This is a genomic window from Leclercia sp. Colony189 (assembly GCF_009740165.1).
In the GTDB taxonomy this organism is placed as follows: domain Bacteria; phylum Pseudomonadota; class Gammaproteobacteria; order Enterobacterales; family Enterobacteriaceae; genus Enterobacter.
Genome location: NZ_CP046557.1, coordinates 3,208,495 through 3,266,165, shown reverse-complemented (window position 1 = coordinate 3,266,165; position 57,671 = coordinate 3,208,495). Strand labels below are relative to the sequence as shown.

Below are 57,671 nucleotides of genomic sequence, written 5' to 3'. Positions count from 1 at the left end.
CAGCCGTACCAGCGTATCGGCATGAGCGGACAGCTGCATGCTCTCCGGGGTGGATAAATGGGCGGCTTCGCTGGCAAGCGCCTTCAGCGGCAGCTTGAACGCTTCGCCGATATTTTGCATAAACGCTGCGCGGCCCTGCTGGTTTTTCTCATACAGCCTTTGCGCCTGCTTGAGCTTTTTATTCACCAGCACCTCGCGATCCTGATCGCGAATAATGAATATTTGCGTGCGCGACGCCACCTGGCTGCGGAACTGGCGGATCTCGTACAGCTCATTATTAATCGTGGCCTGAATCACCCCCTGGTGCTGATCCGCCATGCTGGTGATGTTTTGCAGATTCAGGTGGGGCAGCAGGTGGTCGGCGATTTTGTTGCTGATCACCGTGCGGTTAGCCTCCTGATCGTGCACCAACAGGCCGAGCGGCAGCACAGAGACAATCTCTTCATTCAGCGCGCGCAGGACGCGCAGCTCATTATGGGTACCGGCTGCCACGGGAACATCGCTCTGGCGACCCGGCTGCGAACGGAAGGTGCTGTAACCGAACAGCGCCAGCGCCAGCAGACCAATATTGAGCAGCAGCGGCAACAGGATATTTTGCAGCGTATCCAGCAGCAGCGTGCCGAAAGGCACCTGCCAGACCAGACGCATGCCGGTGGTGTTCAGGGCGGAAGCAATTTCGATTTTCGAACCATTAAAGGAGATGGAGACGCTGTCAGGGCTCTCTTTATCCGTTGGCGCGCGCATATTTTGCACGCTATTGTCCTGCTCCAGGCGGAAACTTTCCAGCGGCATATCCGGCGGGATCAGATCGTTGATGGGCAGATCAAAGGCCACCACCGTGGCCAGATGGCCCGGCTGATTGAACGTCGTACGCAGGGTGAAGTAGTGGCCATTTTGCCATGCCAGTCGGCGCAGGGAGGAGAAACTTTCGCGCTCATCCAAAGCGTTAGCCTGCTGGAGCATCTCCGCGCGACGGGAGTCGACAATATTACCCACCGTAGACTCTTTAAACCCGGAAGAGAGATCTTTAAGTGGCAGGGTGGAGATCAGGATCATGCTGTTGTCCTGACCGTTGAGATAGTACATCGACCAGGGAACAGTCTCCGCGCCCCAAAGCGTATCCAGATAGGTCGACATGCGCTGGGTCATCTCCAGCGTGGCGCTGTCGTGGGAACCGAAAATCAGGGCTTCGGTTTTGCGTCGCGTCTTCTCAAGATAGTAGACGTCCTGTTTCAGGCGCGTCTCCTGCAAACCTTCAGCAGAGGAGGTGGTAGGGGTTGCCGCGATGTTGTCATAAATCTGCCAGGTGGCGTAGCGCCAGGTGTCGATGCGTTTATGCAGCGCGTGGCTGATATCGACAATCTGATAGCTGCGGTCTTTGAGCCAGGTGTTCACGGCGCTCTGCACCATTACGCCCATGGTCACTAACAGCACAACGATCAATAGAAGAAAGAAACGAGTAATGCTGCCCGGGAGCAGGGAAAACTTGTTCGCGGCTGTGGTTTCAGACTGACTCATTAATGTGTTTAACCCGTTATGGCTGCGCTTCAGGCGAATAGGGCAGTATAAAGCGTAATAATCGAATTTCCAGCCTCACGCCACTACCGGGGCTGACTTTTTCATGTCGCTGTGAGACGAAAATGGACTGTTTTAAATCTGTACGCTCAGATAAAAATTGTACAAATAAGTCCCAATATAGGAAAAAAATAGCACGAATAAACAAGAAATTAAAATCACCATGAAATTTATGCGCCTAAAAATAGCAAGCGAAGATTTAATTAATAGTCGTTATAGTTTCAGGCAGGTAGCACAAATTATTCAAGTTTGCGTAAAGATGAGTAAAAAAAAACCGAATGCATTGCATTCGGTTCAATTCTGGATAAACAGACATTCAAATCTGAATGACGGTAATAAATAAAGTTAATGATGATAGCGGTAAATATTTTAGTCGCCGCTGCGGTTTTTGTTTTATCAATCAGTGCTATAATTTGTTTTTGGATAACTAACTGATTTTTATGATTTATTTTGTGTTTTTGATTATTGGTGCTCTATTTTTTAACTAAATGTGTGGCCAAAAAGTTCCCCAAAATTTACAAATTGAAACATCTATGTGGCAATATGAAACATCTTAAAAGTTTTCGTATCATATTCTTATTGGATTATTCTGTTTTTTTGCGGAGAATGAACTTGCCGACTGGTTAAGAGGGTTAATCAGTAAGCAGTGGTAATAAAAGACATATAACAGAGGGTTAAAATAATGAAAGTTAAAGTACTGTCCCTCCTGGTACCAGCACTGCTGGTAGCAGGCGCAGCGAATGCGGCTGAAATTTACAACAAAGACGGCAACAAATTAGATCTCTACGGTAAAGTAGACGGTCTGCACTATTTCTCTGATGACGATGGCGCTGATGGCGATCAGACTTACATGCGTCTCGGCTTCAAAGGCGAAACTCAGGTTAACGACCAGATCACTGGCTACGGTCAGTGGGAATACCAGATTCAGGGCAACACCAGCGAGAGCGAGAACCAGTCCTGGACGCGTGTGGCCTTCGCAGGTCTGAAGTTCGCTGAAGCAGGTTCTTTCGACTACGGTCGTAACTACGGCGTAATCTATGACGTCACCTCCTGGACTGACGTTCTGCCAGAATTCGGCGGCGACACTTACGGTGCCGATAACTTCCTGCAATCCCGTGGTAACGGCGTTGCTACCTACCGTAACCAGGACTTCTTCGGTCTGGTTGATGGCCTGAACTTTGCTCTGCAGTATCAGGGTAAAAACGGCAGCGTCAGCGGTGAAAACGTGGGCGGTCGTAGCCTGCTGAAACAGAACGGCGACGGCTTCGGCGGCTCCCTGACTTACGATCTGGGCGAAGGCTTCAGCGTAGGTGCGGCAGCAGCCTCTTCTAAACGTACCGCAGACCAGAACGGTCCACGCGTTTACGGCCGTGGCGACCGTGCTGAAGTGTACAGCGGCGGCCTGAAATATGACGCAAACAACCTGTACCTGGCAGCGCAGTACTCCCAGACCTACAATGCAACCCGTTTCGGTGACTCTCAGTCCGACCGCGCTAATGCTGTTTACGGCTTTGCCAACAAAGCACAGAACTTCGAAGTGGTTGCACAGTACCAGTTCGACTTCGGTCTGCGTCCATCCGTGGCTTACCTGCAGTCTAAAGGTAAGGACATCGAAGGCAACGGCGACCAGGATCTGCTGAAATATGTTGATGTGGGCGCGACTTACTACTTCAACAAAAACATGTCCACCTATGTTGATTACAAAATCAACCTGCTGGATGAAAACGCCTTCACCGACCGTGCAGGCATCAGCACCGATGACATCGTAGCACTGGGTCTGGTTTACCAGTTCTAAGTCTTACGTACTCTTGCGAAAGGGGCCAAATGGCCCCTTTTTTTGGTTTTACCGTCAGGCCCTTACAAAGCCTGCTTTTTGGTGTACTCTTGCCGGTCTCAGGCTTGAGGATAATAACGAATGGAAATTACTTTTTTACGTGTCGGCTTGCTGGCAACACTTTTTATGCTGACCGCGTGTGACGCACCTGCTCCATCTGCAAAGAACGAAACCGCCGCCGCGACGGTGCTGGAAGGGAAAACGATGGGCACCTTCTGGCGCGTCAGCGCCATCGATCTCTCCGCTGCCCGGGCGGAAGAGCTGCGCGGGAAGATCCAGGCTCAGCTGGACGGCGATGACCAACTGATGTCCACCTATAAAAACGACTCCGCACTGATGCGCTTTAATCAGTCGAAGAGTACGTCGCCCTGGCCGGTGAGCGAAGCGATGGCGGACATTGTCACCGAATCGCTGCGGGTGGGCTACAAAACTAACGGCGCAATGGATATTACCGTCGGTCCCCTGGTTAACCTTTGGGGCTTTGGCCCAAACAAGCAGCCGGTGAAAACCCCCGATCAGGCGCAGATTGACGATGCCCGGGCGCAAACGGGGCTGCAGCATCTGTCCGTGATTAATCAGTCCGGCCAGCAGTATCTGCAAAAAGATATTCCCGATCTGTTTGTCGATCTCTCCACGGTGGGCGAAGGCTACGCCGCCGATCACCTGGCCCGGCTAATGGCCGAAGAGGGGATCTCGCGCTATCTGGTGTCGGTAGGCGGGGCGCTGGTCAGCCGGGGCATGAACGCCAGCGATAAGCCCTGGCGCGTGGCGATCCAGAAGCCGACCGATGAGCAAAACGCCGTGCAGGCCATTCTCGATATCAACGGCCACGGGATCAGCACCTCCGGCAGCTACCGCAACTATTATGAGCTGGACGGAAAACGCATTTCGCACGTAATCGATCCGCAGACCGGCCGTCCGATTACCCACAACCTGGTGTCGGTGACGGTAATCTCCCCGACGGCCCTGGAGGCCGATGCCTGGGATACCGGCCTGATGGTGCTGGGGACGGAAAAAGCCAAAGAGGTCGTGCGTCAGCAAGGGCTGGCTGTCTATATGATCACCCGGGAAGGGGAGGGCTTCAAAACCTGGATGTCCCCGCAGTTCGCCAGTTTCCTCGTTAACGGGAAGAATTAAAAAGCAAGGTTGCGGGTTTTTGTCGGCTGGCGCTCAGGCAGGCTATGAGTATGCTTACAGTAGGAGCCGATCATGAAAAAGCCGAACCTGAATAATGATGATGAACGCTGGCTGGCGGTGCTGGCCCGCGATGAGAGTGCCGATGGTCAGTTTGTGTTTGCCGTGCAGACCACCGGCATCTTCTGCCGTCCCTCCTGCCGGGCTCGCCATGCTCTGCGTGAGAATGTCCGCTTTTATCCTGATGCCCACCGTGCGGAGCTGGCGGGTTTTCGCCCCTGCAAACGCTGTCGCCCGGATCAACAGGACCCGCAGGCGCAGCGCGCCGCCACCATCGAAAAAGCCTGCCGGTTGCTGGAGCAGGAGCAACCTTTGACCCTTGAGCAGCTGGCGCAGCAGGTGGCGATGAGCCCGTATCATCTTCATCGTCTGTTCAAATCCTCGACCGGAATGACCCCGAAAGCCTGGCAGCAGGCGGCCCGGGCGAAACGGCTACGCCATGCCCTTGCGCAGGGGGATAAAATTACCGACTCCGTGCTGGCAGCGGGTTTCCCCGACAGCAGCAGCTACTATCGCAACGCCGATGCCACGCTGGGGATGACCGCGAAGCAGTACCGCAACGGCGGGGAAGAGACCACCGTGCGCTACGCCCTGAGCGACTGTACGCTGGGGCGGTGCCTGGTGGCGGAGAGCGTGCGGGGGATCTGCGCCATTTTACCCGGCGATGACGACAGCACGCTGATTGCCGAGCTGGAGACCCTTTTTCCTCACGCCCGGCGGGAACAGGCAGATGCCGCCTTTGCCGCCCGCGTCGCCCGGGTGATCGCCAGCGTGGATAACCACGCCGTGGCGCTCCCCCTGCCGCTGGATATTCGCGGCACCGCTTTTCAGCGCCAGGTCTGGCAAGCTCTGCGAGCCATACGTAGCGGCGAGACGGCAAGCTATCAACAGGTGGCAAACGCCATTGGCCATCCTGGCGCGGTGCGGGCGGTGGCCCGGGCCTGTGCCGCCAACACGCTGGCGGTTATCATCCCTTGTCACCGGGTGGTGCGTAGTGATGGTGGGCTCTCGGGCTACCGCTGGGGCACGGCCCGCAAAGCGGCGCTGCTGCGTCGGGAAGCGAAAAAAGAGGAGGTGTGATGCTCGATCTCTTTGCAGATGAACAACCCTGGCAGGAGCCGCTGGCGCCCGGTGCGGTGATCCTGCGCCGCTTCGCCCGGGCTGGGGCGCCTGCATTAATGCAGGCAATCGAACAGGTGGCTACCGTCTCGCCGTTCCGCCAGATGGTCACCCCCGGGGGCTACACCATGTCGGTGGCAATGACCAACTGCGGCGGGCTGGGCTGGACCACCAATCAGCGGGGCTATCTCTACTCCCCAAAAGACCCGCTTACCGACGCCCTCTGGCCGCCGATGCCGGAGGCGTTCGCTACCCTGTGCCACGATGCTGCCTGCGCGGCGGGCTACCCTGAGTTCCAGCCGGACGCCTGTCTCATCAACCGCTACGCCGTTGGGGCCAAACTCTCGCTGCATCAGGATAAAGATGAAGCGGACCTGCGGGCGCCGATTGTCTCAGTCTCCCTCGGCCTGCCGGCGGTATTCCAGTTTGGCGGATTACGGCGTAACGATCCCCTTAAACGTCTGCTGCTGGAGCATGGCGACGTGGTGGTCTGGGGTGGGGCATCACGACTGTTTTATCATGGTATTCAGCCGCTTAAGCCTGGTACGCATCCTCTTACCGGCGACTGTCGCTACAACCTGACCTTCCGCCAGGCGGCGGATAGCGAATAAAAATAAGAATTATTCTTGATGTAAACGGCGAGCAGTTTACACTGCTGGCTGTTTTTTCTTGTCTGGATTGCTCTGCATGGAACTCCTGTTACTGGTCTGGCGCCAATACCGCTGGCCGTTTATCGCGGTGATGGCATTGAGCTTGCTCAGCGCCGCGCTGGGTATTGGGCTTATCGCCTTTATCAACCTGCGTTTGATTGAAACTGTTGATACCACCCTGATGGTGCTGCCGGAATTTCTCGGTCTGCTGGTCCTGCTGATGGCCGTCACCCTCGGCTCGCAGCTGGCGCTCACGACGCTCGGTCACCACTTTGTCTACCGCCTGCGCAGCGAGTTCATCAAGCGGATTCTGGATACTCAGGTTGAACGCGTCGAGCAACTGGGCAGCGCCTCGCTGCTGGCCGGACTGACTAGCGACGTACGTTCGATCACCATCGCCTTTGTGCGTCTGCCGGAGCTGGTGCAGGGGATCATCCTGACCTTTGGATCGGCGGTCTATCTGGCCTGGCTCTCCACCAAAATGCTGGCCATCACTGCCCTGTGGATTGCGATCACCATCTGGGGCGGCTACCTGCTGGTGTCGCGCGTCTACAAACATATGGCGGTGCTGCGCGAAACCGAAGATAAGCTCTACAACGACTATCAGACGGTGCTGGAAGGGCGCAAAGAGCTGACCCTGAACCGCGAGCGCGCCGAGCACATCTTCAATAATCTCTATATCCCGGATGCCCGTGAGTATCGCCACCATATCGTCCGGGCCGATACCTTCCACCTGAGCGCGGTCAACTGGTCGAATATCATGATGCTGGGGGCGATTGGCCTGGTCTTCTGGATGGCAAACAGCCTCGGCTGGGCGGATACCAACGTTGCCGCGACCTATTCGCTGACGCTGCTGTTCCTGCGCACGCCCCTGCTCTCGGCTGTCGGTGCGCTGCCGACCCTGCTCAGCGCCCAGGTGGCCTTTAACAAACTGCGCAAGTTTGCCCTGGCGCCGTTCAAACCTGAGTTCCCGCGCCCTGAGGCCTTCCCAAACTGGCAGACGCTGGAGCTGCGCAATGTCACCTTCCAGTACCAGGACAATGCATTTTCCGTCGGGCCGGTAAATTTAACCCTTAAGCGCGGTGAGCTGCTGTTCCTGATTGGCGGCAACGGCAGCGGCAAATCGACGCTGGCGATGCTGCTGACCGGCCTGTATCAGCCCCAGTCGGGCGAGATCCTGCTGGACGGTAAACCGCTCAGCGCTGAAAAACCGGAGGATTACCGCAAGCTCTTCTCGGCGGTGTTTACCGACGTCTGGCTGTTCGATCAGCTGCTGGGCCCGGAAGGCAAGCAGGCCGATCCGGCGCTGGTGGAGAAGTGGCTGGCGCATCTGCAGATGTCCCACAAGCTGGAGCTACAGGATGGTAAAATCCTCAACCTCAAGCTGTCAAAAGGGCAGAAGAAGCGCGTGGCGCTGCTGCTGGCGCTGGCGGAAGAGCGTGACATTATTCTGCTGGATGAGTGGGCTGCCGACCAGGACCCACATTTCCGTCGCGAGTTTTACCAGGTGCTGCTGCCGCTGATGCAGCAGATGGGCAAAACCATCTTCGCCATCAGCCATGACGACCACTACTTTATCCATGCTGACCGTCTGCTTGAGATGCGCAGCGGCCAGCTGACGGAACTGACCGGCGCTGAGCGTGATGCCGCGTCGCGTGATGCGGTAGCCCGTACCGCCTGAGCGTAACTGTGCCGGGTGGCGGCTTCGCCTCACCCGGCCTGCGATCTTGTTTTCCCCGCCTGCTGTTTTTTTAACCTCTCCTCTCATCCGTTTATTAAAATTTACACAACCCCACGCTATGCTTAATGCCAACTTATTTAATGGATTGATATTTAATGTCTGGATTAACCAAAAACAGCGCACGGCTGCGCGATGAAGAGCGTGCGCGCCTGATCTGGCTGATGACCACCGACAAAGCGCTCACTTCCACCCTGCTGGGTAAACTGACCCTGGCTGAGCAATATGATGTCGGGACGTTAGCCGACGATATTGCTGAGGTAGGGGCGCTGGTAGCCCATTTGCCGCCGCCGGATCTCGCCGACACCCTCGAAGCGCTGCCCTCGGAAGAGCGCCACGCTTTGTGGCGGCTGGTAGAGGATCACGAGCGCGGTCAGGTACTGCTGGAAGCCTCCGAAAACGTCTGGGACGATCTGATCGACGAGATGAGCGACCAGGCCATTCTCGACGCGGTACGCACCCTGGATATCGACGACCAGCTCTACATGGTCCAGCACCTGCCGCGCAACCTGACCGGACAGTTGCTGGCGTCGCTGCCGCCTCAGGATCGTGCCCGGGTCCAACAGGTGATGCACTATGAGCAGGACCGCGTCGGCGCAATCCTGGAGTTCAGCGTCATTACGGTGCGCCCTGACGTCACGCTGGGCGCGGTCCAGCGCTACCTGCGACGTCTGGGCAAAATGCCAAAGAACACCGATAAGCTGTTTGTGACCTCACGGGATAAAACCCTGCTCGGCGAGCTTGAGCTACAGACCATCCTGCTTAACAGCACCCAGACCCTGGTCAGCGAGGTGATGGAAACGCAGCCGATGCTCTTTTCCCCGGAAGATGACGCCGAAAAAGCCGCCCGCACCTTTGAACGTGACAACCTTCTCAGCGCGGGCGTAGTAGACCCGGCGGGTAAGCTATTGGGGCGCCTGACCATCGATGAGATCGTCGACGTGGTCTACAAAGAGACCGATAACGATATGCGTGCCCTCGGCGGGTTAAGTGCCGAAGAGGATGTCTATGCCCCGGTGAGCAAGGCGGTGAAAACCCGCTGGGCGTGGCTGGCGATCAACCTCTGCACCGCCTTCATCGCTTCACGTGTCATTGACGGATTTGAACACACCATCTCCCAGCTGGTGGCGCTGGCCTCGCTGATGCCCATCGTGGCGGGCATTGGCGGCAATACCGGTAATCAGACCATCACCATGATCGTGCGCGCCCTGGCGCTTCAGCATATTCAGCCGGGCAACTTTACCTTTCTGATCCTGCGTGAGCTCGGCGTGGCGCTGATTAATGGCCTGGTGTGGGGCGGCATCATGGGGGGCGTGACCTGGTGGCTGTACGGCGATATGGCGCTGGGTGGGGTAATGACTCTGGCGATGGTGCTGAACCTGCTGGTGGCGGCGACGATGGGCGTTCTCATCCCGATGATCATGACCCGCCTCGGGCGCGACCCCGCAGTGGGGTCGAGCGTGATGATCACCGCCATTACCGATACTGGCGGCTTCTTTATTTTTCTTGGGCTGGCGACACTGTTTCTGCTGTAACGGCGTGTTTGCGTCGCAGGCGGGCAGGGAGGATCACCATCATGATAATCCCGCCTACCACGCCAATTGCCAGGTTGCCGGTTGAAACGGTGGCCCCGACGGTCACCAGCATCACCAGCGTTTCCGCAACCGGCGCGCCTTTCACCGTGGCAGGGCGAATGCTCTGCCAGTTGAAGGTCTTAATGGCGACAATCGCCATGATCCCCGCCAGCACCGCCATCGGAATTTTCGCCATCACTTCGCTCAGGGCGGTAACCAGCACCAGCAGTACCAGCCCGGCGGCAAAGGTGGAGACGCGGCTGCGGCCTTTGCCCATTTCGACGTTAACAATGGTCTGACCGATCATCGCGCAACCGGCGATCCCGCCAAAGAAGCCCGCCATGATATTGGCCACGCCCAGCCCCATGCTCTCGCGGCGCTTGCTGGACGGGGTTGCCGTCAGCTCATCCACCAGCTTCGCGGTCAGGAGCGACTCCATCAGGCCGACAAAGGCGATACTCAGGGCGCAGGGCCAGATAATGCTCAGGGTGTGCAGATTCAGCGGCACCAGCATCTGGGTGATCCCCGGCAGCCCGCCGCCGATAGAGCCTTCATCCCCCACGGTTGGCAGCAGCTGGCCGCTGGTGACGGTGAAGAGCGTCAGGACCACAATCGCGATCAGCGGGGAAGGGATACTTTTAATGTAGCGGGGCGCCCACAGCACAATCAGCAGGGTCAGGACGAACAGGCCGACAATCAGCGGGCTTCTGCTCCAGAAATGCGGCACCTGGGCAAAGAAAATCAGGATCCCGAGGGCGTTAACAAACCCGGTCATCACCGCCTGGGGAATAAAACGCATCAGACGCGCCATTCCCAGCGCGCCGAACAGGATCTGGATAAGCCCCGCCAGCAGCACTGCCGGCAGAATATACTGCGCGCCATGCTGATGCACCATCGGCCCAATCACCAGCGCCACGGAGCCCGCAGCGGCCGTCACCATCGCCGGGCGACCGCCCATCACCGACAGCGCCAGGCACAGCACCACCGAGGCGAACAGGCTCACCTTCGGATCGACTCCCGCTACCACGGAAAACGAGATCACTTCCGGAATCAGCGCCAGGGCGGTGATAACACCGGCAAGGGTTTCACGCATAAACAGCGATGGAGAGCGCAGGATAGAGAGCGCAGAAGGAGAAGCGTGTACTGAAGACATAGTTTTTCGCAGGTCAGGAGAATGAGTGCAGCCCAGAGCTATCTGTGCGCGCGATCACAAAGCGCTGCATAGTAGCGAGAAATGGCGCACTTTTCCAGCACCGGGTTAGCCATACCCCTACAAACGCAGCGACATTTATTATCATAATTACAATAATTATTTAACCTTTAAACAATATTTAATTATTGCTACCGTGGCGCCGCACTCGACTTCATCTGCATAAATAGCGAACAAACGCGTATTACGAAGGCATTAATTATGAAAAAAATGACTGCCCTGCTGCTGGCTGCGGCGGCAAGCCTTAGTGCTGTCTCCACGGCGGCGAAGGCTCAGGCATCGCAAGAGCAGGAAACGGACGTTCTGTTAATTGGTGGCGGGATCATGAGCGCCACGCTGGGAACCTATTTGCAGGAGCTTCAGCCGGACTGGTCCATGACCATGGTTGAACGCCTGGACGGCGTAGCGCAGGAGAGCTCTAACGGCTGGAACAACGCCGGGACCGGCCACTCCGCGTTAATGGAGCTGAACTACACCCCACAGAAGAAAGATGGCTCCATCAGCATTGAGAAAGCGGTGGAGATCAACGAAGCGTTTCAGATCTCTCGTCAGTTCTGGTCTCACCAGGTGAACAGCGGTGTGCTGCACGATCCACACAGTTTCATTAACACCGTCCCGCACATGAGCTTTGTCTGGGGAGACGACAATGTGAACTTCCTGCGCGGACGTTATGCTGCTCTGCAGCAAAGCTCGCTGTTCCGCGGCATGAAGTACTCCGAAGATCACGCCCAGATCAAAGAGTGGGCGCCGCTGGTGATGGAAGGGCGCGACCCGAACCAGAAGGTGGCGGCCACCCGTACCGAAATCGGTACCGACGTTAACTATGGCGAAATCACCCGTCAGCTGGTGGGCTCTCTGCAAAAAAAAGAGAACTTTACGCTGTCGCTGAATACCGAAGTGCGCGGCTTTAAGCGCAACGCGGACAACTCCTGGAGCGTGACCGTCGCCGATCTGAAGCACAATGAAGAAGAGCACGTCATTAAGGCGAAGTTTGTCTTTATCGGTGCGGGCGGCGCGGCGCTGAAGCTGCTGCAGGAGACCGGTATTCCGGAAGCGGAGAATTACGCGGGCTTCCCGGTTGGCGGCCAGTTCCTGGTGTCGGAAAACCCGGAGGTGGTGAATCGCCATCTGGCGAAGGTCTATGGCCAGGCGTCCGTGGGCGCACCGCCGATGTCGGTGCCGCATATCGATACACGTGTTCTCGACGGTAAGCGCGTGGTGCTGTTCGGGCCGTTCGCCACCTTCTCGACCAAATTCCTGAAGAACGGTTCGCTGTGGGATCTGCTCAGCTCCACCACCACTTCAAACGTGGGTCCGATGGTTGATGTTGGTCTGGATAACTTCGATCTGGTGAAATACCTGATTAGCCAGGTGATGCTCTCCGATGACGATCGCTTTGCGGCGCTGAAAGAGTACTATCCGGAAGCGAAGAAAGCGGACTGGCGGTTGTGGCAGGCGGGCCAGCGCGTGCAGATCATCAAGCGTGATGAGGAAAAAGGCGGCGTGCTGCGTCTGGGCACTGAAGTGGTCAGTGATAAAGAAGGCACTGTAGCCGCGCTGCTGGGAGCCTCCCCGGGCGCCTCCACCGCGGCACCGATTATGCTGCACCTGATGGAAAAAGTGTTTAAAGACAAAGTCGCCAGCCCGGAGTGGCAGGCGAAGCTGAAGACCATTATTCCTTCATACGGTACGGCGCTGAACGGCAACGTTGAGGCCACCGAGCAGGAGCTGGAGTACACCAGCCGCGTGCTGCAACTGAAGTATGAAAAACCGCAGGCACCGGATGCGGCGCCTCAGCCTGAGGCACAGGCGACCTCCCAGCCGGAAAGCAAACCGGTTGCGGATATCGCACTCTGATATTAAAAAGCCGGGTGATTTACCCGGCTTTTTTTATTAGCGCGTGACGGCGCTTTCAACCTTCTCGTCAGCCTGCCAGATACGGTATCTCACCTCGATATCCGCAGGCGTATAAACCACAATCGGCAACTTACTGTTGTAGCGCAGCAGGCTATGCTCGCCGAGATTCGCGGTTATGAATTTTGTGGTCTTTTTCCCGTCCGGACAGGCCATCATGGTGGAAACCGGCGAAGTGACCTTATCAAAGATGTAATAGTCATATCCCCAGCCTTCCAGCGTCTTGCTGGTTAACTGACCGCCGAGGCGGTGCGCGTTGCAATCCACCTCCAGCGTCTGGCCGATCAGCAGTTCCACCTTGTAATTCGCTTCATCTTTCTGCTCAGGCAGGTCAATGACCTGGCGCTTCATCCCCTGTTCCGCCTGCGGGTAGGGGGCCGTTTTACTGAGCGGCTGGTCAGCAGGGGTGGCGTATGCGCTGGCGCAGGTCAGAGCCAGCAGAGTGATGAGACTTTTAGCGGCGTTTTTCACAGTGATTCCTTTTTATGTCAAACGGTGGCCATACACTACCATGAATGGTGTTTTTTACCTTAATTTTATTTTTAACTGGTTTATATAACTGGTAAGTGCCTTGTGATTTGGTTTTAAATTCTGTATTGGCCCCGGGGGAACGATCGTGGTAGGGTGAGCTGCAATCATTGTTATCTATCTGTGAAGGAAACACGCATGGTACGTAATAAACTCAACACCCCGGCGGGGAAAAAATTTCTGCTGGCACTGCTGACGGTTTTTCTGATCGCGGTGATGGGGGTAGGCCGTGTGACTATTATTGGCGTGGTTGAGCAGTACAATATCCCACTGACGGAGTGGACCACCAGCATGTACGTGCTGCAGTCGGCGATGGTGCTGGTCTACAGCACGGTCTTTACCGTGCTGCTGGCTATCCCGCTGGGTATATTTTTCCTCGGCGGGAGCGATAAAAACTGAGTCGCCAACGCGATTAATGCCTGTTTCACTCCTGTGCCGTTTTCGGGTTAAATGATTTTTTCCCCGTTTACAGGAGTGGAGCATGGTTTCCCGGTTTTCCACGCTGAGCCTGATCCCAAAAGGGGTCTGGGTTGTTGGCGGCGTCAGTATGCTGATGGATATTTCATCGGAAATTATCCATAGCTTGCTGCCGCTCTTTATGGTGACCACCCTGGGCGCCAGCGTCATTTTCATTGGCCTGATTGAAGGGCTGGCGGAAGCCACCGCGCTTATCATTAAGGTTTTTTCCGGTGCCATCAGCGACTATCTGGGGAAACGCAAAGGGCTGGCGCTGCTGGGCTACGGTCTGGGTGCGGCCAGTAAGCCGCTGTTTGCGATCGCCTCGTCGTCGGGGATGATCCTCGGGGCGCGTCTGATTGATCGGGTAGGAAAGGGGATCCGCGGTGCCCCCCGCGACGCGCTGGTAGCTGACGTCACGCCGCCGGAACTGCGCGGGGCGGCATACGGGCTGCGTCAGTCGATGGATACCATTGGCGCGTTTCTCGGCCCACTGCTGGCGGTCGGCATGATGCTGCTGTGGAACGATGATTTCCGCACTATCTTCTGGATCGCCGTCATCCCCGGCGTGCTGGCCGTCTTACTGCTCTTTGTGGGCCTGCATGAGCCCGCCACGCCTGTTGCCCATAAACGGTCCAATCCCATCAAAAAAGAGAACCTGAAACGCCTCGGCGCCAGCTGCTGGTGGGTAATTGGCCTCGGCGCTGTCTTTACTCTCGCCCGTTTCAGTGAGGCATTTCTGGTGCTGCGTGCCCAGCAGGCGGACATTCCGCTGGCGCTGATCCCGCTGGTGATGGTCGCCATGAATCTGCTATACGCGTTTTCGGCCTATCCGTTTGGCAAACTCTCCGATGCCATGAGCCATACGCGCCTGCTCCAGTGGGGACTGGCGGTGTTGATCGCCGCCGATATTGTACTGGCGCTGAGCACCCACTGGATCGGGATTATTGCCGGCGTGGCGCTGTGGGGCATCCATATGGGGATGACCCAGGGGCTGCTGACCGCGATGATTGCGAAGACGGCACCCCCCGACCTGCGCGGTACGGCGTTTGGCCTGTTCAGTATGGTGAGCGGCGTGGCGCTGCTGGTTGCCAGCCTGGGGGCTGGCATCATCTGGGAAACGTGGGGCGCGGAATATACCTTTTATGCCGGGGCGACGATCTGCCTGCTGACGCTGGGATATCTGCGCAACCCCCCCGCGGCGTTGTAAAGCGCGCAAGCGCAGAAAAATATTGCGCAAATCATTCGAAGCGTGAGTGCCGTTTTGTTACCAATGTGGTCCTTTCTATCAGGAGATACTTATGAAAAGGACCACACTTTATACCGCGATGGCGTCAGCCCTGCTGTTGCCGTCACTTTATGCCCATGCAGGCCCGCAGGCGCACGTGGTTTGTGCTTATAGCCATACTCTGGGCGATGACGCCATTATGATGTTTGGCAAAACCAACCAGGCGATGTGGCACGACTTTTTCGGCAACACCCGCACGGACGCCCATTCGACCTATCAATCACTGCGTAAGCAGTCAGAAACCACCTGCGATAACAAAGCCGACAGCTCAGCTTACTGGGCGCCGTCGCTGCGCCTGCCGGACGGGACGGTGGTTCAACCCGCCTACCAAAAAACCTATTACCAGGCGTCTAACGTGGAACAGTTCCCGCTCAGCCCATTTCCGGCAGGGCTGGCGCTGCTGGCGGGCGATCACCACGGTACCGGGCCTAACGCCCGCATAACCTTTTTATGCGCTAACGGCAGAGGCTACAGCAATAAAGTCGGTGAAGTGTGTGGGCTGAGAAAAGCCAAAGATGCGGTGCAGTTTAATATCGGGATCCAGTTCCCTAACTGCTGGGATGGTATCCACCTGCAGCCGCACCATGGCATGGCGAATGCGACCTACGATGTGAAAGGGCAGTGCCCGTCCGGCTATCCGGTGAAAATCCCGACGGTAAATATGAACGTGGCCTGGGTGCTGCACGGGATCACCTCCCTGGATACCGCCAAAGCCCAGTTGTCGCTCGATCCCACCATGAATGGCGATGTGCGCGAAGAGCACTGGGGCAGCCTCTATACCGCCCACGCCGACTTTATGAATGGCTGGACTGAAGAGGGTGCCCGCTTTATGACTGAGATGTGCATGAATCAGGGCATGGACTGCGGCACTAACGTCCCCTACGGCTATTCAAAGGCGCTGGCAAACGTCTGGGTGAGTAGCGAGACGCCAGATACCCCGGTACCTGGGGCGCAGACCTTGCTGGTGCAGGATAACTGGAAAAACGGCGGCCGCACCCGTAACAGCGAAACGATGAGTCTGGTTAAGTTTACGATCCCTGCGCTGCCTGAAGGCCAGGATCCTTCTCTGTTCAAATACCGGGTGCGGATCTATGGCGGAAAAGTCGAGGCTAACGGCGCGGATCAGATCTTCTTCTATCCGGCGAGCAACGACTGGGATCCCGCCACCGTCACCTGGAAAAATCGTCCGGCCTGTAACTACTCGTCCGATGCGCTGCTCTATCTCAACAACAAGCGCGAATACCGGATGGTGGATGTCGACAAGGCGGTGCGCAAAGCGCTGGCGGCGGGCAAGACTGAAATCTCCTGGTATATCGGTGGCGACCGTCAGGGTAATCACTATCAGTTCAGCCCTGCCTCTTCTAAAGAGAGCCTGATACTGATGTTGACCGGGTACAAGCATACCCCGGAAATCTAATCAGCAGCATGTTCGTGCAAAAGCCAGCCTGCCATCGGGCTGGCTTTTTAGCCATCTCTTGCAGGCATAAAAAAACCAACCGCGAAGGTTGGTTTTTTTTGGGGAAATTTTGGTCGGCACGAGAGGATTTGAACCTCCGACCCCTGACACCCCATGACAGTGCGCTACCAGGCTGCGCTACGTGCCGACACGTGAAATTTATACTACCTATTTCCGCGTTTAATGCAAGGGTGGTTCTGGCTAACTGATTAATATTAAATCAATTAGCAATGAACCGTTTCTCATCCGTCAGCACCTGTAGCAGCAGGCTTAACTGCGGCGTCTGGTCGTTGAGTTTCTCACCCTGCGGGTTATAGGTTTTGTAATTACCGTTGCTGTTCAGCACCAGCGTCAGGGTTGGCGTTGTAACGGCCAGCGTGTTGTTGCTGGCAGCCGTCACCCAGTTATGACGACGCGTTGCGCTGAACAGATCCTGACCCTGGGAATACTCATTGGCTGGCGTGCTGACGTGGAGCAGACGCTGCATCAGGGTAGTCATCACATCTTTATGATCGGTCAGCATGTTAATGCGCTGGGATGGCGTACCAGGCCAGTGGATCACCAGCGGAACATGCAGGCGAGGGCGCGCCCAGTCGACATCGTTGCGCTCGCTGCCCAGCGGCACACCGTGACCGGCGGTGATCACCACCACGGTATTCTCCAGCTTGCCCGATTCCCGCAGCGCGTCCAGCACCCGGGCAATCTGGGTATCAACATTGCCTGCGGCCTGCGCATAGCGGCGGTTAAAGGTTTTCTGGTTGCTGTCATCCAGCGTCGTGCCGTTCAGAGCAACCCAGGAGAACCAGCGGTTGTCGTCCTGCGCGTAACGGTGAAGCCAGCTGATCCACTGCCCGGCGGTCTGTTCGTCGGACTGGCTCTGTGCGGTCGGCAGAGAGAAGTCGGACAACAGCGCCTGGCGATAGAGCGGACTGCTGAAGCCATCCGAAGAGAACAGCCCCAGCTGGTAGCCCTGCTGGTTGAGCCCGGTGATGAGCGCGGCAGGGATACGCGATGACAGCACGCCGTCCATATAGCCAGGTGAAATGCCGTAGAACAGGCCAAAGATCCCGGCATCGGTTGAGTTACCGGAGCTCATGTGCTGAGTAAAGTTGATGTTCTTCTCGGCGAACTCCGCCAGGGCTGGCATCTGTTTCTCAAAGCGCGAGTAGTTCAGACCGTCGACGGTGATCAACAGGACGTTTTGCCCCTGACCCATGTCACGGTAGCGCAGATCGCTCAGCGGATATTGTACCGATACCGCTTCAGGATCCCCTTGTTCAATCAGGCGGCGCTGATACTCCTGGGCATCCAGCAGACCGTGTTTCTCCAGGAAACGACGAGCGGTCATCGGATAGGAGAGCGGCAGGTTCGCGCGCTGCATGGTGATGGGGCGGTAGAAGTTAGCGTCCGCCCAGATATACATAAAATGCGAGCCGATAAAGGCGACAAAAAAGAGGGCGGCCACCGGTTTGGCATAGCGACGGCGCCGCGTCAGGCTGCGCAGTTTTTGCCAGCTCCAGGTGGCAAACAGCATCTCAATCAGCAGGATAATCGGCACGCTGATAAACATCAGCTGCCAGTCGCGCGCCGTTTCGTTCTGGTCGGGATTGATCACCAGTTCCCAGACGACGGGATTAAGATGCAGGTGAAAACGGGTAAAGACTTCGCTGTCGATAAGCAGCAGCGTCATGCCTGCGGTGGCGAGGATAGCGGAGATAAACCGCATCAGCCGCTGTGACATGACGATAAACGTCAGCGGGAAGAGGATCAGTAAATAGGTGGAGAAGACCAGAAAGCTGAAATGGCCAATGACGCTTATCCAGGAGAAGACCCGTCCGGCAAGCGTCGTCGGCCAGTCGGCGACAAACAGATAACGACTGCCAAGCACCATCGCCAGCAGAATGTTAAACAGGGCAAACCAGTGCCCCCAGCTAACCATCTGGGAGACTTTTTCACGGTAGCGCTGACGATTCGTCACCATAAACTGTCGTTTGTTTCCCTTAGTGCGCCTGGTCGTCGTTAACCGAGGACTGTAAGGCCTGAGCGAAAGATTTCGCGATCGCCTGGCGCTGGGCCGGCGCAACGCTGGTATTGATAAGGTTAGTCACCATATTTCCCAGAACCATCAGGGAAAGGTCGGTCGGCGCCTTATGTTTTTCCAGTACGTTGAGCAGCTCACTGAGCATTTGTTCAACGTGTTCATCACTGTAGCGGGAGAGTTGTGGCATAAATCTAAATCTGTTTGTGGAGGAAAGGGCAACATATTACCGTAGCAACAGCTTTTTTTCCCCTTTTTTATCTTCGGTTGCATACATGACTGGGGGGTGGTTGAATACGGCCCGGTCTAAAAGGAGAGTTTAACATGAGTCTGGATATCAACCAGATTGCTCTGCACCAGCTTATCAAGCGTGATGAGCAAACCCTTGAGCTGGTGCTGCGCGATTCGTTACTGGAGCCGACGCCTACCGTTGTGGACATGATGGCGGAGCTGCATCGGGTTTACAGTGCCAAAAACAAAGCCTACGGCCTGTTCAGCGAAGAGAGCGAACTGGCGCAGGCGCTGCGCCAGCAGCGTCAGGGTGAAGACGATTTTCTCGCGTTCAGCCGGGCCGCCACCGGCCGCCTGCGCGATGAGCTGGCAAAATATCCGTTTGCCGACGGCGGCATCGTCCTGTTCTGCCATTATCGTTACCTGGCGGTCGAGTACCTGCTGGTGGCGGTGCTGAACAACTTAAGCAGCATGCGCGTCAACGAGCAGCTGGATATCAGCTCGACCCACTATCTGGACATCAACCACGCGGATATCGTGGCGCGCATCGATTTGACCGAATGGGAAACCAATCCTGAATCCACCCGCTATCTGACCTTCCTGAAAGGCCGGGTAGGGCGCAAGGTGGCCGACTTCTTTATGGATTTCCTCGGCGCCAGCGAAGGGCTGAATGCCAAAGCGCAGAATAAAGGTTTGCTGCAGGCGGTGGATGACTTCACCGCAGAAGCCGAGCTGGACAAAGCGGAACGCCAGAACGTGCGCCAGCAGGTTTATGCCTACTGCAACGAACAGCTACAGGCGGGCGAAGAGATTGAACTGGAATCGCTCTCCAAAGAGCTGGCGGGCGTCAGCGAGGTGAGCTTCCAGGACTTTACGGCGGAGAAAGGCTACGAGCTGGAAGAGAGCTTCCCGGCGGATCGCAGTACGCTGCGTCAGCTCACCAAATTTGCCGGTAGCGGCGGCGGATTAACCATCAACTTTGATGCCATGTTGCTCGGCGAGCGCATTTTCTGGGATCCGGCGACCGACACGCTGACCATTAAAGGCACGCCGCCAAATCTGCGGGATCAGCTGCAGCGTCGCACCTCTGGCGGCAAATAACGGCCATAAAAAAACCCCGCAATGCGGGGTTTTTTTTCGACAAGTTTGCGATTACGCGCGAACGAAGTCGATGTGAGTCAGTTTTGGCTTGAAAGCGTGACGCTGTACTGCCTGAGCTTTAACTTTCTCTTCTTTACCGTCAACAACCAGAGTCAGCACTTCGCTGTAGAATTCAGCGTTGTTCTGCATGTTCCACACTTTGTCGTGGTCCAGTTCGATTGCGACAGGAGCAGCTTCGCCGCCATAGATGATGGCCGGGAATTTGTTAGCTGCGCGCAGGCGGCGGCTCGCACCCTTACCCTGCTCTTTACGTACTTCTGCATTGATAGTGAACATTGATTTCTCTCTGTATAAAAAATCCTGCTACAGGCGACCCAGCAACAGGTGAGTGTTCTGCCTCACGGATGTGAAGCGGGCGGCATTTTATACTCAAATGGCTTTCACATCAATGAAAAGTCCCGCTATCCCCGCAATTCATTGGCACGGCGGAAGCGGCCCTCATAATCAAACACTTTTTCTCGCACCTGCCAGAACTGCCCTTTTTTCCGCGCCACCACAAAATCGGGGTGGCGCAGCAGCGGCTGTTGATGAACGATATCCGCCGCGGTGATCCAGCGCAGCGGCACGCCCGGCGTGCGGGTATGCGGGCGGATAAACAGCTGTTCAAAGGCGGTGCGTTGGGCGGGTGTGTGCAGACGGAAGCGCTCACTTACATCGGCGCCATCTTCATCGTAGTAGGTGATTTTGAGCCATTCGCCTTTGTCATCGGCACCGTGTGCCAGCGCCATCCCACTGCAGCGGAGCACCAGGGCGTCCTTCAGCTTCAGGGCCGCTTTCAGCATATCGTCGGGATCGACCAGCACCGCATCGCAGGTGCGGCAGCGGCGGGCGGCGATATCGTTCTCGGCGTTGCACTGGGGGCAGTTTTTAAAGCGGAAGCGATAGTCACACTGTTCGCGATGGCCCTCGTCATCTTCAAACCAGCCCTGGCAGCGACGGCCAAAGTGTTCGATTAGCGTGCCGTCGGCGGTGGTTTTACCCCAGAAGGTATTGGCAAAGCCGCAGGCGGGGCAAAACACCTGTACCGGCACGTTGTCACTTTTGCCTTTTGGCGTACCCACCTCCGGGGCATACAGGTCGTGCGGGTTCCCGGCATAATCCAGGATCAGGCAGTCGGTTTTCCCGGGGGCTAAGCGCAGGCCGCGGCCAACAATCTGCTGGTAAAGGCTGACGGATTCGGTCGGGCGCAGAATGGCAATCAGATCCACGTGCGGGGCATCAAAGCCGGTAGTAAGCACTGACACATTGACCAGATAGCGGAACTGCTGCGCCTTAAACGCCTCAATCAGCCGATCGCGCTCGCTGCCTGGCGTTTCGCCGGTGATAAGCCGGGCCTCGCTGGCGGGGAGCAGGCCGGTGATCTCCCGGGCGTGCTCCACGGTGGCGGCAAAAATCATCACCCCTTTACGCGTGGCGGCAAACTCCATGATCTGGCTGATGATATGCGGGGTAATACGATCCTGTTTTTTCAGCTCGCGGTTAAGATCCGCCTCGCTGAAGAGGCCGTTACTCTGCACCTGCAACCGGCTGAAATCATACTGCACCACCGGCATATCCAGCCGTTCCGGTGGCGTCAGGTAGCCATGTTTGATCATGTAGCGCAGCGGCAGCTCGTAAATGCAGTCGCGGAAGAGCGCCTTTTCATTGCCGCGCACCATGCCGTGGTAATGAAAGCGATAAATCCAGCCCTTACCGAGGCGGAACGGGGTGGCGGTAAGCCCCAGCAGGCGGATCTGCGGATTAACATTTTTCAAATGGGTCAGGATCTGCTGATACTGGCTATCGTCATCATCGCTGATACGGTGGCACTCATCGACAATCAGCAGGGAGAACTCGCTCTGGAATTTATCCAGATTGCGCGCCACCGACTGCACGCTGCCAAAGACCACTTTACCGTGGCTCTCTTTACGCTGTAGGCCGGCGGCAAAAATATCAGCCTCCAGACCCAGCGCCAGATATTTGGCATGGTTCTGCGCCACCAGCTCTTTGACGTGCGCCAGCACCAGCACGCGGCCCCGGGCCAGGCGCGCCAGCTCGGCGATCACCAGACTTTTGCCCGCGCCGGTGGGCAGGACAATGGCCGCCGGTTCTTTATGCTGACGAAAGTGGGCGAGGGTAGCGTCCACGGCTTCCTGCTGGTAGGGGCGAAGTGTAAAGGTCATGGGGTCTCGGTTTGGTTATCTCGCTCATATTATGCCACGAAACTTTTTCCCTTGAGTGGCGCACAGAGCCCGTTATACTGGACTGTTCCTGACTGCTTCTTTTCCGGACGCATTGTCCGGCTCCTGGCACCTGTAAGGTTTAAAATATTTCATGCGACTTGATAAGTTTATCGCTCAGCAACTCGGCGTAAGCCGCGCTATTGCCGGGCGTCTGATCCGCGGCAGCCACGTTACCGTGGATGGCGACATTGTGCGAGACAGCGCGTTTAAACTCCAGCCTGAGCATCAGGTGGAGTATGAAGGCAACTCGCTGACCCAGCAGAACGGCCCGCGCTACTTCATGCTCAATAAACCGCAAGGCTATGTCTGCTCCACCGAAGACCCCGACCATCCCACCGTGCTCTATTTTCTCGATGAGCCGGTCGCTCACAAACTGCATGCTGCCGGGCGTCTGGATATCGACACCACCGGCCTGGTGCTGATGACCGACGACGGTCAGTGGTCACACCGCATCACCTCACCGCGCCACCATTGCGAAAAGACCTACCGGGTGACGCTGGAAAATCCGGTGAGCGACAGTACGGCAGAGCAGTTCGCCCACGGCGTCCAGCTGCATAATGAAAAAGATCTGACCAAACCCGCCGTGCTGGAAGTTATTACCCCAACCGAAGTGCGTCTGACCATCAGTGAAGGGCGCTATCATCAGGTGAAGCGCATGTTTGCCGCCGTGGGAAATCACGTGGTCGGTCTGCATCGCGAACGGATCGGGGCTATCGCTCTCGACCCGGACCTTGAGCCAGGCGAATACCGCCCGTTGACGGAAGAAGAAATTGCCAGCGTTGGCCTCTCTTCACGCTAATTTCAGGAGTTAATTGTGACCACCAGGCCACACTCGTCGTTCAGCATTGTTTTTATTCTTGGCCTGCTGGCCATGCTGATGCCGCTGTCCATCGACATGTATCTGCCCGCACTGCCGGTGATCGCCGAGCAGTTTGGCGTGCCGGCAGGCAGCGTACAGATGACTCTCAGCAGCTATATTCTCGGTTTTGCCCTCGGTCAGCTGCTTTACGGGCCAATGGCCGACAGCCTGGGGCGCAAACCGGTGGTGCTGGGCGGTACGCTGGTATTCGCCGGCGCGGCGATGGCCTGCGCGATGGCGCAATCTGTCGATTACCTTATTGTGATGCGTTTCTTCCACGGCCTGGCGGCTGCGGCAGCAAGCGTGGTCATCAATGCCCTGATGCGCGATATCTACCCGAAGGAGGAGTTCTCCCGCATGATGTCATTCGTCATGCTGGTGACCACCGTCGCGCCGCTGGTGGCGCCGATGGTCGGGGGAGCGGTGCTGGTCTGGTTTAGCTGGCACGCTATTTTCTGGATCCTGGCGCTGGCGGCCCTGCTGGCCTCGGCAATGATCTTCTTCTTTATTAAAGAGACCCTGCCTGCACAACACCGGCAGAAGTTTCATATTCGCACCACGCTTGGCAACTTTGCCTCGCTGTTTCGCCATAAGCGCGTGCTGAGCTACATGCTGGCCAGCGGTTTCAGCTTTGCCGGGATGTTCTCATTCCTCAGCGCCGGGCCGTTTGTCTACATTGAGCTTAACCATGTCTCACCGCAGCAATTTGGCTACTATTTCGCGCTGAACGTGGTATTCATCTTCGTGCTGACGATGATCAACAGCCGCTTCGTGCGCCGGGTAGGGGCGCTGAATATGTTCCGTATCGGGCTGTGGATCCAGTTTGTGATGGCGGTGTGGATGGTGGTAACCGCTTACTTTGATATCGGATTCTGGGCGCTGGTAATCGGTATTGCGGCCTTTGTTGGCTGTATATCGATGGTCTCGTCCAACGCTATGGCGGTCATCCTCGACGAGTTCCCGCATATGGCCGGTACCGCCTCTTCACTGGCGGGGACCTTCCGCTTTGGTATCGGCGCCATTGTCGGCGCGTTGCTTTCACTGGCGACGTTTAACAGCGCCTGGCCGATGCTCTGGTCAATCGCGCTGTGCGCCACCGGCTCGATTCTTTTCTGCCTTTATGCCAGCCGGCCAAAGAAATTGGTGAAATGATGCACAAAAAAGGGCCCTGTCGGGGCCCTTTTTTGATGCAGGTCAATTAAAAGGCGGTTCTTTGACCTCTTGTTTGTTTCTTTTATGTAAAATCTATTTGTGTAAATAGTCACATCTTTGTAGTTAAAAAGGTTGTGTTAGATCACAGAAACGGGTACATATAGCGCCGCTATAAACCTGAAACACCGTCAGAAAGCCCTGAAAAACAAGGCCCCTGCACCCATGAATAGTGGGTGTAAGCGTTTTCTTATTAAAAACAGAGCAGGCGGTTAATGTTGTGTTACTATAAATGTAAATAGATTGTGAAGTAAATTTGCTTCCGGGGAATAAACGTGAATACATTACAGCTCTCAATTGTGCATCGCTTGCCGCAGAGCTATCGCTGGTCGGCGGGTTTTGCAGGCTCGAAGGTTGAACCGATTCCGCAAAGTGGAACAACCCCTGATAATTGTCTGGTGGCGCTCAAACTGCTGAGCCCGGAAGAGGGCAACGCATGGCCGCTGATGGAAAAGCTGAGCCAGGCATTGACGGACATTGAGCTTTACAGCTCGGTGCTGGAGTGCGAAGGCGAGCCGTGCCTGTTCGTGAAAAGCCAGGATGAGTTTGCAGCAACCTGCCGCCTGAAAAACGTCGGTGTGGCTATCGCCGAGCCTTTTTCTGGCCAGAATCCTTTCTGAGCGTCAGCGTAACGCTAACAGCTGACGCGTATACTCCTGCGTCGGCGCGGCAAACACGCGCTGACAGTCTCCCTGCTCGACCACCTCTCCCTGACGTAACACAATCACCTGGTGACATAGCGCACGTACCACCTGCAAATCGTGGCTGATGAAAATATAGGCCAGACGGTGTTTTCGCTGTAAATCTTTTAGCAGCGCCAGGATTTGCGCCTGCACGGTTTTATCGAGGGATGAGGTCGGCTCATCCAGAATTATCAACTCCGGGCGCAAAATCAGCGCCCGGGCAATGGCGATCCGCTGGCGCTGGCCGCCGGAAAAGGCGGCGGGGTAACGATGCCGGGTCTGCGGGTCGAGCCCCACTTCGCCCATTACCCGAATGACCTCCTCTTCACGCGCCTGCAGGCTCAGGCCAGGCTGGTGTACCCGCAGCCCCTCCTCAATGATCTGCTGCACGTTGAGGCGCGGGTTAAGAGAAGAGTTAGGATCCTGAAAAACCACCTGCATCCGGTGGCGGACGGGCAACATCTGGCGGCGATCCCACTCATGCAGGGGTTTGTCGTCAAACAGGATCTCCCCCTTCGAGGCGATCAGGCGTAACAGCGCCATCCCGGTGGTGCTCTTGCCGGAGCCAGACTCACCCACCAGCCCCAGGGTCTCACCCGGGCGCAGGGTAAAGCTGACGTTGTTCAGCACCTGCTTGTTATCCACCACCCGGCGCAGGATGCCTTTACGTAGCGGAAACGCCACCGAGAGATCCTTGACCCGCAGCAGCGGCTGAACATCTTGCGGCAGCGGGACGGGATCCCCTGCGGGCTCGCTGTTGAGCAGGCGTTGGGTATAGGGATGCTGCGGTGCGGCAAGCAGCGGCGCGGCGCGGTTCTGCTCCACGCAGCGACCGTTCTGCATCACCGCCACCTGGTCGGCCAGCTTTTTCACAATGCTGAGATTGTGGGTGATAAACAGCAGGCTCATGTTCAGCTCGTCGCGCAGCTCGCGTAATAGCTGCAGGATCTGCGCCTGCACCGTAACATCCAGCGCGGTGGTGGGCTCATCGGCGATCAGCAGTTCCGGACGGGTCAACAGCGCCATGGCAATCATCACCCGCTGGCGCTCACCGCCCGAAAGCTGGTGCGGGTAATCGGCAAGCCGTTTTGCGGCGTTGCGGATCCCGGTGCGTTCGAGACAATCCAGCATCTCTCCGCGAGCCGCCTCTTTACGCATACCGCGATGCAGGGAAAGCACCTCGTAGAGCTGTTTTTCAAGAGTATGGAGCGGATTCAGCGACACCATCGGCTCCTGAAAGATCATGGCGATCTTATTGCCGCGCACCCCGCGCAGCGTGCGCTCGTCAGCATGGAGCAGGGACTGGCCGTGAAACAGGATATCGCCCTGGGGATAGACCACCGGCGGGGCGGGGAGCAGACGCAGGATCGACAGGGCGGTGACGCTCTTTCCGGAACCCGACTCGCCGACCAGCGCCAGCGTCTCGCCGGCGTCAATTTTCAGGGAGATATCATTCACCACGGTGCGTAGCTCGCCCTGCTGGCGAAAAGCAACGGAGAGCGCGTCGATGTGAAGTAAAGGCTGCGTCATCTTAAACCGCCTTATTTGGATCAAAGGCGTCGCGTACCGCTTCGCCAATAAAAATCAGCAATGAGAGCAGCACAGCAACGGAGAGGAAGGCGGTGATCCCAAGCCACGGTGCCTGGAGGTTATTTTTGCCCTGCAACAGCAACTCCCCCAAAGAAGGCGAGCCCAGCGGCAGGCCGAAGCCGAGAAAATCGAGCGAGGTGAGGGTGGTAATAGAGCTGCACAGAATAAACGGCAGGAAGGTGAGGGTGGCGACCATCGCATTAGGCAACATGTGGCGGAAAATGATCCCGCGATCGCTTACCCCCAGCGCCTGGGCGGCGCGAATGTAGTCGAAGTTGCGGGTGCGCAGAAACTCCGCCCGCACCACGCCTACCAGCGCCATCCAGCCAAACAGCACCGTGATAGCCAGTAGCCACCAGAAGTTAGGCTGCACCACGCTTGAGAGCAGAATAATTAAAAACAGCGTTGGCATGCCGGACCACACTTCGATAAACCGCTGTCCCCAGAGATCAATCTTGCCGCCGTAATAGCCCTGGATCGCCCCGGCCAGCACTCCCATGACGCTGGAAAACAGGGTCAGCAGCAGGCCAAACAGTATAGAAATGCGGGTACCGTACAGAATACGCGCCAGTACATCGCCGCCGTTGGCATCGGTACCCAGCCAGTTTTGTACCGAGGGTGGCGACGGGAACGGGGTGGTAGTGGCAAAGTTAATGCTGTTGGCGCCAAAGCGGACCGGCGTCCAGAGCACCCAGCCGTGCTCATTCAATTGCGCCTGTAGCCACGGGTCCTGATAATCCGCCTCGGTGGCAAAGGGGCCGCCAAAGTCGCTCTCGCTGTAATTCTTGAAAACCGGCACGTACCAGCGATCGTTAAAGTGCACCAGCAGCGGTTTGTCGTTGGCAATGATCTCCGAACAGAGGCTCAGCGCAAAAAAGAGGGCGAAAATCCATAGCGACCAGTAGCCGCGGCGGTTGTGACGAAAGCGAGCCCAGCGGGCCTGGTTGACGGGGCTTAAGCGCAGCATCAGCGACCCTCAAAATCAATACGCGGATCGACCAGCGTATAGCAGATATCACTGAGGATATTCAGCAGCAGGCCAATCAGGGTGAAAATATAGAGCGTGCCAAACATCACCGGGTAATCCCGCGAGACGGTGGCCTCGTAGCCCAGAAGACCCAGGCCGTTAAGGGAGAACATCACCTCAATTAACAGGGAGCCGGTAAAGAACATGCTGATAAAGGTGGCCGGGAAACCGGCGATGACCAGCAGCATGGCATTGCGAAAAATATGTTTCCACAGGATGCGTCGCTCGCTCACCCCCTTCGCGCGGGCGGTGACCACGTACTGCTTGCGGATCTCATCGAGAAAGGCGTTTTTGGTCAGCATGGTCAGGGCCGCAAAGCCGCCGATCACCGTCGCCAGCACCGGCAGGGTAATGTGCCACAGGTAGTCGGTTATCTTTTTGTACCACGGCAGGCTGCTGAAATCGGTCGAGACCAGCCCGCGCAGCGGGAAGAGATCGAAGTAGCTACCCCCGGCGAAAAAGACGATCAGCAGGACGGCAAACAGGAATGCCGGAATGGCATAGCCAATAATAATGAAGGTGCTGCTCCAGATGTCGAACCGGCTGCCATTATCCATCGCCTTACGAATACCTAACGGAATGGAGACCAGATAGATGATCAGCGTTCCCCATAGCCCCAGGGTAATGGAGACCGGCAGGCTCTCTTTGATCAGATGCAGCACCGACGCGCTGCGAAACAGGCTGTCGCCAAAATCGAAGCGCAGATAGTCGCCCAGCATTTTGAAGTAGCGCTCATGGATCGGTTTGTCGAAGCCGTACCGCTGGGTGATCTCGGCGATCACCTCCGGATCGAGCCCGCGCCCGCCGCGATAGTGGCTCTCATTGATATTGCCGACCCCGGTGCGGGCGTGGCTGGCGCGCATGCCCGCATCGCCTCCGCCGGGCATCGTCCCGCTGTTACCAAACTCGATGGCGGCAATCGCCTGATCCACCGGGCCGCCTGGAGCAATCTGCACGATAAAAAAGTTGATGGTGATGATCGCCCACAAAGTGGGGATCACCAGCAGTAAACGACGAAGTAAATATGCGCCCATTGCGTATCCTTAACGCCGTTCGGCGGGTAATTTCGCCGCTTTGTTAACGTCATACCACCAGGTATCAAACCCGAGAGAATAAATCGGGCGCTGGGCGGGAAGGGCGAACTTATCCCAGCGGGCGACCCTGTCTTCCCCCATAAACCACATGGGCAGCATGTAATAGTTCCAGGTCAGAACCCGATCCAGCGCCCGGCCAAGCGGTACCAGTCTGGCTTTATCCCCCTGCGCGGCGACGATCTGCGCAATCAACTTATCCACCGCCGGGTTTTGCACCCCCGGTGAATTGTAGGTGGAATCAATGTACTGAGAGGCCCAGGAGATCTGCAGATCGCTGCTCGGCCACGGCATGGCCCGCCACAGGCGCGGCATCATATCGTAATCGCGGTTGCGCATCCGGTTGGTGATCTGTGAATTATCCACCTGGCGGATATTCATGGTAATGCCCAGCCGCGCCAGGTTGTGCTGGAACGGCAGTACCCACTGATTGTTGCCCCCGGAAGCCAGCAGCAGTTCAAAACTGAGCGGTTTGCCGGTTTGCTTATTGACCCGCTGTTTATTTCGGATGACCCAGCCCGCCTCGTCCAGTAGCTGGCTGGCTTTCAGCAGATTGTTACGATCAAAGCCGTCGCCTTTCGAGACGGGGGGCTGAAAGAGAGTCGTAAACACTTCCGGGGGAACTGCATCTTTTAATGGGTCGAGGAGCGTCAGCTCCGCGGCATCCGGGTAGCCCTGCGCGGCATACTCGGTATTCTGGAAATAGCTGTTGGCACGGCTGTAGGCGCCATAAAAGAGCGCTTTGTTCATCCACTCAAAATCGAAGGCGAGGGTGATGGCCTGGCGCACGCGGCGGTCGGTAAATACCGGGCGCTGAATATTAAACGCCAGCCAGCGCGTATCCTGGGCGGAATCATTTTTAAAGGACTCCTTTACGATATAGTGGCGGTCAAAATTCTTCCCGGTGTAGCGGGTGGCCCAGTTTTTGGCGCTGCTCTCTACCCGCATATCAAAGGCACCCGCTTTAAAGGCTTCAAAGGCCACGTTGTCATCCAGATAGTAGTCGTAGCGCAGGGTGTCGAAATTCCAGCGGCCCCGGTTTACCGGCAGGTTTGCCGCCCAGTAATCTTTTACCCGGGAATAAATCACATATTGCCCCATCCGCCAGCGAGTGATGCGATACGGGCCGCCTGCCAGCGGTGGGGTGGAGAGCGGATCGCTGAGCTTATGATCTTTCCAGAACTTTTCCGGCATTACCGGCAGGGTGAGCAGGCTCAGCATGTCCTCTTTATTGGGGCTGGCAAGGGTAATGCGCACCGTCAACGGCGCGATGGCCGTTACCGTCGCCCCTTTGTAGACCAGCCGGAACTGGGGGACGCCCTCGGTCATAAATTTGTGAAAGGTGAAGGCAACATCGCTGGCCTTGACCGGCGTACCGTCGTGAAACCGCGCCTGCGGGTTGATTGTCAGCTCCATCCAGGAGAAATCATCGGCATAGCGGGCGGTCTCGGCCACCAGCGGATAATAGCTGCCGGGCTCGTCGTCTGAGGTGGTAAAGAGGGTGTCGTAGAGGGCGTCGGTTCTTTCTGCCGCCACGCCGCGCAGCGCATAACGGTTGAAATTATCGAAGGTGCCAATTGCCGCCAGGGTCACAGCGCCCCCTTTAGGCGCGGCAGAATTGACGTAATCGTAGTGATCGAAATTGATGGCATATTTTGGCTCGCCAATAACCGCGAAGGCGTCGCTCTCTTTAATGGTTTGCGCCTGACTGAACCCGCTCATTAACGCCACCATCAGCACCACAATGCGCACTATCATTACGCTACGTTTTCCTTCTCTGTTCGGCCCGGGCAAGATACCTGAATAATAAGTGACGTAGCGGTGGTTGGGCAATTATTCGCGATCAAGGTGAATATCAGGTTGCCAGTTCAGGAATTGCTCCAGGGGCAGGGGTCGGCTTATCCAGTAGCCCTGCAGCAGATTGACGTCGTGATCGCGCAGCCATTTCGCCTGCTCGGGGGTTTCGACACCTTCGGCGACGGTCACCATATTCAGCCGCCGCGCCAGGGTCAGCACCGCATCCAGTACCGGCGAGGTGACAGTTTCCATCCCGATAGCATTCACGAAACCCCGGTCGATTTTGAGGTAGTCCATAGTAAAACGCTCAAGGTAGATCAGGGCGCTGTGTCCGGTGCCAAAATCATCCACGGCGATTTCAAAACCTTCCAGATGCAGCCACTCAAACAGCTTTGTCGCTTCCCGTTGATTGAGCATGTCGCGCTCGGTAATTTCGAGCACAATCTGGAAATGATCCGGCGGCAGCGAGGCGGCAAATTTGCGCATGTCATCTTTAAAGCTCTCGGCGTGCAGATGGCCTGGCGAAATGTTAATGCCCAGCTTGGAGCCTGGCGGCAGCCGTTTCGCTAACGCCGGTGCGTCGCGCAGGATCAGATCGAAAAGGTGCAGCGTCAGCGGCACAATCAGTTGCTGGGCCTCTGCAAAGTTAATAAAGGCATCCGGCGGGATCGCCCCCGCGCCGGGATGCTGCCAGCGCATCAACACCTCCACGCCCCGCATCTGCAAATCGCTGGCACCTACCACTGGCTGGTAGACCACATGAAACTGATTCTGCTTAATGCCGGTCAGGATCTCTTTACGCGGGTTGGCGCGCATCATTAGCCAGTAGAAGCAGAGTACCCCGATGCTGGAACCGCACAACAGACCAAACAGTAGTGCAAAGACCAGATCTTCCATCGTCCAGCTTTCGGCGTAGAGATTAACGGTGAGCGGCAGTCCTTCGATTTTGCTTGAGCGCGCAGGGCGCTCTTTTAGCTCCGAAACGTGGGTGATGCGGTTTGAATAGGTCGAAAAAACCGTATCGCCAATGATCAGAGAAATACCGGCAAACTCATCCTGGCGGGCGGTGTAGAGCAGATAAGGGGTCAGGTTGAGGTTAATGGAGGTAAATATCCCCCCATCTTTCATCAGCAGATTACGATGCCACAACACAATGGCCGGTTTTTTCGGCATCATTGGCGTACCCGGCAGCAGGGCCATATCTACCGCTTTAGTTGCGTCGATTTTCGGCACCAGTTCGCTGAGCGGGACATGCATCGGCCCGGTTGCTGATGAGCAGAAGGCCATTTTATCTTTCACCAGCAGAAAGGCGCGGACGTTCAGGCTGAATGACGCGCGGGAGGTGAGTTCAGATCGTACATCCTGGCACTCGCTGAGCGTCAGTGGCTGTAATTCATCAACAGAAACGCGCAGCTCTTTAAAATAACTTTCGATGTAGTCATGGAGGTCTTTAATCAGGTTATCGTATTTCACTGCACGTTTATGGTAACTGAAAAAAAACTGCATACCGCCGCAGAGCAGGGCGACGATAAGAGCTGAAAGTACGCTGAGCATCAGCACCTTTCGGCGGGAAGATAAATGGCGGGTAAACATAAACGTTATGGAATCCTGATTTGCCGCCCGCATTATCATGACGGCTAAACTCACGCAACGATAAAACTATAACCTGGAACGAGCCGTCCAGAATTATCGCGTCCTGCGATAAAAAAAAAGCACTGCCATAGCAGTGCTTTTTTCCATGCTGTCAGTCAAGGGAAACGGACAGCACAGGCGGTTAACTGCGAGTCAGTACACGACGCGCTTCATTATAGCGCTTTTTCCAGTATGGCTCGTTCATACTGGAGATCGTCACACCACTGCTGGTGGACGCGTGGACAAACTGGTCGTTACCAATATAGATGCCGACATGACGGCCGGTTGAACCCGCACGGAACAGAACTAAATCGCCGGTACGTAAGCTGTTACGTGAAATCGATTTGCCCATTTCCTGTTGTTCATAGGTTGAACGCGGAAGTTCTAAACCAAACTGTTCGCGGAAGGTACGCTGTACGAAACCGGAACAATCAATGCCTTTACGTGTTTCGCCGCCCAGGCGATAGCGCACGCCCTTCCAGCTGGCATACTGGTCCATTAATCGGGATTTGATATCCAGATTGCTGACCATTTTTTCAAATTCATCCTGAGAAGCTTGCAGTGAAGAGGCGTCTTCTGACCCCACAACACGCGTCTCAGGATGCATATTCTTTGCGGTGTTCGATGCGCTACAAGCTGAAAGCAGAACCGCGACTGCAATCGCCGGGATTACCCGTGAGAAGTATCTCAAGATCGGTTGAGATTTGACCATGTTGTTTATTTTCCCTTGAAGTCCTTAACGACAAATATCGTTATAAAAAATGCCAAGCGAGACGAGACTAAATACCTGCGCACTATCAGACAATTCTTTATGGTCAAATCTGTGGCGAATCGCACAAATTTATTTACAACGATAATAATTGTGGCGCTGAGGTAAAACGAGTCTGAGATTACCTGATTGAGGCGGGTAATGCGAGTAAAAATACGCACTTTTTTTATAAGTAATTGTGATAGTAAAAGTACGTTGACAGGAGAGTGGTCGGGCAGGGTAATTTAGGTTAAGTTCTGTACAACGCATTAATTTCTAACGTGATTAATGTGACAGGAAGATGACAAAGGCGCTGAAATCGAGGGGGAAATCTATCAGGGATCGGTAATGATCCCTGATGGTTATTGTTAATTTCTGTTAGTAACTTGTTTCGAATTTGTTTTATTGCCGGGCAGATAACGATTAAAGAAGGCGATTAAACGCTCACTCAATGGGGTCATCAGGCACCACGGAAGACCAATCAACGCCACCGAAAGCGACCCGACGGCAATATCAGTGAACCAGTGCGCACCGATCATTACCCGAGGGAATGCGAAAACCACAAAAATAATCAGGGCTAATGCGAAAGTCTTATGCCCGAAATAACGCCACATAAAAGCGCTGAAAATAAGCAGCATCATTCCGTGATCGCCTGGGAAACTGTCTTTAGAGGCATCTTTTGTGGAAATATGCAGCAATTCACTGACGCGATAAATATCCGGGAAAAATAGCGTCGGACTTGAGCGTTTCACCGGTATTAAGGCCTGCGCCAGCTGGTTCAGCACCACCGCGGTCAGTAGCATCACCAGGCCGATCATCAGAATACGGCGACGCCCGGCGGGACTCTCTTTTCGCCAGAACGTCAGCATCAGATAACCCATCGCCAGCAGCGAGCAGCCGTCAAAGGCACGGTTATTGGTGATCGCCACCAGCCACAGGAAGGCGCGGCTCTCTCCCAGCTGCCGGTTAAAGAAGTGGAATATGCCGCTATCCAGCGGGAACCAGAAACCGTGGTTGACCGGCAGATACCAGGATAAAAAGAGCGCCACACCGGCGACATTAAGCAATAAAATGGGGAAAAGTCGGGTTTTCATCATCACGCCGTAAGTAATTCAATCAGGGCAACGTTAGTTCCCCGAACTTAAACGAAGCTTCAACAAGCTCGACTGTAAGGCATTCCAGTCGGTGTTAACCGCACTAATTAACTCTATTCGGCTGTCCGGCGGCGCCACGCCCTGCGTTTCGATGAAGAAATCTTCCCCCTGACGATTAATCCGTACCAGCCCATCGGGGGTACGCATTACCCCTTTCACCCGTTCAACCGGGGCAAGCCGCGCCCACTCCAGTAAACCGATGGTATCGAAGCAGGTGTCGGCGTCAAAGACCCAGCCACAGGCCTGATGCCCCTGGCCGCTGTTCAGGCTGCGACGCCAGCGCTGGTGCGCAGGCAGACTCAGTGCCGCCAGACCCTGTTTTTCGCCGTGGCTGTGGGAATGGGCTGCGCTGGCGGGCAATTCAGCAAGATTACGCCGCGGCAGGTCGAGCAGGGCATTGTCCACACTTCCCTGGGTGGTGTGCGCAATCTGACGCTCGCCGCCAAAGTGCTGCCACCAGAGTTCCAGCGCAGCGCGGCTTTCCGGGGTGGCGCGGTCCTCTTTATTGGCAATGATGATGTCGGCGGCGGCCAGCTGATCGCGGAAATTCTCGTTCTGGACAAACTTTTCGTCCAGCAGCTGACGGGGATCGAGCAGGCACAGGGTGGCGCGTAAATCGATCCACGGCTCATAGACCGGGGCGGTCAGCAGGTCGAGGATCTGCTTTGGGTGACCGAGCCCGGTAGGTTCAATCAAGAGCCGGTCGGGCTTGCCCTGTCGCAGCAGGGTATTCAGCCCCACCTGCATCGGCAGGCCGTTGACACAGCACATGCATCCCCCTGGGATCTCCTTTATCAGCGCCCCGTTATCGGCCATCAACGCGCCATCAATGCCGATCTCGCCAAATTCATTGACCAGCACGGCCCACTTTTCGTCAGGATCTTTATTGGCCAGCAGGTGCAGTATTGACGTGGTTTTCCCGCTGCCGAGAAAACCGGTAATGAGGTTGGTTTTAGTCACAGGTGCTCCAGGGTGATAAATGTAATGCTATAACAATTATCAATAATCCTGGCGGAAAAGAACAGCATTGGGAAGGGGAAGGGCGAACGGAAGACTTCCCGCTCGCCTTAAGCGCAATAAAGGTTAAAGCGACAGCGTGTCGATAATCGCCTGGCGCGCGCCCGACTGGCTGATACGCTGGTAAGCCTGGGTGATGGCCTCCACGAACCGGGGTTCCTGAGGCAGGTCGTGGCCAAAAATTTCATTCAGCGCCAGCAGGGCGGTCACGCGCTCCTCCTCGCTGCTGGTCTCGATGATGGCGCGAATTTTATCGCTTAGCGGATCGCGCACGTCAATGGCATTGCCCGCATCATCCACGCCGCTGACGTAGCGCATCCACCCGGCGACTCCCAGCGCCAGCAGTGGCCAGGCGGTGTCACGCTGAAGGTGGAGGCGGATACTCTCCAGCATTCGCTGCGGCAGTTTCTGGCTGCCATCCATCGCAATCTGCCAGGTGCGGTGTTGCAGTGCCGGGTTGGCGAAGCGATCAATCAGGCTGTCGGCGTAGGCGATCAGATCCACCCCGGTGATGCGCAGCGTCGTCGCCTGTTCGTTAAGCATCAGACGACGGGCGGCGTCACGCAGCGCGCTGTCGGCCATGCAGTCATTAATATGGGCGAAACCGGCCAGATAGCCGAGATAAGCGAGGAAAGAGTGGCTGCCGTTGAGCATGCGCAGCTTCATCTGCTCCCAGGGGAGGACGTCCTGCACCATCTGTACTCCGGCCACTTCCCACTCCGGGCGGCCGGCAACAAAGTTATCTTCGATCACCCACTGAATAAACGGCTCGCAGCTAATGGCGCACGGATCCTCGACGCCCACTTCGCGGGCGATTTCCGCAAGGGAGTCGTCGGTGGCGGCGGGTACGATCCTGTCCACCATCGTGCCCGGGAAGCTGACGTTGGCGGCGATCCACTCCGCCAGCTCTGGCGAGCGCTTGTGGGCCATCCCCAGCACCGCATTTTTCACCACGTGGCCGTTGTCCGGAATGTTATCGCAGGAAAGCACGCTGAACGGCGCCAGGCCGCGCTCGCGGCGGCGGTGCAGGGCTTCGACCAGGATACCCGGCGCCGAGTGCGGCGCATCCGGGTACTCCAGATCGTGAATAATACGCTCGTTGCGGGTATCCAGCTTGCCGGTGGCCGGATCGATGCAGTAACCCTTTTCCGTGATGGTCAGGGAGACGATCGCTACCTGCGGCTCGCAAAACTTCTCAATAATGGCCGCCAGCGAATCGAGTTTAGCGTTCAGGCATTCATGTACCGCCCCGACGATAATCGGTTGATTTCCGTCGGCGCCTTTTTCCAGCACCGTAAAGAGATGATCCTGCGCGCGCAGCTGGCTCATCAGCGTATCGCCGCTAAACAGGCTAATCTCACAGATCCCCCAGTTGCCGCCTTTGGCGTTGAGCACCCGGTCGGTCAGGAGGGCCTGATGGGCGCGATGAAAGGCGCCAAAGCCGAAATGGACGATACGGGAGCGTAACGCCTGGCGATCGTACTGCGGCTGCAACACGTGAGCGGGTAGCGCGGTGGTGGCAATTGTCTTCATGAAATAAACACCTGATTAACCATTAATTAACAAGGTGAGTGTAAAGTTATATGACAGCAAATTGAATTGGTAAGCCGTAAATATCCGGGAACTGTGAGATGGATCAATCAATATTGCGAGGCGAGTTGACCTGTTTCCGCATGCATGTATGGTAGTCGTCATCACATGACGAAATATTGGTATAACAACTTTAGAGGGTGAATCGATGGAACAAACCTGGCGTTGGTACGGACCCAATGATCCTGTTTCGCTTGATGACGTGCGTCAGGCTGGCGCAACGGGCGTTGTCACCGCGCTGCACCATATTCCTAACGGTCAGGTGTGGCCGGTAGAAGAGATCAAAGCGCGTCAGGCGCTGCTGGCCGAAAAAGGACTCACCTGGTCGGTAGTGGAGAGTATTCCGGTTCACGAAGAGATTAAAACCCACTCCGGCGACTATCAGACCTGGATCGCCAACTACCAGCAGAGCATTCGCAACCTCGCGGCCTGCGGCATTGATACCGTGTGCTACAACTTTATGCCCATCCTTGACTGGACGCGTACCGACCTCGAATATCAGCTGCCGGATGGTTCAAAGGCGCTGCGTTTTGACCAGATCGCCTTTGCCGCGTTCGAGCTGCACATCCTGAAGCGTGAAGGCGCAGCGGCTGACTACACTGCAGAAGAGCAGCAGCAGGCGCAGGCGTGGTTCGATGCGGCAAGCGAAGCGGATATCGAAAAGCTGACCCGCAATATCATCGCTGGTCTGCCGGGGGCGGAAGAGGGCTACACCCTCGACCAGTTCCGCGCGCGCCTGGCGGAGTATGGCAACATCGACAAAGCCCAGCTGCGGGAAAATATGGCCGTCTTCCTGCGCGCTATTGTGCCGGTAGCGGAAGAGGTGGGTGTGCGTCTGGCCGTTCACCCGGACGATCCACCGCGTCCTATCCTGGGCCTGCCGCGTATCGTCTCCACCATTGAGGATATGCAGTGGCTGAAAGAGACGGTCGACAGCATCAGCAACGGCTTCACCATGTGTACCGGCTCCTACGGCGTGCGGGCCGACAACGACCTGGTGCAGATGATTGAAACCTTTGGCGACCGCATTCACTTTACCCACCTGCGGGCAACCTGCCGGGAAGAGAATCCGAAGACCTTCCACGAAGCGGCGCACCTCGGCGGTGACGTGAATATGGTGGCAGTCGTGGATGCCATTCTCCGTGAAGAGAAGCGCCGTAAGCAGGCGGGAGATCTGCGTCCTATTCCATTCCGTCCGGATCACGGGCATCAGATGCTGGACGATCTGCGTAAGAAAACCAACCCGGGTTATTCGGCCATTGGCCGTCTGAAAGGGATGGCGGAAGTGCGCGGCGTGGAGCTGGCGCTGAAGATGACCAAATATCCTGAGCTTCTTTAACCGGTATTGCCGGGTGGCGGCTTCGCCTTACCCGGCCTACAAAAGCAGACACAAAAAAACCGGCTCAATGGCCGGTTTTTTTGTAGGCCCGGTAAGCGTAGCGCCACCGGGCAAAACAGCCCGCACTTAGTCAGCACGACCCATATAGCGTTTTTCTTCGATATGGATACGAATTTTCTCGCCTGCGGAGAGGTATTCCGGCACCTGCACAACCAGACCGGTGGTCAGGGTCGCCGGTTTGTTACGTGCAGACGCGGATGCGCCTTTAATGCCCGGTGCGGTTTCCACGATCTCCAGATCGACGGTCTGCGGCAGCTCCAGCGCCAGCAGAACGCCATCCCAGGTCAGAACCTGCATGTCGGGCATGCCGCCTTCCGGAATAAACAGCAGCTCTTCTTCAATCTGATCTTTGGTGAAGATGTATGGCGTGTAGTCTTCTTTATCCATAAAGACGTATTCGTTGCCATCAACATACGAGAAATCGACATAGCGACGGGTCAGGGTAACGGTATCCACGATATCGTCGCCTTTGAAACGCTCTTCAACTTTCAGACCGGTACGTACATCGGCGAAACGCATTTTGTACAGCGTTGCTGCGCCACGGGCGCTGGGTGCCTGAATATCGATGTCTTTTACAATCAGCAATTTGCCGTTGTAATTCAGCACCATACCTTTCTTAATTTCGTTCGCTCTTGGCATTGCAGTAATCCTGTTAACGGGAAGGTCAAAAATATCGCGTCAAAGTACTCGCGCGCGGCATTTCAGGCAAGTGGATTTCGTGGCTTTTGCTATCAATACGTAAAAGGTGTTACTGTGCCCGTCACGCCCGCGGGAGCGGCTTTCTTTCAGGTAAAGTACGAATATGGATTGCCGTCCGGACTGCGGAGCATGTTGCACCGCCCCCTCCATCACCAGCCCCATTCCCGGGATGCCCAACGGCAAGCCTGCCAATACCCCCTGCGTGCAGCTGGACGCGCAACAGCGCTGCAAAATTTTCGGCTCGAGCTCGCGCCCGAAAGTGTGTGCTGGCCTGCAGCCGTCGCGGGAGATGTGCGGCGATACGCGCGGCCAGGCCATGACCTGGCTGCTCGAACTCGAGACGCTTACCGCGCCTTAAATATCCTTAATGCGCGTCAGGCAGAGCGTGGTGAGGATGCACATCCCCAGCGCAATCCAGAATACCGCGTGATAACTCCAGATCTCGGCCACGACGCCCGCCACGGAGCCTGCGATGATCCAGCCGACGCGGGTAGTGTTGGTATAAAGCGTGGTGGCCGCGCCAGCCTGACCCGGCATCAGATCCTGAAAATAGAGCATGCCGATCCCGGCGAGAATGCCAATATAGATGGCGTTCAGCAGCTGTAACCCGAGTAACACTACCGGCGTGTGCGCGGTGAGCATCCCGACGTAAAACAGCAAACCGGCAACGGCGGCAACGCGCATCAGGAAGCGCTTACCGAAGCGTTTTGCGTAGTAGCCCGCAATCAGCATCGTCGGGATCTCCAGCCCGGCAGCGGTTCCCATCATTACTCCCGCCAGCTTCTCGGAGAGATGCAGCTCATTAATGATAAACAGCGGCATGTTAATGATATAGAGGCTGTTGGTGCCCCACATTAACGTGCAGATGGTAAAGAGCAGCAGGGCGTCGCGACGGTTGCGGCGCGGCGACTCCAGCACCCCGGTTGCCAGCTTCGGCTCCTTGCGCATCGTCGGCAGGAAAAACCAGACCATCGCGCCGCAGACCACAAACGCCACGGCGGCGCTGATATACATCACCGGGAAGCCAAAGCCCATCGCCAGCGCATAGGCCACTGGCGGCCCCACGACCCAGGCCAGCGACACCTGGGCACGCAGGATCGAGCTGAACATCACCGCCTCGCGACCGGTATGGTCGGCATGTTCGCGGGCTAAGGCAAACAGCTGCGGGTTGGCGGTAGAGCCAAAGCTGCTAAGGAATACGCCGACAAACAGCAACACAAAGTAGTTACGGTTCCAGGCGAACAGCAGGCAGGCCAGGACACCCAGCAGACAGCAGAAGACGATCAAGGATTTGCGATCGCCCCGCTTATCTGAGCGACCGGCCAGGAACTGACTGACCAGGATGCCGATAATGGCGCTGCCAGTGAAGAAGAACCCCACCATGGCCGGGCGGGCATGCACCTCGTTGGTGAGGAACAGGCTCAGCGTCGGGGTCTGTAACGCGCCGGCAATGCCGGTAAGGAAAGCAACAATCAAAAACGCCGATGAGGTCAAATCAAATGGCTTGGGTGAGGCGGCTGCGGGAGTGGTGTGCATGTTTCTATATCAGTGATATGAAGAGACGCGGAGTTTACGCCGCTTGTCATAAAATAGACAGATATCCTCGCCAGTTACCCCACAAAAAATCAAAACGTGTTTTCAGTCCGTCGCTGCGCTTGCTGAAGTTGCTGAAGCCGAACGGCTGTTCACCCCTGAAGGCAGCGGCCTGAAGCAAAAATGTGCTGTAACTCTAAATTCTGCAAGCTGAAATGCGGCTTTACTTGCAAGGATGCCTGGAAAGCGCAAGACTTCTTGAAACGTTTCAGCGCTAATTGGTTTACCTAACCCAAACGGATTGGCGCCTTTTTTCACATTTAAGCTGAAACGATTCAATTTCAGCAGGAGTGGAGAACCATGTTCCAGTTATCCGTGCAGGACATTCATCCCGGCGAACAGGCCGGCACTAAAGAAGAGGCTATCCGGCAGATTGCTGCCGCGCTGGTAGAGGCGGGCAATGTCGCTAGCGGCTACGTTGACGGCATGCTGGCGCGTGAGCAGCAGACCTCTACTTTCCTTGGCAATGGCATCGCCATTCCGCATGGCACCACCGATACCCGCGATCAGGTGCTGAAAACCGGCGTTCAGGTCTATCAGTTCCCGCAGGGCGTGCTCTGGGGTGAAGGCCAGGTAGCCTATGTTGCCATCGGCATCGCCGCCAGCAGCGACGAACACCTCGGTCTGCTGCGTCAGCTGACGCACGTCCTGAGCGACGACGCCGTGGCTGAACAGCTGAAATCCGCCACCACCGCCGAAGAGCTGCGCGCCCTGCTGATGGGTGAAAAGCAGAGCGAAGCCCTGAAGCTGGATAACGAGACGCTGACGCTCGACGTAGCCGCCTCCGATCTGGTGACCCTGCAGGCGCTGAACGCCGGTCGCCTGAAAGAGGCCGGTGCGGTGGATACCGCCTTCGTGGCCCACGCCATTAACGATAAACCGCTGAATCTCGGTCAGGGCGTCTGGCTGAACGACTGTGCTGAAGGCAACCTGCGCAGCGCTATCGCCGTCAGCCGTGCAACAACCGCATTCGATACCGCCGGCGAAACCACGGCGATGCTGGTGACCGTCGCCATGGCCGATGAACAGCCGGTTGAGGTGCTGAAGCGCCTTAGCGATCTGCTGCTGAACAAAAAAGCTGAACAACTGCTGAAAGCGGATGCTGCGACCCTGCTGGCGCTGCTGACCAGCGATGATGTGATCACCGATGAACTGCTGAGCGCCGAGTTTGTCGTGCGCAACGAACACGGCCTGCATGCCCGTCCTGGCACCATGCTGGTCAATACCATTAAGCAGTTCAACAGCGACGTGACCGTCACCAACCTCGACGGCAGCGGTAAACCGGCCAACGGCCGTAGCCTGATGAAAGTCGTCGCGCTGGGCGTGAAGAAAGGGCATCGCCTGCGCTTCACCGCGCAGGGTGCGGATGCTGAACAGGCGCTGAAAGCGATTGGCGAAGCCATCGCGGCGGGTCTGGGGGAGGGCGCATAATGAGCAGACGTGTTGCCACTATTACGCTGAACCCGGCTTACGACCTCGTGGGCTTTTGCCCGGAAATTGAACGCGGCGAAGTCAACCTCGTGCGTACCACTGGCCTGCACGCGGCAGGTAAAGGGATTAACGTTGCCAAAGTGCTGAAGGATCTGGGTATCGACGTCACCGTCGGCGGTTTCCTCGGCAAAGATAACCAGGATGGTTTCCAGCAGCTGTTCAGCGAGCTGGGGATCGCCAACCGTTTCCAGGTGGTGCAGGGGCGTACCCGCATCAACGTGAAGCTGACCGAGAAAGATGGCGAAGTCACCGATCTGAACTTCTCCGGTTTTGAAGTGACCCAGGCGGACTGGGAACGTTTTGTGAATGACTCCCTGAGCTGGCTGGGTCAGTTCGACATGGTCTGCGTCAGCGGCAGTCTGCCGTCCGGCGTCAGCCCGGAAGCCTTTACCGACTGGATGACGCGTCTGCGCAGCCAGTGCCCGTGCATCATCTTTGACAGCAGCCGCGATGCGCTGGTGGCCGGTCTGAAAGCCGCACCGTGGCTGGTGAAACCTAATCGTCGCGAACTTGAGATCTGGGCAGGCCGTAAGCTGCCAGAATTAAAGGATGTGATTGAAGCCGCCCATGCGCTGCGTGAGCAGGGTATCGCTCATGTGGTCATCTCCCTGGGGGCAGAGGGCGCGCTGTGGGTTAATGCCTCCGGCGAATGGATAGCGAAACCGCCGTCGATGGAAGTGGTCAGCACCGTTGGTGCCGGCGACTCGATGGTTGGCGGGCTGATTTATGGCCTGCTGATGCGCGAATCCAGTGAACATACTTTACGTCTTGCCACCGCCGTTGCAGCCCTGGCCGTCAGCCAGAGCAATGTCGGTATTACCGATCGTACCCAGTTGGCCGCGATGATGGCGCGCGTTGACTTAAAACCCTTTAACTGACAGCAGGAGAGGCATAATGAAAACGCTGCTGATTATTGACTCTGCACTCGGACAGGCGCGCGCCTATATGGCGAAAACCCTGCTCGGTTCGGCGGGACATAAAGCACACCTTGATTTCATCGACAACCCGGGCGATGCCGAACTGGTTATCGTTCTCGGCGACAAAATCCCCGCCGACAGTTCGCTGAACGGCAAAAAAGTGTGGCTGGGCGATATCAACCGCGCCGTTGCACACCCGGAACTGTTCCTGAGCGAAGCGAAAGGCCATGCGGCACTCTATACCGCACCTGTCGCAGCGGCGGAGACGGCTGTTGCTGCGGGTCCGAAACGCGTGGTGGCGGTTACCGCCTGCCCAACCGGCGTAGCGCACACCTTTATGGCGGCTGAAGCCATTGAAACTGAAGCCAAAAAACGCGGCTGGTGGGTAAAAGTTGAAACCCGCGGCTCCGTGGGCGCAGGTAATGCGATCACCCCGGAAGAGGTGGCGGCTGCGGATCTGGTGATTGTGGCGGCAGATATCGAAGTGGATCTGGCGAAGTTTGCCGGTAAGCCGATGTACCGCACCTCCACCGGTCTGGCGCTGAAGAAAACCGCGCAAGAGCTGGATAAAGCCCAGGCCGAAGCGAAACCGTTCCAGCCTGCGGGCAACACTGCGTCTACGGCTTCTGAAGGCAAAAAAGAGTCCGCTGGCGCGTATCGTCACCTGCTGACGGGCGTCTCCTATATGCTGCCGATGGTGGTGGCGGGCGGTCTCTGTATCGCGCTCTCCTTCGCCTTTGGTATCGAAGCCTTTAAAGAGCCGGGTACCCTGGCGGCGGCGCTGATGCAGATTGGCGGCGGCTCGGCGTTCGCGCTGATGGTGCCGGTCCTGGCGGGTTACATTGCGTTCTCTATTGCTGACCGTCCGGGTCTGACTCCAGGTCTGATCGGCGGTATGCTGGCTGTGAGCACCGGCTCTGGCTTTATCGGCGGGATCATCGCGGGCTTCCTCGCAGGCTACATGGCGAAGCTGATTAGCTCGAAGCTGAAACTGCCGCAGAGCATGGAAGCCCTGAAACCGATCCTGATCATTCCGCTGATCTCCAGCCTGGTGGTTGGCCTGGCGATGATCTACCTGATCGGTAAACCGGTTGCGGGTATCCTCGAAGGCCTGACCCACTGGCTGCAAACCATGGGCACCGCCAATGCGGTCCTGCTGGGTGCAATCCTCGGTGCGATGATGTGTACCGATATGGGTGGTCCGGTGAACAAAGCATCTTACGCCTTCGGTGTCGGCCTGCTGAGTACCCAGACCTATGCGCCAATGGCTGCCATTATGGCGGCGGGTATGGTGCCTCCGCTGGCGCTGGGCCTGGCGACTATCGTTGCCCGTCGTAAGTTCGACAAGGCGCAGCAGGAAGGCGGTAAAGCGGCGCTGGTACTGGGCCTGTGCTTTATCACTGAAGGGGCAATTCCGTTCGCTGCCCGTGACCCAATGCGCGTTCTGCCATGCTGTATCGTCGGTGGCGCGGTGACCGGCGCTATCTCCATGGCGATTGGCGCGAAACTGATGGCGCCGCACGGCGGTCTGTTTGTTCTGCTGATCCCGGGCGCCATTACGCCAGTGCTGGGTTACCTGTTTGCGATTATCGCCGGTACCCTGGTAGCGGGCCTCTCTTACGCGGTGCTGAAACGCCCGGAAGCTGAAGCGGTTGCCGCAAAAGCAGTATAATCTTTCTTCATCCGAAAAGGGCAGAGGCGACTCTGCCCTTTTTTTGCTTTTTATCGTGCTACTGTTCGCAGTTTTTTGTAGACAGCAAAACTCTCTCTACAAAAAATTGTGATTCTGTTCATAACCATTTCACACCCTTTTTTCCACCGCTTTACTTTACCCTTCCTGCGCATACTATAAACACGTGTTCGTGTATAAACATGTGCTCTAATAGAATTAAAAGTCACTCACTCGCTTAATTATCATTGCGATGGCCGGCGTGCCAGAGGATGTTCTATGCGTGAAAAGGATTATATTGCTGTTATTGGTTCTGCGAATATGGATGTTGCGGGGTATTCACACGCCTCGCTTAATTATGCGGACTCTAACCCAGGGAAAATTAAATTTACCCCCGGCGGCGTTGGGCGGAATATTGCGCAAAACCTTGCGCTGTTGGGAAAAAATGTCTGGCTACTTTCGGCGGTCGGCGATGACTTTTACGGTCAGTCGCTGCTATCACAAACCCAGGCCGCTGGCGTACAGGTGGAAAAATGTCAGGTGATCGCGGGCGAAGGCACCTCCAGTTATTTATCCTTGCTGGATAATACCGGCGAAATGCTGGTAGCCATTAATGATATGGCTATTTCTGACTACATCAATCCGGACTATCTGGCCCACCACCTGGCCTTTCTGCGTGCGGCAAACGCGGTGGTGGTGGACTGTAATCTCAGTGAATCTGCGCTGGGCTGGATATTTGAAAATGCAGGCCAGGCACCGGTATTCGTTGACCCCGTCTCGGCCTGGAAATGCAACAAAGTGCGCGACTGGCTGGGCCATATCCACACGCTGAAGCCCAACCGGATTGAAGCCGAAACCCTGAGCGGCATCCCGCTCTCCTGCGCGGCGGATGCCCCGAAAGTCGCGGCCTGGTTTCACCAGCACGGCCTGTTCCGGCTGGTATTAAGCATGGGCGGCGACGGCGTTTATTACAGCGAGAAAGGGGGCGAAAGCGGCTGGTCAGCCCCGTTTAAAACCCGGCTTGTCAATGTCACCGGCGCGGGGGACGCGATGATGGCGGGGCTCGCCTTCTGCTGGCTGGAAGGAGCCACATTTGCCCATTCCGTTCGTTTTGCCCAGGGCTGCTCGTCGCTGGCGCTCGCTTCCGTATATACCAATAACCCCGACTTATCGGCTGAAAATGTTAACGCATTAATGGAGAGAGAACATGTCTGAATTAAAATTATCTGCTGAGTTCCTGCAAATTTCTCCTGAGGTTCAGGACGCTTTAAATAATAACAAGCCAGTTGTGGCCCTTGAATCCACCATTATTTCTCACGGCATGCCTTTCCCGCAAAATGCCCAGACGGCGCTGGAAGTTGAAGATGCGATCCGCCAGCAGGGGGTTATTCCCGCCACTATCGCCATTATTCGTGGCGTAATGAAAGTGGGGCTCAGCAAAGAAGAAATTGAACTGTTAGGCCGTGAAGGCCATGCGGTGACCAAAGTCAGCCGCCGGGATTTACCTTTTGTGGTTGCCGCAGGAATTAATGGCGCGACCACGGTTGCCTCCACCATGATTATTGCGGCAATGGCCGGGATTAAGGTCTTTGCTACCGGCGGAATTGGCGGTGTACACCGCGGTGCGGAACACACATTTGATATTTCTGCGGATTTACAGGAGCTGGCGAAAACCAATGTCGCCGTGGTTTGCGCCGGGGCGAAATCTATTCTCGACCTCGGGTTAACCACCGAATATCTGGAAACCAACGGTGTACCGTTAATTGGCTATCAGACCCAGTCCCTGCCTGCCTTTTTCTGTCGCACCAGCCCGTTTGAGGTCAGCAACCGTCTCGACAGCGCTGAAGCCATCGCGCGCGCAATGGCGGTGAAATGGCAGACCGGCCTTAACGGCGGCCTGGTGGTGGCGAATCCTATCCCGGAACAGTTTGCGATGCCTGAAGAGACCATCAACGCCGCGATCGATCAGGCGGTGAAAGAAGCGGAAGAGCAGGGTGTGACCGGCAAAGCCAGCACGCCGTTCCTGCTGGCCCGCGTGGCGGAATTAACCGGCGGCGACAGCCTGAAATCCAATATCCAGCTGGTCTTTAACAACGCCCGTCTGGCCTGCGACATCGCGAAAGCGTACCAGCGCATCGCGTAATCTTTTCACAGGCAGTTTGCCGTCGCCTGTCTTCACAGTGGAATCACGGATACCCGGCCAGTCGCCGGGTTTTCAGGTAAGGAAATCATTATGGATGTAATGAGAAGTCTGCTGGGTATGGCGGTGCTGTTAGCAATAGCCTTCCTCCTGTCGGTCAATAAACGCCGTATCAGTCTGCGTACCGTTGGCGCCGCTTTCATTTTGCAGGTGGCAATTGGCGGCATCATGCTCTATTTCCCGCCAGGAAAATGGCTGGTTGAACAGGCCGCGATAGGGGTGAGCAAGGTAATGTCCTACAGCGATGCCGGTAGTGCTTTTATCTTTGGCGCGCTGGTTGGCCCCAAAATGGATACGCTGTTTGACGGTGCCGGGTTCGTCTTTGCCTTCAGGGTGATGCCCGCCATCATCTTTGTCACCGCGCTGATAAGCCTGCTCTACTACATCGGGGTGATGGGGCTGCTGATCCGTATTCTGGGCTCCATTTTCCAGAAAGCGTTGCGTATCAGTAAAATTGAATCCTTCGTGGCGGTGACCACCATCTTCCTCGGCCAGAACGAGATCCCGGCGATCGTGAAACCCTTCGTCGATAAGCTGAACCGCAATGAGCTGTTTACCGCTATTTGTAGCGGGATGGCGTCCATTGCCGGTTCGATGCTGATTGGCTACGCCGGGATGGGGGTGCCGATTGATTACCTGCTCGCCGCCTCGTTAATGGCCATTCCTGGCGGGATTTTGTTTGCCCGTCTGCTGAGCCCGGCCACGGAGGCGTCACAGGTCACCTTCGATAACCTGTCGTTCAGCGACACGCCGCCGAAAAGCATTATCGAAGCCGCGGCGACCGGGGCGATGACCGGGTTAAAAATCGCCGCCGGGGTTGCGACGGTGGTAATGGCCTTTGTGGCGATCATCGCCCTGCTGAACGGTATGCTGGGCGGCATTGGCGGCTGGTTGGGTATTGAAAGCCTGAGCCTTGAGGGGCTGTTTGGCTATGCCCTGGCACCGCTGGCGTGGCTCATGGGGGTCGAATGGCAGGATGCCACGCTCGCAGGCAGCCTGATTGGACAGAAGCTGGCGATTAACGAATTTGTCGCCTATCTCAACTTCTCGCCATACCTGCAAACCGCCGGTCAGCTGGATGTGAAGACCATCGCCATCATCTCTTTTGCTCTGTGCGGCTTTGCCAACTTCGGCTCGATTGGCGTGGTGGTGGGCGCCTTTTCTGCGGTATCGCCCCAGCGCGCCCCGGAGATTGCCCAGCTGGGCGTGCGGGCCCTGGTGGCGGCCACGCTCTCTAACCTGATGAGCGCCACCATTGCGGGCTTCTTTATTGGTCTGGCAGGCTAGTGACGCAGGCCGGGTAGGGCAACTACCCGGCCTGTTTACGGCTGGCTCTCCAGCAGCGACAGGACGTTATCTACCGACAGCGTCGGGTTATTGATGCTTTCACTGGCGCGGGAGAGCGCCGCGCAGCCACCCGCGAACCGGGCACTTTCCGTAAAATCGCTCCCGTCGAGGAAGCCATAAATCAACCCCGCCATAAAGGCGTCATCGGCACCAAAGCGGTCAACCACCGGATGGGTGAACGGCGATAGCAGAAGCGGCTCCGCGCCTTGTTCGCTGCAGAGCACCGAATCATCTTCCAGACAGACCACAATCCGCTGCACCCCTTTCTCATGCAGGGCGGCGAGGGCACTCGTGCGATCCTCGCACTCCGCCAGGATCTGCAGCTCCTTCAGCGTCGGCTTCAGGGTATGGATGCGCGACAGCCAGGGTTTGATCCTGTCGGCTTTAAATTCTGAAACCGTGTCGACAAACACCGGCACATCCCCGGCGAGGGTAAAGACCCACTCCAGCGCTTCCGCGGTGAGGTTACAGTCGGCCAGCACGACGCCCGCATGGGCCAGCAGTTCCCGGGAGTGATTCAGCAGCTGTGGCGTCAGCCCCTGCAGGATATGGGTATCATTGATCGCCAGCACAGTGTCGTCCTGCGGACTGGCAATCGACAGATAGGTTGCGGTGCTTTGTCCGTGCAGGCGGATGGTGCTCTGCACGTTAACGCCCGCCTGGCGGGTCTGCTCCAGCAGGGTTTCGCCATAAAAATCGCTGCCCACGGCAGAGATCAGGTGCACCTCGCGCCCCAGCAGTGCGAGGTTGTGGGCGATGTTACGCGCCACGCCGCCCGCCGCGCACTGAATGGCTCCCGGCTGGGAGGAGGGTTCAGGAAAACGAATATCGGCCACCCCGCGAATATCCATATTGATGGCGCCGAGCGCCACGCAATAATCCTGTTCGGTCAGGATATAGCCTTTGCCCTTGATCGCTCCTTTGCGCATCAGGTCCATAATGTGCGCAGCGACGCGGGAGCGGCTGATATCGAGGATCTGGGCGATCTCATGCTGCTGAATAAGGGGGTTGCGCCGCAGGATCTTCAGGATCTGCTTTTCCCTTTCGTTCATCATTCTGCGGTCGCCTCGGCATGCTGTTGCGCTTTCAGCCAGGCGATCTCCTCGGCCCAGATATCCGGGTTGATGGTTTCCAGCACCAGCGGAATGTTGTCGAAACGCGGATCCTGCATGATAAAGCGGAACGCATCATGGCCGATGTTGCCTTCACCCAGGCTGTGGTGACGGTCAACGCGGCTGCCAAAGGTGCTTTTCGCGTCGTTGAGGTGCATACCGCGCAGGTACTCAAAGCCCACGACGCGCTCGAACTCGGCGAAGGTTTTTGCACACGCTTCCGCGCTGCGCAGGTCGTAACCGGCGGCAAAGGCGTGGCAGGTATCGATGCAGACGCCAATGCGGGATTTATCCTCCACGGCATCGATGATGGCGGCCAGATGCTCAAAGCGGAAACCGAGGTTGCTGCCCTGTCCGGCGGTATTTTCAATCACCGCCGTCACCCCCTGGGTCTGTGCCAGCACGATGTTGATCGACTCGGCGATCCGCGCCAGACAAGCATCTTCGTCGATCTGCGACAGATGGCTGCCGGGATGGAAGTTCAGCAGCGTCAGGCCGAGCTGCTCGCAGCGCTGAACCTCATCAAGGAAGGCCGCGCGGGATTTATCCAGCGCCTCCTGTACCGGGTGACCGAGGTTAATCAGGAAGCTGTCGTGTGGCAGGATCTGGCCGGGGGAGAAATGGTATTTTTCGCAGGCCGCTTTGAACTCATCAATCACCTGAGTGGTTAACGGCGCGGCGCGCCACTGGCGCTGATTTTTGGTGAACAGGGCGAAGGCGGTCGCCTCGATTTCGGCGGCGCGAATAGCGGCATTTGCCAGACCGCCGGCAGCGCTGACGTGCGCTCCAACATATTTCATAAAGGGACTCCTGTTAACCCGCAAACGCATATGATAGCGGGTTAACAGGATAAGGCTACAGCGGTTTATGCCATCAGGCTATGCACCGCCAGGTTAATGGCGCCCCCGCCGACAATCAGCCAGACAAAGAGCAGCAGCGCCATCAGCAGCGGTTTCGCTCCGGCTTTTTTCAGGGCGCTGACGTGGGTGGTTAAGCCCAGCGCCGCCATCGCCATTGCCAGCAGGATGGTATCCAGCGTCACCAGCATATCCACGACCGCTTTGGGCAGCAGATGGAACGAGTTAAACACCGCGACCACAATAAACAGAATGGCGAACCAGGGGATGGTGATTTTGCTCTTCTCACCGTTGCCCGCTGGCGCAAGCTGTTTCACTCTTGCGGCCAGGATCAGCAGGAACGGGGCCAGCATCATCACCCGCAGCATTTTGGCGATCACCGCGGCATTTTCTGCGTCCGGGCTGATGGCGTGACCCGCCGCGACCACCTGGGCGACCTCATGCATCGTCGAGCCGATGTAGATGCCGTAGTTTTCCGGGCTAAACCAGTGGGCTACCAGCGGATACATGGCCGGATAGAGGAAGATCGCCAGGGTACCGAAGATCACCACCGTCGCCACCGCCACGGTCACCTTGCTGGACTCGGCCTTTACCACCGGCTCGGTGGCCAGCACCGCCGCGGCGCCGCAGATGCTGCTGCCTGCACCAATCAGCCAGCTGGTCTGTTTGTCGAGCCCGAACACCTTCTGGCCGATAAAGCAGGCCAGTAAAAAGGTGCTCGAGAGGGTTAAGATATCAATCGCAATACCGCTTACTCCGACGTCGGCAATCTGCGCGAAGGTAAGACGAAAGCCATACAGGATGATCCCGAGTCGCAGCAGGTGCTGCTTGGCGAAGATGACGCCGCTGTCGCACGGCTTGTAAATCTTCGGATAAACCGTATTACCGACCACCATCCCCAGCAGGATAGCCAGGGTCAGGGCGCTGAATCCGGCGCCTGCAACCGCCGGGATGCTGCCGCCCCATAATGCGACACCGGTGACCAGCGCGCTGAGCGCCAGGCCCGGGATGTAGTGCCACACGGTACGATGATGCTGTAGGGTGAGTGTTGTCATAACCGTCTCCTTTTCTCTGGCTAAAAGGTTACGGCGCGCTGGCTTAAAAATAAAATTGATTATATATTTATAATTAATCTTTATAAGTGGTAAGCAGGGTGCTTACCCTACCGGATAGCGACTATGCACATTACCTTACGCCAGCTTGAAGTCTTCGCCGAAGTGCTGAAAAGCGGATCGACTACGCAGGCCTCTCAGATGCTGGCACTCTCTCAGTCCGCCGTCAGCGCCGCGTTAACCGATCTTGAAGGTCAGCTGGGGGTTCAGCTCTTTGACCGGGTAGGGAAGCGGCTGGTGGTGAACGAGCATGGACGTTTGCTCTACCCGCGCGCGCTGGCTCTGCTGGAGCAAACGGTCGAAATCGAACAGCTCTTTCGCGAGGATAACGGCGCCATTCGTGTCTACGCCAGCAGCACCATTGGCAACTATATCCTGCCTGAAGTGATTGCCCGCTATCGCCGGGATTTCCCGACCCTGCCGCTGGAGATGAGCGTCGGCAACAGTCAGGATGTGATCACCGCGGTGATCGATTTTCGGGTGGATATTGGCCTTATCGAAGGGCCATGCCACAACGCCGACATTATTGCTGAGCCCTGGCTGGAGGATGAGCTGGTGGTCTTCGCCTCGCCGGCCTCTTCTTTATTACAGCAGGAGGTGACCCTGGAGCGGCTGGCTCAGGCGCCGTGGATTTTACGCGAGCAGGGCTCAGGCACGCGTGAGATCGTCGATTATCTGCTGCTCTCCCATCTGCCGCAGTTCCATATGGGCATGGAGCTCGGCAATTCAGAGGCCATCAAACATGCGGTGCGCCACGGTCTTGGCATCAGCTGCCTGTCGCGGCGGGTAATTGCCGAACAGCTGGAGAGCGGAACGCTGGTGGAGATCCCCGTGCCATTGCCCAATAAGCTGGTGCGCACCCTGTGGCGCATCCATCACCGCCAGAAGCACCTCTCTAATTCCCTCCAGCGTTTTCTGCGTTACTGCGAAATGTAATCCTGCCCGGCGGCGTTTTGTCCGCCGGTAGTCATTACTCGCATCAATACTATTCTCTGCTTTACTTATAATCCTGGACCGGTCATGAAGCTCTCTTATAACAGGGCATTTGTGCCGGAAGAGCCGGCGATCGTCTGCTACAATCGCGCCTCATTTTTTGAATGGACAGCATTTTCACATGGTTTCCGAAACTAAAACCACAGAAGCGCCCGCGCTACGTCGCGAACTCAAGGCGCGTCACCTGACGATGATCGCCATTGGCGGCTCTATCGGTACAGGCCTTTTTGTCGCCTCTGGCGCGACGATTTCAGCAGCGGGTCCTGGCGGCGCGCTCTTTTCCTATATCTTGATCGGTCTGATGGTCTACTTCCTGATGACCAGCCTGGGTGAACTGGCGGCGTACATGCCGGTATCCGGTTCTTTTTCTACCTACGGCCAGAAATACGTTGAAGAAGGCTTTGGCTTCGCGCTGGGCTGGAACTACTGGTACAACTGGGCGGTGACCATCGCCGTGGACCTGGTGGCGGCACAGCTGGTCATGACATGGTGGTTCCCGGACACGCCGGGCTGGATCTGGAGCGCGCTCTTCCTGGCGGTGATCTTCCTGCTCAATTACATCTCCGTGCGCGGCTTTGGTGAGGCCGAATACTGGTTCTCCCTGATCAAAGTGGCGACCGTGATCATCTTTATTATCGTCGGCCTGGCGATGATCGTCGGTATCTTCCAGGGCAGCGAGCCTGCGGGCTGGAGCAACTGGACGGTTGGCGATGCACCCTTTGCGGGGGGATTATCGGCGATGATTGGCGTGGCGATGATTGTCGGCTTCTCCTTCCAGGGGACGGAGCTTATCGGCATTGCCGCTGGTGAATCTGAAAACCCGGAGAAGAACATCCCGCGCGCGGTGCGTCAGGTTTTCTGGCGTATCCTGCTGTTCTATGTGTTCGCCATCCTGATTATCAGCCTGATCATTCCATATACCGATCCGAGCCTGCTGCGTAACGATGTGAAAGATATCAGCGTCAGCCCGTTCACCCTGGTGTTCCAGCATGCCGGCCTGCTCTCTGCGGCAGCGGTTATGAACGCGGTGATCCTGACGGCGGTGCTGTCGGCGGGTAACTCCGGGATGTATGCCTCTACCCGTATGCTCTATTCCCTGGCCTGCGATGGCAAAGCGCCGCGTATTTTCGCGAAGCTCTCCCGGGGCGGTGTGCCGCGCAACGCGCTCTATGCCACCACCGTGATTGCCTGCCTGTGCTTCCTGACCTCGATGTTCGGCAACCAGACCGTCTACCTGTGGCTGCTGAATACCTCCGGGATGACGGGCTTCATCGCCTGGCTGGGCATCGCCATCAGCCATTACCGTTTCCGTCGCGGCTACGTGAAGCAGGGTTACGATATTAACAACCTGCCATACCGCTCCGGCTTCTTCCCGCTGGGTCCGATCTTCGCCTTTGTGCTCTGTCTGATCATCACTCTCGGCCAGAACTACGAAGCCTTCCTGGCCGACACCATCGACTGGGGCGGCGTAGCGGCCACCTATATCGGTATTCCGCTGTTCCTGATCATCTGGTTTGGCTACAAGCTGGCGAAGGGAACGAAGTTTGTGCGTTACAGTGAAATGGAATTCCCGAATAGCTTTAAAAAATAAGCGCACCACCTCTCTCTAACCCGCTCAGCCGAGCGGGTTTTTTATTTCTCCACAGTATGCTCTCTTGACATAACTTTTAACAATTGAATTGATAATGGTTATCGTTTGCTTTATCATTAGCAAAGTAATCAAAAGGATGAAGGAGTCAACTTTCTCGCCCTGGTCAGGGGAGGGGTTGCGGCCACACCTGCAAAGAATTACCAGACCGACCCGCCCAAAGAAGCGGGCGGCATGCAATGCAATGTGAGCAGTACATATTTGATTTTGCTGTGTTTACCTCATGGAGAAATGGAATGTTTAGGTTGAATCCCTTCGTTCGGGGAGGGCTGTGCGCGTCTGCTCTTTCCCTGGCGCTGCCGGTTGCGGCGGTGGAATCTGGCGACACGATGGTCGTTACCGCCTCGGCCAACGAGCAAAACCTGAAGGATGCCCCCGCCAGTATCAGCGTCATCACCCAGCAGGATCTGCAGCGTAAGCCGGTGCAGAACCTGAAAGATGTGTTACAGGACGTGCCGGGCGTGCAGTTAACCAACGAAGGGGACAACCGCAAGGGCGTCAGTATCCGCGGGCTGGACAGCAGCTATACGCTGATCCTGATCGACGGCAAACGCGTCAACTCGCGCAATGCCGTGTTCCGCCATAACGACTTTGATCTGAACTGGGTTCCGGTGGATGCCATCGAGCGCATCGAAGTGGTGCGCGGGCCGATGTCCTCTCTCTACGGCTCCGATGCCCTGGGCGGCGTGGTCAATATCATCACCAAAAAGATCGGCCAGAAATGGACCGGCACCCTTACTGCCGACACCACTATTCAGGAACATCGCGATCGCGGCGACACCTACGGCGGGCAGTTCTATACCAGCGGCCCGCTGGTGGATGGCCTCCTCGGCCTGAAAGCCTTCGGCAGCGTCTCCCAGCGTGATAAAGACGATCCGCAGTCCTCTTCCACCAGCGCCACGGGCGAAACCCCGCGTATCGAAGGCTTCACCAGCCGTGATGCCAACGTGGAATTTGCCTGGACCCCGAACGAAAACCACGATTTCACCGCCGGGTATGGTTTTGACCGTCAGGATCGGGATTCCGACTCGCTGGATAAAAACCGCCTGGAGCGTCAGAACTACTCCCTGAGCCACAATGGCCGCTGGGGGCTGGGCAACAGCGAGCTAAAATTCTACGGCGAGAAGGTGGATAACAAAAACCCGGGCAATGCCAACCCGATTACGTCCGAAAGCAACTCCATTGACGGCAAATATGTTCTGCCGCTGGGGGAGATTAACCAGCTGCTGACCTTCGGCGGAGAGTGGCGTCACGACAAGCTGAAAGATCCGGTCAACCTTACCGGCGGCAGCAGCAGCAATACCTCGGCCAGCCAGTATGCGCTGTTCCTGGAAGATGAATGGCGGATCTTCGAACCGCTGGCCCTGACCACCGGCGTACGCATGGATGACCATGAAACCTACGGCGATCACTGGAGCCCGCGTGCTTACCTGGTTTATAACGCCACCGATACCGTAACGGTAAAAGGCGGCTGGGCAACGGCATTCAAAGCGCCGTCGCTGTTGCAGCTGAGTCCGGACTGGACCACCGGCTCCTGCCGCGGTGCCTGTGAAATTGTCGGTAGCCCGGATCTGAAACCAGAGACCAGCGAAAGTTTCGAGCTGGGGCTGTACTACAGCGGGGAAGAGGGTTGGTTAGAGGGCGTTCAGGGGAGCATCACCGCTTTCCAGAACGACGTTGATGACCGGATCAGCATCAGCCGTACCGCCAGCGTTAGCCAGGCGCAGAGCTACCCTAACTATGTCGGGCTGAACGGTGACGGTGAGCCGGTATTCCGCTATTACAACGTCAATAAGGCGCGTATCCGCGGCCTGGAGACGGAGCTGAAATTCCCCATTGCCGAAGACTGGCGAATGACGCTGAATTACACCTATAACGACGGGCGTGATATCAGCAACGGCGGCAACAAGCCGCTTTCCGAGCTGCCGTTCCATACCGCAAACGGCACGCTGGACTGGCAGGCGACCCAGGCGTGGTCCTTCTACGTGCAGGGGAATTACACGGGTGAGAAACGCGCGATTACCGATGGCGCGGCAACGCCGGGTGGCTATGTGGTGTGGAACACGGGTGGCGCATGGCAGGCAACCAAAAACGTTAAGCTGCGTGCGGGCGTCATGAACCTGCTGGATAAAGATCTCAGCCGCGACGACTACACCTATACCGAAGAGGGACGCCGTTACTTTATGGCGGTGGATTACCAGTTCTGATGGTTGAAACGCCGGGCGGCGCTGCGCTTGCCCGGCCTAAGGGCTGGTGTGGGTTTTGTAGGCCCGGTAAGCGAAGCGCCACCGGGCATGAGGCTGGCACTTACTTCAACAGCTGCTGCGCATGGAAGCGCAGATGATCTTCAATAAACGACGCAATGAAATAATAGCTGTGATCGTACCCCGGCTGGATACGTAACGTCAGCGGCCAGGCTTTTTGCCGTGCCGCTTCCGCCAGTACGGCTGGCTGGAGCTGGGTCGCCAGGAACTGATCGGCATCGCCCTGATCGATAAGCGTCGGGATCGCCTGTTCCGGCTGGCTGTTCAGCATCAGAGCGCAGCTGTCCCACGCCTGCCAGTTTGCAGCATCCTCACCCAGATAGTGGCTAAAGGCTTTCTGCCCCCACGGCACCTGCGTCGGGTTGACGATTGGCGCAAACGCCGAGACGCTGACATATTTACCCGGGTTTTTCAGCGCCATCACCAGCGCACCGTGACCGCCCATCGAATGGCCGCTGATGGCACAGCGATCGGCTACCGCAAACTCCGCCTGGATCAGCGCCGGCAGCTCGTCGCGCAGATAATCATACATCCGGTAATGACGCGCCCACGGCTGCTGGGTGGCGTTCAGGTAGAACCCGGCGCCTTTGCCCAGGTCATACCCGGCATCGTCCGCCACGTCGTCACCGCGCGGGCTGGTATCCGGCATCACCAGGGCGATCCCCAGTTCGGCCGCCACGCGCTGGGCGCCCGCTTTGGTGGTGAAGTTCTCATCATTGCAGGTCAGGCCGGAGAGCCAGTAAAGCACCGGCGGTTTCGCCCCGTCGGTCGCCGGAGGAAGAAAAATGCTGAACGTCATCGCGCAGTTCAGCACCGTGGAGTCGTGACGCCAGCGCTGCTGTCGACCTTCAAAACAGTGGTGCTCTTCGAGCAGTTCCATGCAGGGCTCCTTCAGGAAGGTGAGATCGGGATTGAAAGCCATAATACAGATTATTCAGTAACGTGTGAGCAACTTTCACTTCCGCATTCGCCTCATATCCTGCATCATGAATTTACGAAACTTTAACAATCGGGGTGGTCATGGCGCTGCGTATCGCGCTCAGCGGATTTGTGGTTCTGGTGGTGGCGATGGGAATAGGGCGCTTTGCCTTTACGCCCCAGGTGCCGCTGATGATTACGGCAGGGGAGCTCACCCTGACCAGCGCCGGGCTGGTGGCGGCGATGAACTACCTCGGCTATCTGGTGGGTGCATGGGATGCCATGCGCGCGCACCGCTTCGTTGAAGGACGTTTATGGCTGGGGATCGGGGGCGCAGTGGCGCTGACGCTGCTCTCCGCCGTGGCGGATAATGCGGTGGTCCACGGGCTGCTGCGCTTTGTGATTGGCTGCATGAGCGGCTGGTCGATGGTGCTGGTCGCCGCCTGGACCAACGAGCGGCTGGCCCATTATGGCAAGCCGGGCCTGAGTGCCGCGGTGTTTGCCGGGCCGGGGGCGGGGATCGCCTTAAGCGGTCTGCTGGCGGTCTGGATCCAGGCGCAGGCGCTCTCCGCCAGCGCCGCCTGGCAAATCTACGGCCTGCTGGCGCTGGTGCTCGTCGCGCTGGTGGGCCGCTACCTGCCGCGAGCCGGACAGCTGCATCGTCCGGGCACCACGCCGGAGCCGCTGACGCTAACCCGCGATCTTCGTCGTCTGGTCTGGAGCTACAGCCTCGCCGGGTTTGGCTACATCCTCCCGGCGACCTTTCTGTCGCAGATGGCGGCGCTGCGCTTTCCCGGTAGCGCCTTTGCCCAGTTTGTCTGGCCGGTTTTTGGTGTCGCTTCGATGGTGGGGATTGCTCTCAGCATC

Annotated in this window: 47 protein-coding genes, 1 tRNA gene and 1 pseudogene (2 of these 49 only partly in view); 26 read left to right on the top strand and 23 right to left on the bottom strand. The window is 56.9% G+C overall.

The annotated features are described in order from the left end of the window. Nucleotides 1-1,518, bottom strand: the 5' portion of a protein-coding gene (gene rcsD, locus GNG29_RS15595) for a phosphotransferase RcsD (RefSeq protein WP_103180405.1). The gene continues 1,155 nt to the left of window position 1, outside the view; 1,518 of the gene's 2,673 nt are visible here — the first part of the coding sequence; the start codon lies at nt 1,516-1,518; its stop codon lies beyond the left edge, outside the window. A gap of 739 nt (nt 1,519-2,257) precedes the next feature. Here rcsD and GNG29_RS15590 point away from each other — a divergent pair. The 6 genes from GNG29_RS15590 (at nt 2,258) to mgtE (ending at nt 9,645) form a co-directional block, all read left to right on the top strand. Next, nucleotides 2,258-3,370: a porin OmpC gene (locus GNG29_RS15590; protein ID WP_103180403.1), complete on the top strand. Its 1,113-nt coding sequence runs from the start codon at nt 2,258-2,260 to the stop codon at nt 3,368-3,370. A 120-nt stretch (nt 3,371-3,490) separates the two neighbouring features. Further along, entirely contained in the window at nt 3,491-4,546 is a 1,056-nt protein-coding gene (apbE, locus tag GNG29_RS15585) for an FAD:protein FMN transferase ApbE (RefSeq protein ID WP_103180401.1), read from the top strand. 72 nt (nt 4,547-4,618) lie between these two features. Then, complete coding sequence (gene ada / locus GNG29_RS15580) at nt 4,619-5,683, top strand: bifunctional DNA-binding transcriptional regulator/O6-methylguanine-DNA methyltransferase Ada (RefSeq protein ID WP_103180399.1); 1,065 nt, start codon at nt 4,619-4,621, stop codon at nt 5,681-5,683. After that, nucleotides 5,683-6,333, top strand: coding sequence for a DNA oxidative demethylase AlkB (alkB, locus tag GNG29_RS15575; RefSeq protein WP_156654931.1), 651 nt, complete (start codon nt 5,683-5,685; stop codon nt 6,331-6,333). Before ada ends, alkB begins: the two co-directional genes overlap by 1 nt. Before the next feature lie 76 nt (nt 6,334-6,409). Further along, complete coding sequence (locus tag GNG29_RS15570) at nt 6,410-8,053, top strand: multidrug ABC transporter permease/ATP-binding protein (protein ID WP_156654930.1); 1,644 nt, start codon at nt 6,410-6,412, stop codon at nt 8,051-8,053. 155 nt (nt 8,054-8,208) lie between these two features. After that, nucleotides 8,209-9,645 carry a magnesium transporter gene (gene mgtE, locus GNG29_RS15565; RefSeq protein ID WP_103180395.1) on the top strand — a complete coding sequence of 479 codons (1,437 nt, stop codon included), beginning with the start codon at nt 8,209-8,211 and terminating at the stop codon, nt 9,643-9,645. On the opposite strand, the pseudogene GNG29_RS15560 reads toward mgtE, so the two are convergent. Beyond that, nucleotides 9,608-10,907, bottom strand: a pseudogene (locus tag GNG29_RS15560) (SulP family inorganic anion transporter). The gene mgtE and the pseudogene GNG29_RS15560 sit on opposite strands and share 38 nt — an antisense overlap. 188 nt (nt 10,908-11,095) lie before the next feature. Here GNG29_RS15560 and mqo point away from each other — a divergent pair. Then, nucleotides 11,096-12,751 (top strand): malate dehydrogenase (quinone), encoded by a 1,656-nt coding sequence (mqo, locus tag GNG29_RS15555; protein WP_156654927.1) that lies wholly within the window; start codon nt 11,096-11,098, stop codon nt 12,749-12,751. A gap of 36 nt (nt 12,752-12,787) precedes the next feature. On the opposite strand, the gene eco is transcribed toward mqo, so the two are convergent. Further along, complete coding sequence (gene eco / locus GNG29_RS15550; protein ID WP_103180391.1) at nt 12,788-13,279, bottom strand: serine protease inhibitor ecotin; 492 nt, start codon at nt 13,277-13,279, stop codon at nt 12,788-12,790. A gap of 195 nt (nt 13,280-13,474) precedes the next feature. Here eco and GNG29_RS15545 point away from each other — a divergent pair, with 195 nt between their 5' ends. From GNG29_RS15545 to GNG29_RS15535, 3 genes are all read left to right on the top strand, one after another. Beyond that, entirely contained in the window at nt 13,475-13,735 is a 261-nt protein-coding gene (locus GNG29_RS15545; protein ID WP_156654926.1) for a DUF2534 family protein, read from the top strand. Nucleotides 13,736-13,817: 82 nt separating this feature from the next. Beyond that, nucleotides 13,818-15,002, top strand: coding sequence for an MFS transporter (locus GNG29_RS15540; RefSeq protein ID WP_156654924.1), 1,185 nt, complete (start codon nt 13,818-13,820; stop codon nt 15,000-15,002). 91 nt (nt 15,003-15,093) lie between these two features. Next, nucleotides 15,094-16,497 carry a DUF1996 domain-containing protein gene (locus tag GNG29_RS15535; protein ID WP_103180387.1) on the top strand — a complete coding sequence of 468 codons (1,404 nt, stop codon included), beginning with the start codon at nt 15,094-15,096 and terminating at the stop codon, nt 16,495-16,497. 110 nt (nt 16,498-16,607) lie between these two features. Here GNG29_RS15535 and GNG29_RS15530 read toward each other — a convergent pair. The 3 genes from GNG29_RS15530 to GNG29_RS15520 all read right to left on the bottom strand — a co-directional run bounded on the left by GNG29_RS15530 (nt 16,608) and on the right by GNG29_RS15520 (nt 18,764). After that, nucleotides 16,608-16,684: transfer RNA gene (locus GNG29_RS15530), tRNA-Pro, on the bottom strand. Between the two features lie 72 nt (nt 16,685-16,756). Then, the gene (gene yejM, locus GNG29_RS15525) at nt 16,757-18,517 is read right to left on the bottom strand and encodes an LPS biosynthesis-modulating metalloenzyme YejM (protein WP_103180385.1); all 1,761 of its coding nucleotides are present in this window, start codon (nt 18,515-18,517) and stop codon (nt 16,757-16,759) included. Nucleotides 18,518-18,536: 19 nt separating this feature from the next. Next, on the bottom strand, nt 18,537-18,764 hold the full coding sequence (locus GNG29_RS15520; RefSeq protein ID WP_032612681.1) for a YejL family protein: 228 nt from the start codon (nt 18,762-18,764) through the stop codon (nt 18,537-18,539). A 134-nt stretch (nt 18,765-18,898) separates the two neighbouring features. On the opposite strand from GNG29_RS15520, the gene yejK reads away from it, so the two are divergent. Continuing rightward, complete coding sequence (yejK, locus tag GNG29_RS15515) at nt 18,899-19,906, top strand: nucleoid-associated protein YejK (protein ID WP_156239401.1); 1,008 nt, start codon at nt 18,899-18,901, stop codon at nt 19,904-19,906. 51 nt (nt 19,907-19,957) lie between these two features. Here the strand turns inward: yejK and rplY are convergent, their stop codons facing one another. Beyond that, nucleotides 19,958-20,242 (bottom strand): 50S ribosomal protein L25, encoded by a 285-nt coding sequence (gene rplY / locus GNG29_RS15510; protein ID WP_103180382.1) that lies wholly within the window; start codon nt 20,240-20,242, stop codon nt 19,958-19,960. Between the two features lie 125 nt (nt 20,243-20,367). Next, entirely contained in the window at nt 20,368-22,128 is a 1,761-nt protein-coding gene (locus GNG29_RS15505) for a DEAD/DEAH box helicase (protein ID WP_103180380.1), read from the bottom strand. Nucleotides 22,129-22,279: 151 nt separating this feature from the next. On the opposite strand from GNG29_RS15505, the gene rsuA reads away from it, so the two are divergent. The 3 genes from rsuA to GNG29_RS15490 all read left to right on the top strand — a co-directional run bounded on the left by rsuA (nt 22,280) and on the right by GNG29_RS15490 (nt 24,876). Continuing rightward, nucleotides 22,280-22,987 (top strand): 16S rRNA pseudouridine(516) synthase RsuA, encoded by a 708-nt coding sequence (gene rsuA, locus GNG29_RS15500; RefSeq protein ID WP_156654922.1) that lies wholly within the window; start codon nt 22,280-22,282, stop codon nt 22,985-22,987. 15 nt (nt 22,988-23,002) lie between these two features. After that, nucleotides 23,003-24,199, top strand: a complete 1,197-nt coding sequence (locus GNG29_RS15495; RefSeq protein ID WP_156654921.1) for a Bcr/CflA family multidrug efflux MFS transporter — start codon at nt 23,003-23,005, stop codon at nt 24,197-24,199. Nucleotides 24,200-24,531: 332 nt separating this feature from the next. Further along, the gene (locus tag GNG29_RS15490) at nt 24,532-24,876 is read left to right on the top strand and encodes a YejG family protein (protein WP_103180374.1); all 345 of its coding nucleotides are present in this window, start codon (nt 24,532-24,534) and stop codon (nt 24,874-24,876) included. A 3-nt stretch (nt 24,877-24,879) separates the two neighbouring features. Here GNG29_RS15490 and yejF read toward each other — a convergent pair whose 3' ends face one another. From yejF to GNG29_RS15445, 9 genes are all read right to left on the bottom strand, one after another. Next, nucleotides 24,880-26,469 carry a microcin C ABC transporter ATP-binding protein YejF gene (gene yejF / locus GNG29_RS15485; RefSeq protein ID WP_156654919.1) on the bottom strand — a complete coding sequence of 530 codons (1,590 nt, stop codon included), beginning with the start codon at nt 26,467-26,469 and terminating at the stop codon, nt 24,880-24,882. Between the two features lies 1 nt (nt 26,470). After that, complete coding sequence (locus GNG29_RS15480) at nt 26,471-27,496, bottom strand: ABC transporter permease (protein WP_103180371.1); 1,026 nt, start codon at nt 27,494-27,496, stop codon at nt 26,471-26,473. After that, on the bottom strand, nt 27,496-28,590 hold the full coding sequence (locus tag GNG29_RS15475) for a microcin C ABC transporter permease YejB (RefSeq protein WP_114314418.1): 1,095 nt from the start codon (nt 28,588-28,590) through the stop codon (nt 27,496-27,498). Before GNG29_RS15475 ends, GNG29_RS15480 begins: the two co-directional genes overlap by 1 nt. Before the next feature lie 9 nt (nt 28,591-28,599). Next, nucleotides 28,600-30,405: an extracellular solute-binding protein gene (locus GNG29_RS15470; protein ID WP_103180367.1), complete on the bottom strand. Its 1,806-nt coding sequence runs from the start codon at nt 30,403-30,405 to the stop codon at nt 28,600-28,602. 75 nt (nt 30,406-30,480) lie between these two features. Next, a complete protein-coding gene (locus GNG29_RS15465) occupies nt 30,481-32,037 on the bottom strand; it encodes a cyclic di-GMP phosphodiesterase (protein WP_156654918.1) in 1,557 nt (518 codons plus the stop codon). Nucleotides 32,038-32,218: 181 nt separating this feature from the next. Continuing rightward, nucleotides 32,219-32,788, bottom strand: coding sequence for a bifunctional murein DD-endopeptidase/murein LD-carboxypeptidase (gene mepS, locus GNG29_RS15460; protein WP_103180364.1), 570 nt, complete (start codon nt 32,786-32,788; stop codon nt 32,219-32,221). 404 nt (nt 32,789-33,192) lie between these two features. Continuing rightward, nucleotides 33,193-33,924 (bottom strand): phosphatase PAP2 family protein, encoded by a 732-nt coding sequence (locus GNG29_RS15455; protein ID WP_103180362.1) that lies wholly within the window; start codon nt 33,922-33,924, stop codon nt 33,193-33,195. A 27-nt stretch (nt 33,925-33,951) separates the two neighbouring features. After that, complete coding sequence (locus tag GNG29_RS15450) at nt 33,952-34,938, bottom strand: GTP-binding protein (protein WP_156654916.1); 987 nt, start codon at nt 34,936-34,938, stop codon at nt 33,952-33,954. A gap of 123 nt (nt 34,939-35,061) precedes the next feature. Next, nucleotides 35,062-36,528, bottom strand: a complete 1,467-nt coding sequence (locus tag GNG29_RS15445; RefSeq protein ID WP_156654914.1) for a mannitol dehydrogenase family protein — start codon at nt 36,526-36,528, stop codon at nt 35,062-35,064. Between the two features lie 205 nt (nt 36,529-36,733). Between GNG29_RS15445 and uxuA the strand changes: the two genes are divergently transcribed. Next, entirely contained in the window at nt 36,734-37,924 is a 1,191-nt protein-coding gene (uxuA, locus tag GNG29_RS15440; protein WP_103180357.1) for a mannonate dehydratase, read from the top strand. Nucleotides 37,925-38,050: 126 nt separating this feature from the next. Here the strand turns inward: uxuA and yeiP are convergent, their stop codons facing one another. After that, nucleotides 38,051-38,623 (bottom strand): elongation factor P-like protein YeiP, encoded by a 573-nt coding sequence (gene yeiP / locus GNG29_RS15435; RefSeq protein ID WP_014884579.1) that lies wholly within the window; start codon nt 38,621-38,623, stop codon nt 38,051-38,053. 163 nt (nt 38,624-38,786) lie between these two features. Between yeiP and GNG29_RS15430 the strand changes: the two genes are divergently transcribed. Then, nucleotides 38,787-39,041 (top strand): YkgJ family cysteine cluster protein, encoded by a 255-nt coding sequence (locus GNG29_RS15430; RefSeq protein WP_103180356.1) that lies wholly within the window; start codon nt 38,787-38,789, stop codon nt 39,039-39,041. Here GNG29_RS15430 and setB read toward each other — a convergent pair. Next, a complete protein-coding gene (gene setB, locus GNG29_RS15425; protein WP_103180355.1) occupies nt 39,038-40,219 on the bottom strand; it encodes a sugar efflux transporter SetB in 1,182 nt (393 codons plus the stop codon). The two genes, GNG29_RS15430 and setB, sit on opposite strands and share 4 nt — an antisense overlap. Before the next feature lie 357 nt (nt 40,220-40,576). Between setB and fruB the strand changes: the two genes are divergently transcribed. The 6 genes from fruB to GNG29_RS15395 all read left to right on the top strand — a co-directional run bounded on the left by fruB (nt 40,577) and on the right by GNG29_RS15395 (nt 47,840). Then, complete coding sequence (gene fruB, locus GNG29_RS15420) at nt 40,577-41,707, top strand: fused PTS fructose transporter subunit IIA/HPr protein (protein WP_156654912.1); 1,131 nt, start codon at nt 40,577-40,579, stop codon at nt 41,705-41,707. Further along, complete coding sequence (gene fruK / locus GNG29_RS15415; RefSeq protein WP_103180352.1) at nt 41,707-42,645, top strand: 1-phosphofructokinase; 939 nt, start codon at nt 41,707-41,709, stop codon at nt 42,643-42,645. Before fruB ends, fruK begins: the two co-directional genes overlap by 1 nt. A gap of 16 nt (nt 42,646-42,661) precedes the next feature. Next, entirely contained in the window at nt 42,662-44,356 is a 1,695-nt protein-coding gene (gene fruA, locus GNG29_RS15410; protein ID WP_156654911.1) for a PTS fructose transporter subunit IIBC, read from the top strand. Between the two features lie 276 nt (nt 44,357-44,632). Beyond that, nucleotides 44,633-45,568 carry a pseudouridine kinase gene (locus GNG29_RS15405; RefSeq protein WP_103180348.1) on the top strand — a complete coding sequence of 312 codons (936 nt, stop codon included), beginning with the start codon at nt 44,633-44,635 and terminating at the stop codon, nt 45,566-45,568. Then, nucleotides 45,561-46,496 (top strand): pseudouridine-5'-phosphate glycosidase, encoded by a 936-nt coding sequence (locus tag GNG29_RS15400; RefSeq protein ID WP_156654909.1) that lies wholly within the window; start codon nt 45,561-45,563, stop codon nt 46,494-46,496. The genes GNG29_RS15405 and GNG29_RS15400 overlap by 8 nt, the downstream gene beginning before the upstream one ends. A gap of 90 nt (nt 46,497-46,586) precedes the next feature. Next, nucleotides 46,587-47,840 carry a NupC/NupG family nucleoside CNT transporter gene (locus GNG29_RS15395; protein ID WP_156654907.1) on the top strand — a complete coding sequence of 418 codons (1,254 nt, stop codon included), beginning with the start codon at nt 46,587-46,589 and terminating at the stop codon, nt 47,838-47,840. Between the two features lie 35 nt (nt 47,841-47,875). Here GNG29_RS15395 and GNG29_RS15390 read toward each other — a convergent pair whose 3' ends face one another. The 3 genes from GNG29_RS15390 to GNG29_RS15380 form a co-directional block, all read right to left on the bottom strand. Continuing rightward, nucleotides 47,876-48,952, bottom strand: coding sequence for a sugar kinase (locus tag GNG29_RS15390; RefSeq protein WP_156655503.1), 1,077 nt, complete (start codon nt 48,950-48,952; stop codon nt 47,876-47,878). After that, nucleotides 48,952-49,812: a deoxyribonuclease IV gene (gene nfo / locus GNG29_RS15385; RefSeq protein WP_156654905.1), complete on the bottom strand. Its 861-nt coding sequence runs from the start codon at nt 49,810-49,812 to the stop codon at nt 48,952-48,954. Before nfo ends, GNG29_RS15390 begins: the two co-directional genes overlap by 1 nt. Nucleotides 49,813-49,877: 65 nt before the next feature. After that, on the bottom strand, nt 49,878-50,924 hold the full coding sequence (locus GNG29_RS15380) for a YeiH family protein (protein ID WP_156654903.1): 1,047 nt from the start codon (nt 50,922-50,924) through the stop codon (nt 49,878-49,880). A 123-nt stretch (nt 50,925-51,047) separates the two neighbouring features. On the opposite strand from GNG29_RS15380, the gene yieE reads away from it, so the two are divergent. From yieE to cirA, 3 genes are all read left to right on the top strand, one after another. Beyond that, nucleotides 51,048-51,917: a DNA-binding transcriptional regulator YeiE gene (gene yieE, locus GNG29_RS15375; protein ID WP_103180339.1), complete on the top strand. Its 870-nt coding sequence runs from the start codon at nt 51,048-51,050 to the stop codon at nt 51,915-51,917. Nucleotides 51,918-52,095: 178 nt separating this feature from the next. Continuing rightward, nucleotides 52,096-53,565 (top strand): amino acid permease, encoded by a 1,470-nt coding sequence (locus GNG29_RS15370; RefSeq protein ID WP_103180338.1) that lies wholly within the window; start codon nt 52,096-52,098, stop codon nt 53,563-53,565. 293 nt (nt 53,566-53,858) lie between these two features. Next, nucleotides 53,859-55,829, top strand: coding sequence for a catecholate siderophore receptor CirA (gene cirA / locus GNG29_RS15365; RefSeq protein ID WP_156654901.1), 1,971 nt, complete (start codon nt 53,859-53,861; stop codon nt 55,827-55,829). Between the two features lie 100 nt (nt 55,830-55,929). Here cirA and fghA read toward each other — a convergent pair whose 3' ends face one another. Beyond that, nucleotides 55,930-56,766: an S-formylglutathione hydrolase gene (fghA, locus tag GNG29_RS15360; protein WP_156654899.1), complete on the bottom strand. Its 837-nt coding sequence runs from the start codon at nt 56,764-56,766 to the stop codon at nt 55,930-55,932. A gap of 140 nt (nt 56,767-56,906) precedes the next feature. On the opposite strand from fghA, the gene GNG29_RS15355 reads away from it, so the two are divergent. Beyond that, a protein-coding gene (locus GNG29_RS15355) for a YbfB/YjiJ family MFS transporter (protein ID WP_103180333.1) crosses the window boundary here: on the top strand, nt 56,907-57,671 show its 5' portion. Its footprint extends 369 nt past the window's final position; only the first 765 of its 1,134 coding nucleotides appear in the window; its start codon is at nt 56,907-56,909; its stop codon lies off the right edge, out of view.

Bases quoted from the DNA above. Each gene is read 5' to 3' on its own strand.
- GNG29_RS15390 (WP_156655503.1), bottom strand. From the start codon at position 48,952: ATGAACGAAAGGGAAAAGCAGATCCTGAAGATCCTGCGGCGCAACCCC.
- GNG29_RS15380 (WP_156654903.1), bottom strand. From the start codon at position 50,924: ATGACAACACTCACCCTACAGCATCATCGTACCGTGTGGCACTACATC.
- apbE (WP_103180401.1), top strand. From the start codon at position 3,491: ATGGAAATTACTTTTTTACGTGTCGGCTTGCTGGCAACACTTTTTATG.
- yejK (WP_156239401.1), top strand. From the start codon at position 18,899: ATGAGTCTGGATATCAACCAGATTGCTCTGCACCAGCTTATCAAGCGT.
- GNG29_RS15430 (WP_103180356.1), top strand. From the start codon at position 38,787: ATGGATTGCCGTCCGGACTGCGGAGCATGTTGCACCGCCCCCTCCATC.
- yejM (WP_103180385.1), bottom strand. From the start codon at position 18,517: ATGGTGACGAATCGTCAGCGCTACCGTGAAAAAGTCTCCCAGATGGTT.
- rplY (WP_103180382.1), bottom strand. From the start codon at position 20,242: ATGTTCACTATCAATGCAGAAGTACGTAAAGAGCAGGGTAAGGGTGCG.
- GNG29_RS15505 (WP_103180380.1), bottom strand. From the start codon at position 22,128: ATGACCTTTACACTTCGCCCCTACCAGCAGGAAGCCGTGGACGCTACC.
- setB (WP_103180355.1), bottom strand. From the start codon at position 40,219: ATGCACACCACTCCCGCAGCCGCCTCACCCAAGCCATTTGATTTGACC.
- uxuA (WP_103180357.1), top strand. From the start codon at position 36,734: ATGGAACAAACCTGGCGTTGGTACGGACCCAATGATCCTGTTTCGCTT.
- GNG29_RS15400 (WP_156654909.1), top strand. From the start codon at position 45,561: ATGTCTGAATTAAAATTATCTGCTGAGTTCCTGCAAATTTCTCCTGAG.
- mqo (WP_156654927.1), top strand. From the start codon at position 11,096: ATGAAAAAAATGACTGCCCTGCTGCTGGCTGCGGCGGCAAGCCTTAGT.
- yieE (WP_103180339.1), top strand. From the start codon at position 51,048: ATGCACATTACCTTACGCCAGCTTGAAGTCTTCGCCGAAGTGCTGAAA.
- GNG29_RS15540 (WP_156654924.1), top strand. From the start codon at position 13,818: ATGGTTTCCCGGTTTTCCACGCTGAGCCTGATCCCAAAAGGGGTCTGG.
- mgtE (WP_103180395.1), top strand. From the start codon at position 8,209: ATGTCTGGATTAACCAAAAACAGCGCACGGCTGCGCGATGAAGAGCGT.
- nfo (WP_156654905.1), bottom strand. From the start codon at position 49,812: ATGAAATATGTTGGAGCGCACGTCAGCGCTGCCGGCGGTCTGGCAAAT.
- alkB (WP_156654931.1), top strand. From the start codon at position 5,683: ATGCTCGATCTCTTTGCAGATGAACAACCCTGGCAGGAGCCGCTGGCG.
- fruK (WP_103180352.1), top strand. From the start codon at position 41,707: ATGAGCAGACGTGTTGCCACTATTACGCTGAACCCGGCTTACGACCTC.
- rsuA (WP_156654922.1), top strand. From the start codon at position 22,280: ATGCGACTTGATAAGTTTATCGCTCAGCAACTCGGCGTAAGCCGCGCT.
- cirA (WP_156654901.1), top strand. From the start codon at position 53,859: ATGTTTAGGTTGAATCCCTTCGTTCGGGGAGGGCTGTGCGCGTCTGCT.
- GNG29_RS15480 (WP_103180371.1), bottom strand. From the start codon at position 27,496: ATGCTGCGCTTAAGCCCCGTCAACCAGGCCCGCTGGGCTCGCTTTCGT.
- GNG29_RS15590 (WP_103180403.1), top strand. From the start codon at position 2,258: ATGAAAGTTAAAGTACTGTCCCTCCTGGTACCAGCACTGCTGGTAGCA.
- yeiP (WP_014884579.1), bottom strand. From the start codon at position 38,623: ATGCCAAGAGCGAACGAAATTAAGAAAGGTATGGTGCTGAATTACAAC.
- fghA (WP_156654899.1), bottom strand. From the start codon at position 56,766: ATGGAACTGCTCGAAGAGCACCACTGTTTTGAAGGTCGACAGCAGCGC.
- fruA (WP_156654911.1), top strand. From the start codon at position 42,662: ATGAAAACGCTGCTGATTATTGACTCTGCACTCGGACAGGCGCGCGCC.
- mepS (WP_103180364.1), bottom strand. From the start codon at position 32,788: ATGGTCAAATCTCAACCGATCTTGAGATACTTCTCACGGGTAATCCCG.
- GNG29_RS15445 (WP_156654914.1), bottom strand. From the start codon at position 36,528: ATGAAGACAATTGCCACCACCGCGCTACCCGCTCACGTGTTGCAGCCG.
- fruB (WP_156654912.1), top strand. From the start codon at position 40,577: ATGTTCCAGTTATCCGTGCAGGACATTCATCCCGGCGAACAGGCCGGC.
- GNG29_RS15545 (WP_156654926.1), top strand. From the start codon at position 13,475: ATGGTACGTAATAAACTCAACACCCCGGCGGGGAAAAAATTTCTGCTG.
- GNG29_RS15405 (WP_103180348.1), top strand. From the start codon at position 44,633: ATGCGTGAAAAGGATTATATTGCTGTTATTGGTTCTGCGAATATGGAT.
- GNG29_RS15570 (WP_156654930.1), top strand. From the start codon at position 6,410: ATGGAACTCCTGTTACTGGTCTGGCGCCAATACCGCTGGCCGTTTATC.
- GNG29_RS15535 (WP_103180387.1), top strand. From the start codon at position 15,094: ATGAAAAGGACCACACTTTATACCGCGATGGCGTCAGCCCTGCTGTTG.
- GNG29_RS15475 (WP_114314418.1), bottom strand. From the start codon at position 28,590: ATGGGCGCATATTTACTTCGTCGTTTACTGCTGGTGATCCCCACTTTG.
- yejF (WP_156654919.1), bottom strand. From the start codon at position 26,469: ATGACGCAGCCTTTACTTCACATCGACGCGCTCTCCGTTGCTTTTCGC.
- GNG29_RS15395 (WP_156654907.1), top strand. From the start codon at position 46,587: ATGGATGTAATGAGAAGTCTGCTGGGTATGGCGGTGCTGTTAGCAATA.
- GNG29_RS15520 (WP_032612681.1), bottom strand. From the start codon at position 18,764: ATGCCACAACTCTCCCGCTACAGTGATGAACACGTTGAACAAATGCTC.
- ada (WP_103180399.1), top strand. From the start codon at position 4,619: ATGAAAAAGCCGAACCTGAATAATGATGATGAACGCTGGCTGGCGGTG.
- GNG29_RS15465 (WP_156654918.1), bottom strand. From the start codon at position 32,037: ATGTTTACCCGCCATTTATCTTCCCGCCGAAAGGTGCTGATGCTCAGC.
- GNG29_RS15370 (WP_103180338.1), top strand. From the start codon at position 52,096: ATGGTTTCCGAAACTAAAACCACAGAAGCGCCCGCGCTACGTCGCGAA.
- GNG29_RS15470 (WP_103180367.1), bottom strand. From the start codon at position 30,405: ATGATAGTGCGCATTGTGGTGCTGATGGTGGCGTTAATGAGCGGGTTC.